The 56358-nt window shown below is 62.8% G+C and carries 54 protein-coding genes (2 of these 54 running past the window's edge); 23 read left to right on the forward strand and 31 right to left on the reverse strand.

Annotated elements, in window-relative coordinates; genetic code table 11:
* Together ampC and MRBLPB4O_RS15390 are read left to right on the forward strand one after the other, a co-directional pair.
* Nucleotides 1-483: the final stretch of a class C beta-lactamase gene (ampC, locus tag MRBLPB4O_RS15385; RefSeq protein ID WP_341795766.1), read on the forward strand. Its footprint begins 660 nt before the window's first position; the window shows 483 of its 1143 coding nt (coding positions 661-1143); the start codon falls outside the window, past its left edge; it ends in the stop codon at nucleotides 481-483.
* Nucleotides 484-783: 300 nt separating this feature from the next.
* Complete coding sequence (locus MRBLPB4O_RS15390) at nucleotides 784-1116, forward strand: hypothetical protein (protein ID WP_016486521.1); 333 nt, start codon at nucleotides 784-786, stop codon at nucleotides 1114-1116.
* A 46-nt stretch (nucleotides 1117-1162) separates the two neighbouring features.
* Here the strand turns inward: MRBLPB4O_RS15390 and MRBLPB4O_RS15395 are convergent, their stop codons facing one another.
* The 6 genes from MRBLPB4O_RS15395 to MRBLPB4O_RS15420 all read right to left on the reverse strand — a co-directional run bounded on the left by MRBLPB4O_RS15395 (nucleotide 1163) and on the right by MRBLPB4O_RS15420 (nucleotide 5179).
* Nucleotides 1163-1474 carry a hypothetical protein gene (locus tag MRBLPB4O_RS15395; protein WP_016500009.1) on the reverse strand — a complete coding sequence of 104 codons (312 nt, stop codon included), beginning with the start codon at nucleotides 1472-1474 and terminating at the stop codon, nucleotides 1163-1165.
* Nucleotides 1475-1616: 142 nt separating this feature from the next.
* Nucleotides 1617-1805 (reverse strand): hypothetical protein, encoded by a 189-nt coding sequence (locus MRBLPB4O_RS15400; RefSeq protein ID WP_003253897.1) that lies wholly within the window; start codon nucleotides 1803-1805, stop codon nucleotides 1617-1619.
* 138 nt (nucleotides 1806-1943) lie between these two features.
* On the reverse strand, nucleotides 1944-2264 hold the full coding sequence (locus MRBLPB4O_RS15405; RefSeq protein ID WP_016500011.1) for a YbjQ family protein: 321 nt from the start codon (nucleotides 2262-2264) through the stop codon (nucleotides 1944-1946).
* Between the two features lie 69 nt (nucleotides 2265-2333).
* Entirely contained in the window at nucleotides 2334-3218 is an 885-nt protein-coding gene (locus tag MRBLPB4O_RS15410; RefSeq protein ID WP_229609908.1) for an EamA family transporter, read from the reverse strand.
* Between the two features lie 128 nt (nucleotides 3219-3346).
* On the reverse strand, nucleotides 3347-4102 hold the full coding sequence (locus tag MRBLPB4O_RS15415) for a class II aldolase/adducin family protein (RefSeq protein WP_341795767.1): 756 nt from the start codon (nucleotides 4100-4102) through the stop codon (nucleotides 3347-3349).
* Between the two features lie 33 nt (nucleotides 4103-4135).
* Nucleotides 4136-5179: an ABC transporter substrate-binding protein gene (locus tag MRBLPB4O_RS15420; protein ID WP_341795768.1), complete on the reverse strand. Its 1044-nt coding sequence runs from the start codon at nucleotides 5177-5179 to the stop codon at nucleotides 4136-4138.
* 177 nt (nucleotides 5180-5356) lie between these two features.
* Between MRBLPB4O_RS15420 and MRBLPB4O_RS15425 the strand changes: the two genes are divergently transcribed.
* The 3 genes from MRBLPB4O_RS15425 to MRBLPB4O_RS15435 all read left to right on the forward strand — a co-directional run bounded on the left by MRBLPB4O_RS15425 (nucleotide 5357) and on the right by MRBLPB4O_RS15435 (nucleotide 9232).
* Nucleotides 5357-7309, forward strand: coding sequence for an FAD-dependent oxidoreductase (locus MRBLPB4O_RS15425; RefSeq protein ID WP_341795769.1), 1953 nt, complete (start codon nucleotides 5357-5359; stop codon nucleotides 7307-7309).
* 39 nt (nucleotides 7310-7348) lie between these two features.
* On the forward strand, nucleotides 7349-7948 hold the full coding sequence (locus MRBLPB4O_RS15430; RefSeq protein ID WP_016500016.1) for a cupin domain-containing protein: 600 nt from the start codon (nucleotides 7349-7351) through the stop codon (nucleotides 7946-7948).
* A gap of 81 nt (nucleotides 7949-8029) precedes the next feature.
* On the forward strand, nucleotides 8030-9232 hold the full coding sequence (locus MRBLPB4O_RS15435; protein ID WP_341795770.1) for an NAD(P)/FAD-dependent oxidoreductase: 1203 nt from the start codon (nucleotides 8030-8032) through the stop codon (nucleotides 9230-9232).
* A gap of 92 nt (nucleotides 9233-9324) precedes the next feature.
* Here MRBLPB4O_RS15435 and MRBLPB4O_RS15440 read toward each other — a convergent pair whose 3' ends face one another.
* Nucleotides 9325-9936 carry an FMN-dependent NADH-azoreductase gene (locus tag MRBLPB4O_RS15440; protein WP_043196405.1) on the reverse strand — a complete coding sequence of 204 codons (612 nt, stop codon included), beginning with the start codon at nucleotides 9934-9936 and terminating at the stop codon, nucleotides 9325-9327.
* 133 nt (nucleotides 9937-10069) lie between these two features.
* Here MRBLPB4O_RS15440 and MRBLPB4O_RS15445 point away from each other — a divergent pair, with 133 nt between their 5' ends.
* Together MRBLPB4O_RS15445 and MRBLPB4O_RS15450 are read left to right on the forward strand one after the other, a co-directional pair.
* The gene (locus MRBLPB4O_RS15445) at nucleotides 10070-10972 is read left to right on the forward strand and encodes a LysR substrate-binding domain-containing protein (protein ID WP_016500019.1); all 903 of its coding nucleotides are present in this window, start codon (nucleotides 10070-10072) and stop codon (nucleotides 10970-10972) included.
* Complete coding sequence (locus MRBLPB4O_RS15450) at nucleotides 10965-11324, forward strand: MmcQ/YjbR family DNA-binding protein (RefSeq protein WP_016500020.1); 360 nt, start codon at nucleotides 10965-10967, stop codon at nucleotides 11322-11324. Before MRBLPB4O_RS15445 ends, MRBLPB4O_RS15450 begins: the two co-directional genes overlap by 8 nt.
* 58 nt (nucleotides 11325-11382) lie before the next feature.
* Here the strand turns inward: MRBLPB4O_RS15450 and MRBLPB4O_RS15455 are convergent, their stop codons facing one another.
* Complete coding sequence (locus MRBLPB4O_RS15455; protein ID WP_341795771.1) at nucleotides 11383-11796, reverse strand: DUF1294 domain-containing protein; 414 nt, start codon at nucleotides 11794-11796, stop codon at nucleotides 11383-11385.
* A complete protein-coding gene (locus MRBLPB4O_RS15460) occupies nucleotides 11789-12619 on the reverse strand; it encodes an undecaprenyl-diphosphate phosphatase (RefSeq protein WP_049273419.1) in 831 nt (276 codons plus the stop codon). The genes MRBLPB4O_RS15455 and MRBLPB4O_RS15460 overlap by 8 nt, the downstream gene beginning before the upstream one ends.
* Before the next feature lie 300 nt (nucleotides 12620-12919).
* Here MRBLPB4O_RS15460 and mcpP point away from each other — a divergent pair, with 300 nt between their 5' ends.
* The 11 genes from mcpP to MRBLPB4O_RS15515 all read left to right on the forward strand — a co-directional run bounded on the left by mcpP (nucleotide 12920) and on the right by MRBLPB4O_RS15515 (nucleotide 24755).
* The gene (mcpP, locus tag MRBLPB4O_RS15465) at nucleotides 12920-14554 is read left to right on the forward strand and encodes a methyl-accepting chemotaxis protein McpP (protein WP_341795772.1); all 1635 of its coding nucleotides are present in this window, start codon (nucleotides 12920-12922) and stop codon (nucleotides 14552-14554) included.
* 225 nt (nucleotides 14555-14779) lie between these two features.
* The gene (gene pnuC / locus MRBLPB4O_RS15470; protein WP_341795773.1) at nucleotides 14780-15346 is read left to right on the forward strand and encodes a nicotinamide riboside transporter PnuC; all 567 of its coding nucleotides are present in this window, start codon (nucleotides 14780-14782) and stop codon (nucleotides 15344-15346) included.
* Complete coding sequence (locus MRBLPB4O_RS15475) at nucleotides 15343-15912, forward strand: AAA family ATPase (RefSeq protein WP_341795774.1); 570 nt, start codon at nucleotides 15343-15345, stop codon at nucleotides 15910-15912. The genes pnuC and MRBLPB4O_RS15475 overlap by 4 nt, the downstream gene beginning before the upstream one ends.
* Before the next feature lie 297 nt (nucleotides 15913-16209).
* Complete coding sequence (locus tag MRBLPB4O_RS15480) at nucleotides 16210-16647, forward strand: hypothetical protein (RefSeq protein WP_241800601.1); 438 nt, start codon at nucleotides 16210-16212, stop codon at nucleotides 16645-16647.
* A 1-nt stretch (nucleotide 16648) separates the two neighbouring features.
* Entirely contained in the window at nucleotides 16649-17227 is a 579-nt protein-coding gene (locus MRBLPB4O_RS15485; RefSeq protein ID WP_174369441.1) for an adhesin, read from the forward strand.
* A gap of 50 nt (nucleotides 17228-17277) precedes the next feature.
* Nucleotides 17278-18729, forward strand: a complete 1452-nt coding sequence (locus MRBLPB4O_RS15490; protein ID WP_341795775.1) for a heme utilization protein — start codon at nucleotides 17278-17280, stop codon at nucleotides 18727-18729.
* A gap of 61 nt (nucleotides 18730-18790) precedes the next feature.
* Nucleotides 18791-19471, forward strand: a complete 681-nt coding sequence (locus MRBLPB4O_RS15495; protein ID WP_341795776.1) for a C39 family peptidase — start codon at nucleotides 18791-18793, stop codon at nucleotides 19469-19471.
* A gap of 45 nt (nucleotides 19472-19516) precedes the next feature.
* Nucleotides 19517-20269, forward strand: a complete 753-nt coding sequence (locus MRBLPB4O_RS15500) for a hypothetical protein (protein ID WP_016500030.1) — start codon at nucleotides 19517-19519, stop codon at nucleotides 20267-20269.
* A gap of 46 nt (nucleotides 20270-20315) precedes the next feature.
* Nucleotides 20316-21593 (forward strand): hypothetical protein, encoded by a 1278-nt coding sequence (locus MRBLPB4O_RS15505; RefSeq protein WP_341795777.1) that lies wholly within the window; start codon nucleotides 20316-20318, stop codon nucleotides 21591-21593.
* Between the two features lie 136 nt (nucleotides 21594-21729).
* Nucleotides 21730-23931, forward strand: coding sequence for an LTA synthase family protein (locus tag MRBLPB4O_RS15510; RefSeq protein ID WP_341795778.1), 2202 nt, complete (start codon nucleotides 21730-21732; stop codon nucleotides 23929-23931).
* Nucleotides 23932-24026: 95 nt separating this feature from the next.
* Nucleotides 24027-24755 carry a thioredoxin family protein gene (locus MRBLPB4O_RS15515; protein ID WP_341795779.1) on the forward strand — a complete coding sequence of 243 codons (729 nt, stop codon included), beginning with the start codon at nucleotides 24027-24029 and terminating at the stop codon, nucleotides 24753-24755.
* 159 nt (nucleotides 24756-24914) lie between these two features.
* Here MRBLPB4O_RS15515 and ureG read toward each other — a convergent pair whose 3' ends face one another.
* From ureG to MRBLPB4O_RS15600, 17 genes are all read right to left on the reverse strand, one after another.
* Entirely contained in the window at nucleotides 24915-25538 is a 624-nt protein-coding gene (gene ureG / locus MRBLPB4O_RS15520; RefSeq protein ID WP_010953755.1) for an urease accessory protein UreG, read from the reverse strand.
* 11 nt (nucleotides 25539-25549) lie between these two features.
* On the reverse strand, nucleotides 25550-26224 hold the full coding sequence (locus MRBLPB4O_RS15525) for an urease accessory protein UreF (RefSeq protein ID WP_341795780.1): 675 nt from the start codon (nucleotides 26222-26224) through the stop codon (nucleotides 25550-25552).
* Nucleotides 26224-26769: a HupE/UreJ family protein gene (locus tag MRBLPB4O_RS15530; RefSeq protein WP_063423951.1), complete on the reverse strand. Its 546-nt coding sequence runs from the start codon at nucleotides 26767-26769 to the stop codon at nucleotides 26224-26226. Before MRBLPB4O_RS15530 ends, MRBLPB4O_RS15525 begins: the two co-directional genes overlap by 1 nt.
* 17 nt (nucleotides 26770-26786) lie before the next feature.
* Nucleotides 26787-27284, reverse strand: coding sequence for an urease accessory protein UreE (ureE, locus tag MRBLPB4O_RS15535; RefSeq protein ID WP_063423950.1), 498 nt, complete (start codon nucleotides 27282-27284; stop codon nucleotides 26787-26789).
* A gap of 10 nt (nucleotides 27285-27294) precedes the next feature.
* Nucleotides 27295-28998 (reverse strand): urease subunit alpha, encoded by a 1704-nt coding sequence (gene ureC / locus MRBLPB4O_RS15540; protein WP_341795781.1) that lies wholly within the window; start codon nucleotides 28996-28998, stop codon nucleotides 27295-27297.
* A complete protein-coding gene (locus tag MRBLPB4O_RS15545) occupies nucleotides 28995-29312 on the reverse strand; it encodes an urease subunit beta (RefSeq protein WP_016500038.1) in 318 nt (105 codons plus the stop codon). Before MRBLPB4O_RS15545 ends, ureC begins: the two co-directional genes overlap by 4 nt.
* 19 nt (nucleotides 29313-29331) lie before the next feature.
* Nucleotides 29332-29634, reverse strand: coding sequence for an urease subunit gamma (locus MRBLPB4O_RS15550; protein WP_016486440.1), 303 nt, complete (start codon nucleotides 29632-29634; stop codon nucleotides 29332-29334).
* 9 nt (nucleotides 29635-29643) lie between these two features.
* Nucleotides 29644-30477: an urease accessory protein UreD gene (locus MRBLPB4O_RS15555; RefSeq protein WP_341795782.1), complete on the reverse strand. Its 834-nt coding sequence runs from the start codon at nucleotides 30475-30477 to the stop codon at nucleotides 29644-29646.
* A gap of 278 nt (nucleotides 30478-30755) precedes the next feature.
* A complete protein-coding gene (locus tag MRBLPB4O_RS15560; protein WP_341795783.1) occupies nucleotides 30756-31670 on the reverse strand; it encodes a tyrosine-type recombinase/integrase in 915 nt (304 codons plus the stop codon).
* Between the two features lie 327 nt (nucleotides 31671-31997).
* Complete coding sequence (locus MRBLPB4O_RS15565; protein ID WP_341795784.1) at nucleotides 31998-34259, reverse strand: ATP-dependent DNA helicase; 2262 nt, start codon at nucleotides 34257-34259, stop codon at nucleotides 31998-32000.
* A complete protein-coding gene (locus tag MRBLPB4O_RS15570; protein ID WP_341795785.1) occupies nucleotides 34256-35905 on the reverse strand; it encodes a VRR-NUC domain-containing protein in 1650 nt (549 codons plus the stop codon). The genes MRBLPB4O_RS15565 and MRBLPB4O_RS15570 overlap by 4 nt, the downstream gene beginning before the upstream one ends.
* Before the next feature lie 120 nt (nucleotides 35906-36025).
* Nucleotides 36026-37333, reverse strand: coding sequence for an MFS transporter (locus MRBLPB4O_RS15575; RefSeq protein ID WP_341798892.1), 1308 nt, complete (start codon nucleotides 37331-37333; stop codon nucleotides 36026-36028).
* 99 nt (nucleotides 37334-37432) lie between these two features.
* Complete coding sequence (locus tag MRBLPB4O_RS15580) at nucleotides 37433-38650, reverse strand: fumarylacetoacetate hydrolase family protein (protein ID WP_341795786.1); 1218 nt, start codon at nucleotides 38648-38650, stop codon at nucleotides 37433-37435.
* Nucleotides 38651-38670: 20 nt separating this feature from the next.
* Nucleotides 38671-39729 (reverse strand): Ldh family oxidoreductase, encoded by a 1059-nt coding sequence (locus MRBLPB4O_RS15585; protein ID WP_341795787.1) that lies wholly within the window; start codon nucleotides 39727-39729, stop codon nucleotides 38671-38673.
* 35 nt (nucleotides 39730-39764) lie between these two features.
* Entirely contained in the window at nucleotides 39765-41306 is a 1542-nt protein-coding gene (locus MRBLPB4O_RS15590; protein WP_341795788.1) for an altronate dehydratase family protein, read from the reverse strand.
* A gap of 285 nt (nucleotides 41307-41591) precedes the next feature.
* Nucleotides 41592-42569, reverse strand: coding sequence for a LysR family transcriptional regulator (locus MRBLPB4O_RS15595; protein ID WP_341795789.1), 978 nt, complete (start codon nucleotides 42567-42569; stop codon nucleotides 41592-41594).
* A 34-nt stretch (nucleotides 42570-42603) separates the two neighbouring features.
* Nucleotides 42604-43551 carry a LysR family transcriptional regulator gene (locus MRBLPB4O_RS15600; RefSeq protein ID WP_341795790.1) on the reverse strand — a complete coding sequence of 316 codons (948 nt, stop codon included), beginning with the start codon at nucleotides 43549-43551 and terminating at the stop codon, nucleotides 42604-42606.
* A 101-nt stretch (nucleotides 43552-43652) separates the two neighbouring features.
* Between MRBLPB4O_RS15600 and MRBLPB4O_RS15605 the strand changes: the two genes are divergently transcribed.
* Complete coding sequence (locus MRBLPB4O_RS15605; RefSeq protein ID WP_341795791.1) at nucleotides 43653-44966, forward strand: L-fuconate dehydratase; 1314 nt, start codon at nucleotides 43653-43655, stop codon at nucleotides 44964-44966.
* Between the two features lie 66 nt (nucleotides 44967-45032).
* Complete coding sequence (locus tag MRBLPB4O_RS15610) at nucleotides 45033-46334, forward strand: MFS transporter (RefSeq protein ID WP_341795792.1); 1302 nt, start codon at nucleotides 45033-45035, stop codon at nucleotides 46332-46334.
* Here the strand turns inward: MRBLPB4O_RS15610 and MRBLPB4O_RS15615 are convergent, their stop codons facing one another.
* The 3 genes from MRBLPB4O_RS15615 to MRBLPB4O_RS15625 form a co-directional block, all read right to left on the reverse strand.
* A complete protein-coding gene (locus tag MRBLPB4O_RS15615) occupies nucleotides 46335-47690 on the reverse strand; it encodes an aminotransferase class I/II-fold pyridoxal phosphate-dependent enzyme (RefSeq protein WP_341795793.1) in 1356 nt (451 codons plus the stop codon).
* Nucleotides 47690-49075 (reverse strand): hypothetical protein, encoded by a 1386-nt coding sequence (locus MRBLPB4O_RS15620; protein ID WP_341795794.1) that lies wholly within the window; start codon nucleotides 49073-49075, stop codon nucleotides 47690-47692. Before MRBLPB4O_RS15620 ends, MRBLPB4O_RS15615 begins: the two co-directional genes overlap by 1 nt.
* A gap of 515 nt (nucleotides 49076-49590) precedes the next feature.
* Complete coding sequence (locus MRBLPB4O_RS15625) at nucleotides 49591-50613, reverse strand: zinc-dependent alcohol dehydrogenase family protein (RefSeq protein WP_016500053.1); 1023 nt, start codon at nucleotides 50611-50613, stop codon at nucleotides 49591-49593.
* A 206-nt stretch (nucleotides 50614-50819) separates the two neighbouring features.
* Here MRBLPB4O_RS15625 and MRBLPB4O_RS15630 point away from each other — a divergent pair, with 206 nt between their 5' ends.
* From MRBLPB4O_RS15630 to MRBLPB4O_RS15640, 3 genes are all read left to right on the forward strand, one after another.
* The gene (locus tag MRBLPB4O_RS15630) at nucleotides 50820-51734 is read left to right on the forward strand and encodes a LysR family transcriptional regulator (RefSeq protein WP_341795795.1); all 915 of its coding nucleotides are present in this window, start codon (nucleotides 50820-50822) and stop codon (nucleotides 51732-51734) included.
* A 146-nt stretch (nucleotides 51735-51880) separates the two neighbouring features.
* Complete coding sequence (locus tag MRBLPB4O_RS15635; RefSeq protein ID WP_003253953.1) at nucleotides 51881-52459, forward strand: NAD(P)H-dependent oxidoreductase; 579 nt, start codon at nucleotides 51881-51883, stop codon at nucleotides 52457-52459.
* A gap of 166 nt (nucleotides 52460-52625) precedes the next feature.
* A complete protein-coding gene (locus MRBLPB4O_RS15640; protein ID WP_003253954.1) occupies nucleotides 52626-53009 on the forward strand; it encodes a MerR family transcriptional regulator in 384 nt (127 codons plus the stop codon).
* Between the two features lie 69 nt (nucleotides 53010-53078).
* On the opposite strand, the gene MRBLPB4O_RS15645 is transcribed toward MRBLPB4O_RS15640, so the two are convergent.
* On the reverse strand, nucleotides 53079-55688 hold the full coding sequence (locus MRBLPB4O_RS15645) for an MMPL family transporter (protein WP_341795796.1): 2610 nt from the start codon (nucleotides 55686-55688) through the stop codon (nucleotides 53079-53081).
* 33 nt (nucleotides 55689-55721) lie between these two features.
* Nucleotides 55722-56358, reverse strand: partial view of an outer membrane lipoprotein-sorting protein gene (locus tag MRBLPB4O_RS15650; RefSeq protein ID WP_020192855.1) — the 3' portion only. The gene runs 200 nt beyond the window's last position; the window shows 637 of its 837 coding nt (coding positions 201-837); the start codon falls outside the window, past its right edge; it ends in the stop codon at nucleotides 55722-55724.

Raw genomic sequence — 56358 nt, forward strand, 5'->3', positions numbered from 1 at the left:
CAAGGTTACGACGCCGCCGACAAACCGGTGCGCGTCGGCCCCGGCCCGTACGCCGACGAGGCCTACGGCATCAAGACCAGCGCCAGCGACCTGCTGCAGTACGTGCGGCTGCACATGCAGCCGCAGGGCCTGCCACCGGCACTTGCAAAAGCAACCGCCATTACCCAGCAGGGCTACTTCCAGGTCGGCAGCATGACCCAGGGCCTGGGCTGGGAACGTTATCCCTACCCAGTCACGCTGGGTGCCCTGGTAGATGGCAACAGCGCGCGGATGATCCGTGAACCGCACGCAACCACGCGCTTGCAACCGGCCCTGCCGCCGCTGCCAGCGGCCTGGTACAACAAGACCGGTGCAACCAACGGTTTCGGTGCATACGCCGCCTTTGTGCCCAGTGAAAAGCTGGCAGTGGTGTTGCTGGCGAATCGCAATTACCCGAACGAAGAGCGGGTTCGTGCAGCCTTCGAGATACTGTCCGGGCTGTAGTGCGAGCAGCGATTGTCGAACAAAACGACAGAAATGTAGTGCGCAAAAAAAATCACTACAAAACCATTGACGCCTCTCATCGCCCTTGTGCATGATGAAGCCGTCTCCCTGATCGGGAGCGGTGGCAAGGGTGTTCCAGACGGCTTGCGCGGTAACGCAGGCCGTCCGTGGAGAGGGAACTGTCCAAAAGGCAGCGTGAGAAAGCCCCTGTTGCGATGCTGCTGTAGCAGCGTTGGTAGTGCGCTACACCGTGTTAGCGCCAACTGTGAAAATCACCTACGAATGGGTAATGGGGGCTTTATGATGAACTTGAACAACAATCCGACTATCGATCAACTGGCGCAGCTGTTCGCCGTACGCAAGGACAGCCTTGACGATCACTTGCTGTGGGTCAGCCAAACCGGTGAGGTGCGGCTCGACCGCCTGCCACCGAACACGATCGAAGATGAATTTGAAGAGCACCTGCCCAGCATGCGTGCCCGCTTCAAGGTCTACCGCCGTGGCCAAGGCTACGTCGGCAAGAAGGCCGCCGCCGACACCGAGTTCGTTGGCCGCGTCCTGCAGACCCTGCAACAAGAATGGCCCGCCGCCCGTGAGCGGCAGGCAGTCAAGGTGATCGAACCGCTCAACTGAGGGTTCTCACCCTTAAGCAAGCCCGGCCCGCATAGGCCGGGCTTTTTCATGCCTGGCGCCGCTGCCGGCGGCTTTGCGGCAATGGCAAGGCTCCGGTAGCCATCGCACGGGCGCGGTCGACACCCCACACCAGGGCGCGGGTCATGGTCTCCCCTGGCCGCGCAGGGTAGTACTCCTCCAGCAATGCCCGCCCATCCCCGGCATACAACCCCAAAAACAGCTGAGTCGCCCCCAGACGTGACAAGCGCACCTGCACATCCAGCGTGGTGCCGTCACTGAGGACTTCGTCGTGGCTGCGGCTGTGCAATTGGGCGTCGGCCCACTGCCAATAAGTCTGTTCCCTGACGCGCATGAGCATTCAATCCTCCGTTGCTGGAATGCCCCGACAGAAAACCACAACCTCACCCAGCCGGCGAGCGCAACCCGGCAATGCCATGAGGCGGATCAATAAAGCGCAATAAAAACCCCGCCATTGGGCGGGGTTATGTACGGGGGCGGGATCACTTCTTCAGCGGAACCCGCGGCATGAAGCGGCCTTTTTTACTGCGTTGCAGATGTGCAGGCTGGAGCTGTTCGGAATCATCCAGCGTCATGTGGGCGAACCCCAGGCGGAAGGCCGCCTGGCCGCAGCGCACTTGGCTGTTGATGGGGAACGCATCGTTCAGGTCTTCGAAAAAGGATTCGCTCATGCCCTGTCTCCCTCCAGTGGCAGTCGCGCCGGCAACCAGAAGAGTCGCCCAGAAAACGCGGCCTGTGAAAAAGAGACTAGCTGGTCATTTGCGGACCACCCGGACAAGAGCTTTGCAGCCGACCAGTGGCAGACTGCTCTACTTCAGGCGCACCGCTGTGCCGGTGGCAAATACCACCACCATGCCGCCCTGCACTGACGGCATGCTGATCTCGAAATCCACACCCACTACCGCGTCGGCGCGCAACTGCAGTGCCCGCGCCTTGAGTTCTTCGGTGGCCTGCTCGCGTGCTTCACGCAGGGCGCTTTCCAGGGTTTGCGAGCGGCCGCCGAAAAAGTCGCGAAAACGCGCAAAGAAATCGCGTACGAAGTTGATGCCCTGCACCGATTCGGAGCTGACCACGCCCAGGTATTCGGCAATCGGGCGCCCTTCGAGCTGGCTGGTGGTGGAAATGATCATGAAAGCGCTCCGTCGGCCTGGATAAAGAGGCCGATTCTAACAGAGCGCCGAGCACCCTATTTGCGCGGTTTACGCGCTGACTGCCCGCAACCTTTGCCCGATACGCGCGCCGAACACGTTCACCAGCAACCCCGCCATCACCAGCAAGGCGCCCCAGCCCTGGATGGCGGTCAGGCGTTCGCCCAGCAACAGCGCCGACGAACTCAAGCCAATCACGGGTACCAGCAGCGAGAACGGTGCCACCTTGCCGGCCGGGTGGCGCGACAGCAGCTTGCTCCACAGGCTGTAGCCGAGCATGGTGGCGACAAAGGCCAGGTACACCAGGGCCAGCACCGAGCTCCAGCTGATGTTGGCCAGTGCATGGCCGATCCGCTCCGGCCCTTCCAGCCACCAGGACAACGCCAGGAACGGCAGTGGCGGTATCAGCCCGCCCCAGATCACCAACGCCACCAGGTCAACCGAGCCAAAACGCCGGGTGATGATGTTGCCCATGCCCCACATGGCACCAGCGCACAAGGTCAGTACCAGTGCCAGCAGGGGCACATGGCCGCCATCTTCGCTGCCAATCAACGCCAGGCCGCTGGCCGCTACCAGCAGCCCCAGCACACTGGCCACGCGCAGCCGTTCACCGAGAAACAGCGCGGCAAAACCCAGGGTAAAGAATGCCTGAGACTGCAGGATCAACGAGGCCAGCCCAGGCGGCATGCCGCTGTACATGGCCTGGAACAGGAAGGCAAACTGACCCAGCGAAATCGTCGCGCCGTAGGCGATCAACCAGCGCCAGGGCAGTTTCGGCCGCTTGACCAGCAAGATTGCCGGAAACGCCACCAACAAGAAGCGCAACGCCCCCAGCAACATCGGCGGCAAGCCATCGAGGCCTACCTTGATGACCACGAAGTTGACTCCCCAGGCGACGATCACCACCAGGGCGATGAGCAGGTCCTTAAGCGGCATTGCAGCGTCCTTCCTCAGGCTTTATATACATATTTCGTTACAGCATAAGATGATTCCCTCAAATGGGACCATTACAGTTGCGGCCAAGGGTTGCGCAACAGTGACTGTTCCTGGCCGCTGGACGGAGTTCAATCCTGATAACCAGGCGCTACCCGCTCCAGCATCCGCAACAACGCCGCCCACGCCAGCTGCAGCGCATCCGGGTCGGTCAGCTCACCCTGCTTCAACTCCCTCCCCGGCGCGTTGAACTGCCGCTCGGTATGCGCGCACACTTCAGCCGGCGGCAGTATCAGTTGCCCGGCACTCTGCGCTGCCAACTGGATCTCACAAGCCTTCTCCAGGTAGTACATGCGCAGGAATGCTTCGGCCACGCTACCCCCGGTGGCCAGCAGGCCATGGTTGCGCAGGATCATCACCGGCTTGTCGCCCAGGTCGGCAACCCACCGCTGCTGCTCGTCCATATCCAGCGCGATACCTTCATAGGCGTGATAAGCCACTTGGCCGTAAAACTCCATGGACATCTGGTTGACCGGCAGCAGCCCGCACTCCAGCGCAGCGACCGCGCAACCTGCACGGGTGTGGGTGTGCAGCACGCAGTGGGCGTCCTCGCGGGCGGCATGAATGGCGCTGTGAATGACGAAGCCAGCCGGGTTGACCGGGTGCGGCGAAGGTTCGACCGGCCTCCCCTGCAGGTCAATCTTCACTAGGCTGGAGGCCGTGATTTCGTCGAACAGCAGGCCGTACGGGTTGATCAGGAAGTGATGCTCCGGCCCTGGCAGGCGCAGGGATATGTGGGTGAAGATCAGGTCGCTCATGCGAAAATGCGCGATCAGCCGATAACAGGCGGCGAGTTCCTGGCGCAGGCGCTGCTCCGTTGCGTTCATGGTCGATATCTCTGTAGATGAAGTGGCCTGAAACTACTTGCTCGCCCAAGCATTGAAGCGCTGTTCCAGCTCTTCGCCATGGTCGACCCAGAATTCCACATTCATCGCCAGCGCCCCTTGCAGGTTCTGCGGCGCAGTGGGTACCCAGCTGGCCAAGGCCGGGTCCAGCCTGGCAGCTGCCTGGGTGTTGGTCGGTCCATAGGGAATCTGCTGCACATAGCGCACCTGGGTATCAGGCTGGTTGGCATAGGCAATCAATCGCTTGGCCTGGTCGACATGCCGCGAGCCTTTGATGATGGCCCAGTAGTCCATGCCATACAGGCTCCCAGGCCATACCACGGCCAGCGGGCTACCTTGTTGCGCCGCTACGGCGATGCGCCCGCTGTAGGTCGAAGTCATTACCACATCACCTGCAGCCAGCCACTGCGCAGGCTGGGCGCCCGCGTCCCACCACTGGATATAGGGCTTGAGTTCGCTGAGCTTGGCGAACGCACGCTCGACCCCGGCCGGCGTCGACAGCACCTTGTAGACCTCCTCCACCTTCACCCCATCGGCCAGCAGCGCGAACTCCAGGTTGTACACCGCACGCTTGCGCAGGCCTCGCTTGCCCGGGTACTTGTTCACGTCCCAGAAGTCGGCCCACGAGGCCGGTGCCTCAGCCAGCTTGTTGCGGTCGTAGGCGATGGCCACGCTCCACACCAGCGCAGCCGAACCGCAGTCCTGAGCTGCATCGGGGATCAGCTCGGCGCCATGGCCCAGGCGCTGCCAGTCAAGGTGTTCGTAGACCCCCTCTTCACAGCCGCGCATCAAGTCAGGCCCCTCGATCTGCACCACGTCCCAATCGACGTTGCCGGTGTCGGCCATCACCTGGATTCGCGCCATCTCGCCGTTGTATTCGCTCTGGATCAGCTTGCTGCCATCCTGGGCACTGAAGGGCTTGAAGATGGCCTCATCCTGGGCCTTCTGGCCGGCGCCGCCATAGCCCACCACGACCATCTGCGGCGCGGCATGCGCGCTGCCCAGGCCAAGGGCAAGCAACGTTGCGCATAGGCCAGGAACACGGGGTATTACCTGCATCGTAGCTTCCTCCTGCCGGTGCCCCAAGGGCCCGTTTTCTTGTTGTTGTGAGGTCACACCCTCGCGGTGAGGGTGAACAAAACCTAGTCGCGCACCAGTAAAAAAACAAGTTGATTTTTTACTGGAGCTACACTTTCATAAACAAAACAAGAACAACACCGCACTGGAGCCGCCTGTATGCAGACCGCCTTCCCTCACCTGTTCGAAGCCTTGCAGCTGCGCGGCAAACGCTTGAAGAACCGCATCATGTCCACCGGCCATGACACCTGCCTGCCCACCGACAACCTGGTCAACGACAAGCTGATCGCCTACCAGCGCGACCGCGCAGCCGGTGGCGTCGGCCTGATCGTGCTGCAGGTTGCGGGGGTGCATGACAGCGCCCGCTACACCTCGCATGTGCTGATGGCCACCGACGATGCCTGCATCGACGGCTACCGGCAGCTTGCCGAGGCCTGCCATGCACACGGCACCGTGGTGCTGTCGCAACTGTTTCACCCCGGGCGGGAAATCATGGAGTCGGCGGACGGCCTGCTGGCGGTTGCCTACTCCGCGTCGTCGGTGCCCAACGAACGCTTCCGGGTGATGCCACGTGCACTGGACCAGCCGATGATCGACGAAATTGTCCAGGGCTACGCCAGTGCGGCCCGGCGCCTGCACCAGGCCGGGCTGGATGGCGTCGAGGTGGTGGCCAGCCATGGCTACCTGCCCGCGCAGTTCCTCAATCCGCGGGTGAACCTGCGCGGCGACGGCTACAACGGCAGCCTGGAACAGCGCCTGAGGTTCCTGCGTGAAGTGCTGGCCGCCGTGCGCGCCGCCACCGACGAGCAATTCATCATCGGCCTGCGCATAAGCGCCGACGAGCGCGACAGCCAAGGGCTGAGCGAGGATGAGTCGCTGGCCGCCGCGGTTGCCCTGCAAGCCCAGCTCGACTACCTGCACATCGTCGCTGGCACTTCGGCGTCCCTGGGCGGCGCCGTGCACATCGTCCCGCCTATGGCCATCGAGGCGGCTTACCTGGCCAGAGAAGCGGGAACCTTCAAGCAGCAACTGGACATTCCGTTGTTCGTTACCGGGCGCATCAACCAGCCCCAGGAAGCCGAACTGATCCTGGCCCGCGGCCAGGCGGATGTCTGCGGCATGACCCGTGCATTGATCTGCGACCCGCTGATGCCGAGCAAGACCGAACGCGGCCAGGTCGAAGATGTACGCGCCTGCATTGCCTGCAACCAAGCCTGCATCGGCCACTTCCATCGTGGCTTGGCCATCTCCTGCATCCAGCGGCCAGAAACCGGCCGCGAATTGCAATACGGGCAGCTGACGCCCGCCACCACGCCCAGGCGCATCCTCGTCGCCGGTGGCGGGCCCGCCGGCATGAAGGCCGCCGCCGTGGCCGCCGCCCGTGGGCACCTGGTAACGCTGTACGAAGCCAGCCCGCAGCTCGGTGGCCAGGTGCTGCTGGCCCAATTGCTACCGCGGCGCAGCGAGTTCGGCGGGGCCAGCACCAACCTGCAACGGGAAATGGCCCTGGCCGGCGTGGAAGTCGTTCGCAACACCCGGGTGGACCGCGCCCTGGTCGAGCGCGAGCGCCCCGACCTGGTCATTGCCGCCACTGGCGCTACCCCCTACTGGCCCGCGTTCGAGCGCATGGGTGAACTGCAGGTGGTGGACGCCTGGCAGGTGCTGCGCAATGAAGTGAAGCTGGGGCGTTCGGTGCTGGTGATCGACTGGCGCTGCGACTGGATCGGCCCTGGCATCGCCGAACGCCTGGTGCGCGAGGGGCACCAGGTGCAGTTGGCAGTCAACGGCACCCATTGCGGCGAGAACCTGCCGCTGTACGTACGCGACCAACTGGCCGGCGAGCTGCATCGCCTGGGCATCCCCATCACCCCTTATGCGCGCTTGTATGGCAGCGACGACAACACGGTGTACCTGCAGCACACCGCCAGCGGCGAACCGATGATATTCGAGGGCATCGACACCCTGGTGCTTTGCATGGGCCATCAGCCGGAAGACAGCCTGGCCAGCGAGCTGGCCGGCCTGGTAGAAGTGCGGCGCGTTGGCGACTGCCTGGCACCACGTACCGCGGAAGAAGCGATTCACGACGGCTTGACGGTTGCCTGGTCGCTCTGAGGCTGTACATACTGCGGCTTTTGCGATGGACCGACGTGCATGAGCCAACTCCCCCAGCCCCCCGCCAGCGAAGCCGGGGGCGCCGCACCGCAGTTCCTGGGCACCCGCATCCGCGGCCTGCGCAAGCGCCGCGGCATGACCCTGGCGGAGCTGGCCGCGCACAGTGAACTGACCGCCGGTTACATCAGCCAACTGGAGCGCAACCTTTCCTACCCGTCGATCCCGGCGCTGTTCAACATCGCCCGCAGCCTGGGTGTCACCATCCAGTGGTTTTTCGCCAGCGAAGCCACCACTGCACCAGAGGACCAGGGCTATGTGGTGCGGCGCAACAGCCGCCTGAGCGTGCACTATGAAGATGGCATCGTCGATCAACTGCTCACCCCCCAGCCCAACCGCCAGCTGGAGATCCTGCACTCGCGCTTCCCCCCAGGCACCTACAGCCAGCAAAGTTACAGCCATGAAGGCGAAGAAGCCGGCTACATCCTGAGTGGCAGCTTCGAGCTTTGGGTGGGCGAACGGTACTTCCAGCTGGGTGAAGGCGACAGTTTCAGCTTCTCCAGCCAGGAGCCCCACCGCTACGGCAACCCCGGCGAGGTGGATGCCGTGGTGATCTGGGTGATCACGCCGCCAACATTCTGAAGCACTCCTGCCGGCGTTCGTAACACCGTTGACCTGCAAGACGGTCTACCTTGTCCACCGAACTTGAAAAGGAGCACAACCATGAAGCAGATCCTGATCATTGGCGCGGGCTTTGCCGGCCTGTGGAGCGCACTCAGCGCCATCCGCCAGCTTGACCTCAACGGTAGCAAGGACGTCGAGGTCACCTTGCTCGCCCCCAAGGCCGAACTGCATGTGCGCCCGCGCTTCTACGAGCCCAACGTTCACACCATGGCCGCGCCGCTGCAGGACCTGCTCGATGCCGTCAACGTTCGCTTCGTGCAAGGCACGGCATTCTACATTGATGAAGCGGCCCGCCGGGTCAGCTACCGTACCCGCAGCGGCACCCAGTGCGCCCTGCCCTACGACCGCCTTATCATGGCCTGCGGCAGTGTGCTCAACCGGCCTGACATGGGCGGTATCGAGCACGTTTTCGACGTCGACAAGATCGACAGCGCTGCGCGGCTGGAAAGCCATCTCAAATCGCTGGCCAGCCTGCCCGACACGCCGGCGCGCAATACCGTAGTGGTGGCCGGTGGCGGTTTTACAGGTATCGAGACGGCCACCGAGCTGCCGGCACGGCTTCGGGAAATCCTCGGTGAGGACGCAGCGTTGCGTGTGGTAGTCATCGACCGCGGCGCCAGGATGGGTGCTGCGTTGGGAGACGGCATTCGCCCGGCCATCGAACAGGCTTGCGAGGCGCTGGGGGTGGAGTGGGTGTGCGGTGCCACAGTCGCTTCGGTTGACCCAGTCGGTGTGTTGCTGGACAACGGCCAGCGCATCGACGCCAATACTGTGGTGTGGACGGTGGGCTTCAAGGCCAACCCGCTCACCGAACAGATCAGCGGCGAGCGTGACCGCCTGGGGCGCCTGCACGTGGATGGCAACCTGAAGGTCAAGGGCAATGATGCGGTATACGCAGCCGGTGATGTGGCCTATGCCGCCTGCGACGAGCTAGGCAATTACGCAGTGATGTCCTGCCAGCATGCGATTCCGCTGGGGCGCCATGCAGGCAACAATGCCGCTGCCGAGCTGATTGGCGTGGCACCCATGGCCTACAGCCAGCCCAAGTACGTGACGTGCCTGGACCTGGGGGCCTGGGGCGCGGTGTATACCGAGGGGTGGGAGCGTGCGGTGTCGCCACCGGAGGACAAGGCCGAGGCCAAGGTGCTGAAGGCGCAGATCAATACACAGTGGATCTACCCGCCAGCGGCCGATCGGGCAGTGGCACTGGCAGCTGCCGACCCAACCATCCCGGTCGCCTGAAACGGCCTCATCGCCGGCAAGCCAGCTCCCACATGTACTGGGTGGGAGCTGGCTTGCCTGCGATGAGGCCATGACAGGCCAGCTAATGAGGATCAGGCAGCAGCAAACAGCTCGTTGGCAATTTGCGCCTGCGCAGCATCAATCGCCTGGCTACGCTGCTCCGGGCCATAGGCCAGGCCATGGGCGCGGACGATTTCCAGGTCGGTCACACCAATAAAGCCCAGGAACACTTTCAGGAAGTCTTCATGCCCGGCGCCAGTCGGCTGGCCAGCGTGGAGGCCACCGGCGGTGGACACCAGCACCACTTTCTTGTTGCCGCACAGGCCTTCCGGGCCCGCTTCGGTGTAGCGGAAGGTCTTGCCGGCAACAGCAACGCGGTCGATCCAGGCCTTGAGCTGGGTCGGCACGGTGAAGTTGTACATCGGCGCACCAATCACCACGGCATCAGCGGCCAGGAACTCTTCCAGGGTTTCCGCGCTCAGCTTGGCTTCGAACGCCTGGGCTGCATCGCGCACGTCTTCAGGGGTACCTGCGGCCACCAGGGTGGCGGCAGAGAAGTGCGCGATGGCGTCGGCGGCCAGGTCGCGGTACACCACCTCCACGCTCGGGTCGGCGGCCTTCCAGGCTTCGACCACTTCACGGCTCAGCTGGCGGGAGGCGGAATTGTCGCCCAGGATGCTCGAATCGATATGCAACAGTTTCATGGGACTCTCCAGTGATTGAAGACCGCAGCGTTGGGCGATCACGATGGAGAGAATCCTACCGGGATGAGTAATGGCTGATAAGCCGGCAAAAATGCGCTAGTTTGTCCCACAGATGGAACAGTGAGACATTCCCATGCAAGACCTCAACGACCTTTTCTACTTTGCCCGCGTGGTCGAAGCCGGCGGTTTCGCTGCAGCCGGGCGCCAGCTGGGCATCCCCAAGTCGCGCCTGTCACGGCGTATTGCCGAACTGGAGGAACGCCTGGGCACCCGCCTGCTGCAACGCACCACACGGCAACTGAAACTCACGGCGGTGGGCGAGCGCTACCTGCACCACTGCCAGGCCATGCTGCTGGAAGCCGAAGCCGCCGATGAAGCCGTAGCCAGCATGAGTAGCGAGCCGCGCGGGCGCTTGCGGGTGTCTTGCCCGGTGGCGCTGGCGCATGCCTTTCTGCCGGATGTGATCAGCCGCTTTCTTGCCCAGTACCCGCTGGTGCAGCTAGACATGGTACTGCTCAACCGCCGGGTCGACCTGATTTCCGAGGGCATCGACGTCGCGCTGCGCGTGCGAGACCTGGGTGATGAAGACCCCGCCCTGGTTACCCGTCGCCTGCGCCAGGCGCAGATGCAACTGGTGGCCGCGCCCGGTTTCGCCGACCACATCCGCGAACCGGGCGAGCTGGCGTCATTGCCGGTGCTGGGCGCCGCCGAAGCAGACCGGCTGGTGCACTTCCGCCTGTTCGGCCCCCAAGGCAAACAGCAGGAAATTGCCTTGGAGCCACGGTTGGCCATCGATGATTTCGTGGTACGTAACGCTGCTGTACGGGCTGGCCTGGGCTTCACCGCGCTGCCCAGCATGTTCTGCGAAGAAGAACTGGAACGCGGCGAACTGGTGCGCCTGCTGCCAGATTGGTCACTGCCAGGCGGCTACCTGCAGGCGGTGTACCCGCATCGGCGCGGTGTATTGCCCGCGGTGCGGGTATGGATCGATCACCTGGCGGCCTCATTCGAGGCCTGTGGAGAGCGGTATGTCTGACAGGAAGATGAGCGAAGCCCAGGTGGCAGCGTTTTGCCTGAGCCTGCCGGGTGCACGGGAAGACTACAAATGGGGCGGCATTCGGGTGTTTTCGGTGGCGGGCAACAAGATGTTCGCGGTGCTGGACCTGGCAGGTGCGGGGCTGTCGTTCAAAGTGGCCGATGAGCTGTTTCTCGGCTACTGCGACCGCCCAGGGGTGCGGCCTGCGCCGTATCTGGCGCGGGCGCGGTGGATCAGCATGGCGCTGCCCTACCCCATGGGTCGTGATGAGCTGTGTGATTTGCTGCAGCGCTCGCACCAACTGGTGGTGCGGCGGTTGCCTAAGCGGTTGCAGGTGGGTTTGTTGATCTAGTCAGCCTGTATTGGCCTCTTCGCGGGCATGCCCGCGAAGAGGCCAATACAGGTAAACATCAATTGAAGGGCAGATAACGCCCTTCAAAAAACAGCCAGTCCGCCCAGAACACCTGATGCACCAGCACAATCCCCCAGAACACCAACTGATACGAAACCTTGCGGGTCTTGTGCCGAAACAGCTGCTGTGCCAGCAAGGCCCCAGGCCAGCCACCCAGTAATTCACTGGCGTGCAGCACTTTCTCGGGTGTACGCCAGGCCTGTGTACGCGCCTGCTGCTTATCCTGCCAATACAGCAACAGGCTGATCAGGCTCATCGCCGGGTACAGCGCCAACGGCCACCAGGCTTCATCGTTCCAGGCCATGCGCGCAGCCCCCAGGCCAGGCAACAGGCAAAGCAGGCCCAACAGCAGCAGCTTCAGGCGCACATTGCGTACGCCTTCAGCCCGTTGCCCGCGCAATGCCTCAGCCATGTGCGGTGGACCAGTCAACCCAGCCGAACTGCCAGGTCGCCAGAATCAGCAGGCCGAAGACAATGCGATACCAGGCAAATGCGGCGTAGCTGTGGTTGGCAATGAACTTGAGCAGCGCACGCACAGCGATCATGGCGAAAATGAACGAAGTCACGAAGCCAATGGCAAACACCGGCAAGTCACTGGGCTGGAACAGGTCCCGGTACTTGTAGCCCGAGTACACCGCCGCACCGACCATGGTCGGCATCGCCAGGAAGAACGAGAACTCGGTCGCCGCTTTGCGCGACAGGCCGAACAGCAGGCCGCCGATAATGGTCGAGCCGGAGCGCGAAGTGCCCGGGATCATCGCCAGGCACTGGACAAAACCAATCTTCAGCGCATGGCTCCAACGCATGTCGTCCACATGGTCCACCTGCACGCTGTGGTCGCGACGCTCGGCCCAGAGCATGATGACCCCACCCACCACCAGCGCCGTCGCCACGGTGATGGGGTTGAACAGGTACTCGTGAATCAGGTCGGCGAACAGCACCCCCAATACCACCGCCGGCATGAACGCCAACAGCAGATTGCCGGTAAAACGCCGTGCCTTGGGCTGGCTGGTCAGGCCGAACACCACTTCGAGAATCTTGCCGCGAAACTCCCACACCACTGCCAGGATCGCCGCCAGCTGGATAATGATGTTGAAAGCCATGGCCCGTTCGCCGCCAAAACCTATCAGGTCGGCGACGATAATCTGGTGCCCGGTACTGGAAATCGGCAGAAACTCCGTCAGCCCTTCAACCACGCCCAAGATGATTGCCTGGAAGGCAGTCCAAAAATCCATCATTCCCCCGGATGGAGCGCTGCTTGGTGCAGGCCCCTTGTTCTTGATTTGCTTGAAATTGCCGCACGCGGCCCGGCTGTTTTACAGCGACTGTTGGGCGCAACGCCAGTGGAAAAGTTCACGGCGGCTAAAGGTTTCATCTTGCGCGGCCGAAATCCTAGCAGAGCGCCTTTGCATTCGCTTTACGAGACCTGCTGCAGACTATTACTAAGATATCACTTAGCCATTAGTCGAGTGGGGCCCTGGCGCAAAGCATGCTTGGATGCACCTCAATAAAAAGAACAATGCGGGAGCTCGTGGATGAAGACTCTGAGATCGATGTCGATCAGCCGTCGGCTGTGGCTGATCCTGGTGGTGGCAGTGGCCATGCTGGTGGTGCTGGGCCTGCTGATGCTGCGCCAGATCCACGGTGACCTGTACCAGGCCAAGGCGGAAAAAACCCGCCACGTGGTGCAGACCGCGGCCGGTGTACTGGCCTATTACCAAGGGCTGGAGGCGGCCGGCACACTCAGCCGCGAAGCCGCCCAGCAGCAGGCGCTGCAAGTGGTGCGGGCGCTGCGCTACGACCACGACGACTACTTCTGGATCAACGACCTGGGGCCCAGGATGATCATGCACCCGGCCAACCCCAAGCTCGACGGCCAGGACCTCTCGGCCATTCGCGACCCTGACGGCTTTGCCGTGTTCAACGAGATGGTCGCACTGGCCCGCCTGCAGGACGCCGGGCCGGTCAACTACCGCTGGCCCAAGCCCGGCGCCAGCGAGCCAGTGGCCAAGACTTCCTATATACAGCTGTTCAAGCCCTGGGGCTGGATCATCGGGTCTGGCGTGTACGTTGATGATGTGCAGGCCGAATTCGCCCGCCAGCTGCGCGACGCCTCACTGGTGGGCGTGGGCATCGCCCTGCTGATGGCGCTGGTGGTCTTGCTGATTGCCCGTAGCATCGCCCGCCCCTTGCAGGAGGCCGTGCAGGCCATGGGCAACATTGCCAGCGGCGAAAGCGACCTGACCCGGCGCCTGGACACCCACGGTCGTGACGAAATCACCCACCTGGGCGAGCACTTCAATCGCTTCAACGGCAAGCTGCAAGGTGTGGTCGGCCAGCTGAAGGGCGCCGCCCACGCATTGGCCCAATCCGCCGGGCATGTGGGTGACAATGCGGGTGCCGCACAACAGCACAGTGCCCAGCAATCGCTACAGATGGACCAAGTGGCCACCGCCGTGAACGAGGTGACGTACGCCGTGCAGGACGTGGCCAAGACCGCCGAACAGGCCGCCGGGGAAATGCGCACCGCGCAGCAGCAGGTAGCGCATGGTCAGCAAGCCATCCATGGCAGCCTGGCACAGATCGATCGGCTGTCGCTGACCATCGACCAGGCCGTGCAAGTGATCCGCGACCTGGCCGGGCACAGCACGCGCATCGGTGGCGTACTGGACGTTATCCGCTCCATCGCCGAGCAGACCAACCTGCTGGCGCTGAACGCAGCCATCGAGGCGGCACGGGCCGGGGAGCAAGGTCGCGGCTTTGCCGTGGTCGCCGATGAGGTGCGCCTGCTAGCCCAGCGCACAGCGCAGTCGACGGCCGAGATCCATACCATGATCGAGCACCTGCAAAGCCAGTCGGACGCGGCGGTCAAGGCCATCGACACCAGCAGCGAAGCCTCGCGCCAGACCGTCGAGCAAGCCCGCGAGGCCGGCGCCAGCCTGGATGCCATCAACCAGGTGCTGAACAACCTCACGGCCTTGAATGCATCCATTGCCAGTGCCACCTTACAGCAGGCGCATGTAGTCGAGGAGATCAACCGCAACGTGCTGGATACCGCCGGGCTGTCCCAGCAGACCGCTGACGCGGCGCGCCAATCGAGTGATGCCGGGGTGGCGTTGGGGCAGTTGAGCGAGGAGCTGGAACAATTACTGCGGCAGTTCCGGGTCTAGCCTTTGGACATCGACGCGGCCTCTGTGGGAGCGGCCTTGCGTCGCGAAAGGGCCGCAGCGCGGCCCCAGCAATCTATGTTTTGATGCCGAAATCCCGGGGCCGCTTTGCGGCCCTTTCCGACCGGTCCGGCGCCCCGGCAAGGCCGCTCCCACAATGTGCGCTACAACTTGGCCCAATGACCCGCTACAATCTCGCCCCTTCCCCGTAGCCTCCAAGGATCGCCGATGACCGGCCTTGAACTCATCGCCGCCGTCCTCGGCGTTACCGCTGTCTGGCTAACGGTCAAGCAGAACGCCTGGTGCTGGCCGATCGGCCTGGTCATGGTGCTGATCTATGGCTGGCTGTTCTACGAGGTAAAGCTGTATTCGGGCATGTTGCTGCAACTGGCCTACGCCATCCTGCAACTGTACGGCTGGTGGCAATGGAAGCGCCCCGGTCATGAGGAAGACGCCCGCCAGGTTTCCCGCCTGCAACGCCCGGCACTGATCAGCGGCCTGGTCGCCGGGCTGCTGCTGAGCGCGGCGCTGGGCGCGGCCATGGCCAACTGGACCGATGCCGCCCTGCCCTGGCTGGACGCCACCCTCACCGGCTTCAGCCTGGTAGCGCAACTGTGGATGGCCCAGAAGCGCCTGCAATGCTGGCCGCTGTGGGTAGTGGTAGACATCGTCTATGTAGGCCAGTACCTGCACCAGCAGCTGTATTTCACCGCAGGTTTCTTCGCCGTGCTTACCCTGATTGCCGTGCGCGGCTGGCTGGAATGGCGCCGTGACCCGGCGTTGGTGCAGCCATGAGCGCAGAACAGGCCATGAAGGTACTGGTGCTGTGCGGCCCCGAATCCAGCGGCAAGAGCTGGCTCAGTGGCGTGATTCAGGCGCATTTCGGCGGCGTGGTGGTAGCCGAGTACGTGCGGCACTTTATCGACCAGGAGTGCCGCGATACCTGCTACGCGGATATCCCCACCATCGCCCGGGGCCAACTGGCCTGGGAGGACCGGGCCCGCGAGCAGGCCCCACCGCTGCTCATCCTCGACACCCACCTGCTCAGCAACATGCTCTGGAGCCACGCCTTGTTCGATGACTGTCCGCCCTGGCTGGAACAGGCATTGCTTGCAAGACGTTACGACCTCCACCTGCTGCTCAGCCCGCAAGGTGTGGACTGGGTTGCCGACGGCCAGCGCAGCCAGCCCAATCTCAATGATCGCCAACGCTTTTTCGACGACAGCCTGGCCTGGCTGAAGCGGTATGATCAGGCACACCAGATACTTGAGGGCAATTGGCCGCAGCGCCAATTGCGGGCACTGCAGGCGGTTGCTATGCTGCTTAATATCGATGCGCCATCATGCCCTACCGAGTGTTAAGCCACTGAGACAGACCAGTGGGGCAAAGCCCCCGAAAACGCGGGGGTTTCCCCCGCATCGGGGACAGTGTCAAGCCATTGAAACACCCCTGCAAAAACCCTTCCAGTCAAAGCCACTGCTGGCTTGCACAGCAATACCCACGGCTACCTGTATCAACCCTGAGACAGAATACGCCGCAGATTCTCATCCATTTGCCTTAACCCGTTGATCTGAAAACGATTCTCAAAAGCGGCACACCTTCTGCTCTGTTGTTCGCATCGCTGAACAGGGCCAGCGCTCAAAGAAGGAGTTGCCGTCGTGAGGAAAAGTGACAAACGCCTCTATCACCTCGTACTGGTGGGTTGTGTATTGGGGTCACTGAGCCTGGCGGCCCAGGCGGACAACGGGATCATCATCATCAAGCGTGACGTGCAGGTGCGCAACGCGACGATCCCCCCCCTGATCCCTGACCCGAGCCCGACCACGGTCAACGCCAACCCTTCTGCCTACGTGCTCAAACAGACCAACGAGCTGAGCGATGGCGACTTTGCCAGCATCAGCAGCGGCGCGGGCATCAGCAACATGATCACCCAGCAGACCAACAACCTGGGCGGCAACCTCGGCAATCAGAACCAGCTGCCCAACCTGGCGGGTGGCCGGGGCACCGGTTCGGGCAACGGCATCTCGAATATGGTCAACTCAAGTGTTCAGCGCGGGCTCGCTCCGTTGCAGATCCTGACGGGCGGGGGCAAGTGAGATGAAGCACATGCTGCTGATTCTGGCCACCCTTTGCAGTGCGCCAGCCCTCGCCGATTCACTCGTTCCCGTCATCAATAACGCCAACATCGACAGCTCCGGCAGCCGCTACCAGGGCAACCTCTCTGTCAACCAGGCGGCTGGCGACAAACAGCAACAGGTCAATGCGCGCGCCATCGCCGTGGGGCCTGAAGCGAACGCCAGCACGCAGATCCGGCAACGGCTGAACACGCCTGCCGACCCCGCAATGGATGCCCGCTCGACCATTCAGGGCAACGCCTTCAGCAACGGCAGTGGCGCACTGGGGGTCAACCAGAGCGCCGGTGCCAATACCCAGCAAGCCAACGCCTTGAGCATCACCCTCAGTGCTCAACCGCAAAGCATCGACGACAGCGTCCTCCTGCAACAGAACGTGGCGCTGATCAACAACTCCGGAGCAACTGACATTCCAGCCGGCTATCGCCAGGTCACCACCAGTGACCAGGCATTCACCGGTAGCCGTGGGGTGATTCAGTTGAACCAGAGTGCCGGGGTGGGAAACCGCATGGCCAACACCTTGAGCATCCGGGTCGCGGATTGACCCAATCAGTTAAGAACAACACTTAACCTAATAAAGTACGGAGAATCACCATGAAACCCTCGATGGCAATCAAGCCTCTGGTGTTCGCAATTGCTGCGGTCATGGCTGTTGCTGTACAAGCTGGGCAAAACGATCGGCGTAATGACCACCATAACGGCCACCATAACAATGGTCAGCACACGCCTCCACCCACCAAGATCCCTGTGTATGCAACGGCCAATGCCTGGGATACCCAAACCAGCACCGATAACCACATCACCAATCAGGGCACCATCAACGAAGCCGAAATGAACCAGTCGGGTGAAGGTTCGAGCGGCAACGTCGGCATCAACGTGGCGGCCGGTAACGGCAACCAGCAGGATAACGCAGCTGCCATCGCTAACGCCGGCTCCGAGTCGAGCCTGGACAACAGCTTCGTGTTCGGCATGGCCAATGCCACTGCCGATGTCGTTCAAACCAGCTCAGACAACCGTGTCGACAACTATTCGACCCAATCGTCGGCTGTGATGAGCGGCTCGGCCAGCGGGGCTGAGGGCAATATCGGCATCAACGTCGCCGGTGGGGACCTCAACCAACAAAAAAACACCATGGCGATCGCCAACACCGGTGCTCCGCTGGGTAATGCCACTGCCACCGCGTCCGCCGAGCAGGATGGCCCAGGCCTGACGGTGAACAACTCCGCCGACCGTACCTATCGGGTGGATACGATTACCATCACCACCTCGGCAAGCGGTTCGAGCTCGCGTGATGGCACGTTCAACTCCACCGATGACCGCAACTCGTCGTCGAGCTTCAGCGTGGCCGGCGCGCAAAGCGCCAGCTCCAGCGGCTCCAGTGGCTGGAATTCCAGCGGTTCGAAAACCAGCAACGCCAGCGGGTCCAACAGTTCGAGCGCAAGCGGCTCGAACAGCTGGGGTGCCAGCGGCTCGGCCAGCGGCAGCAACAGCTCGTCGAGCAGCGCCAACCTGAACGCATCGCTGGATGCAGCCGCCAACGCTACGCGTACGCTCACCACCGATGATGGCCGTCGCGAGCGCACCCGCTCCAGCACCTTCGACGGTTCGCTGAGTGCATCGCTGGATGTATCGGTCGACAAGTCGCACGAAAGTGCATACGACTCGTCGTTCGAAAAAGCATTCGACTCCAACTACGACAAGTCGCGTGAATCGTCGTACGACAAGTCCAAAGAGTCTTCGTACACCAAGTCTCACGACTCTTCGTACGAGAATGCTTCGGCGTCTGATTTCTCGAAGTCTGGCGAGAAATCAAAACAATCCTCGAACGACGTTTCGAAGAGCTACAGCGAAAGCAGCGCTTACGACTTGAGCAATACCGTGTCCTTCCAAGTGCTGACCCCGACCGGCTGGGCCAACCCTGTGACCAATACTGCAACCCTTAGCGGTTCGGTAAATGGTGGCAGCGGCAACCTGGGCGTGAACGTGGCGGCCGGTGTGGGCAACCAGCAGAGCAACTCGCTGGCCATCTCCAACACCTCGTTCTAAACGCTGCGCTTGAGGCCCCCTCCGGGGGGCCTTTCTTCAACACACCGGAAGGCAACCGATCATGCGTATTTTCGCCTTGGCGTTTTTGCTGTGCCTGGCCAGCGTGAGCGAAGCTGCACAAATGCCGCTGTCCGTACTGCCGGGCGGCGCCGTGGTGTTCAAACCCCTCCAGAGCCTGCGCGAACGCAAATTTGCCGACCTGGTGCAACAGAAAACCGACTTCAGCTGCGGCGCCGCCGCGCTGGCCACCATCCTGCGCCAAGCCTACTGGCTGGATGTGGACGAACATCAGATCATCGAAGGCATGCTGGCCCACGCCGACCAGGACCTGGTGCGCACGCAGGGCTTCTCGATGCTCGACATGAAACGCTACGTCGAAAGCCTGGGCATGCGTGCCCGCGGGTATCGCGTAGCACCCGACACCCTGCACAGCGTGCGTATCCCGGTCGTGGTGCTGATGGACGTGCGCGGCTACAAGCACTTCGTGGTCATGCAGAAGGTCGACAAAGGCTGGGTGTACATCGGTGACCCGGTACTGGGCCACAAACGCTACAAAGTCGAAGACTTCCTCAAGGGCTGGAACGGCATCATTTTCGCCGTGATCGGCCAGGGTTACGACAAGAACAACATCCTGCTCGACCCGCCCCTGCCGCTGACCGCCAAGGGCCGGGTGGACACCTTCACCCCCGTGAAGGACAACGAGCTGCTGGACTTCGGCTTCATCAAAAGCGACTTCTTCTAACGACTGTTCTAATGACAAGGAGCATGATGCTCCAGGGAGCATTTCATGAAGACTTCTTTGTGGCTGGCCATGGCCTGCCTGGCTGCCAGCCTGCCAAGCCACGCCGAGGCGTTGAAACCCATTGAGCTGAAGGACCAGGAGCTGGCGAATCTGCGTGGCCGCTACGTGATGCCGGGACGCATCGTCAGCTTCGGCATCGTCATGAGCAGCACCTGGCAAAACGCCAAGGGCGACGTGATTGGGGCGACGTCCACGCTGCAGGTTCAGCAGTCGACCATCAAGCCCCAGTTCTATGTATCGATGATTGATGAAAAAGGTACAGGTACGGCGCCGGGCAGTGCGCCTTCTGCCGGGACTGGCGTGGTGACGGGCGGCAATGGCCTTGCTACTACCGAGGGTGTGACCCAGGTGGTACGTGCGGCCGGTGACAACAACGCGGCCTACAACAACGTCGATATCAACGTCACCAAGGCCAACCAGGCCCCCGCCGTGCAACAGCAAGGCCAGGTGCTGGCCGCCGGCCAGACCCTGGTCGGGGAAAACGGCGCAGGCGCGCTCAGTGTGTCTTCCAGCGGTGTAGGTGTGCAGCTCAATATCAATGCCAGCAACAACCAGGGCAGCAGCGTGCAACGCCTGGCCCAGGGGGGCCTGATGCAGAACTCGACATTGCTCGGCAACGGCAACCGGGTCAGCAACATGACATCCTTGAATGTCGTCATGCGTGAGAACGTGCCGACAGCGGCTTCGCTCAACGGCAGCCTTGACCAGCTCAAAGGTCTTCGCACCTTCGGATACTGATCTACGCTCAGTCTCATCAAAAGTAGTTGGAAGGGACGGCAACTCCATGTACCGATCTTTTACGCTCAGAGCTTTTGTGTGTTTGACTACCTTGGCACCCACAGCACTCTACGCAGCCGCCGATCCACAGGTCGAAGCGCTGAAACAGGAACTGATCGAACTCAAACGCCGTTACGAGGCCCAGCAACAGGCGCTGATGGTACTTGAACAGCGCGTGCGTCAGGTCGAGGAGGCCCCCGCAGCAGCGCCGCCCAAACGCCTGGTCAAGTCCCCCGCCGAGGGGGTCAAAGGTGCGCAGACCGTCGCCTCAGGCGCGCCAGGCACCACAGGCAGCTCTTACGGCCAGGCGCTCACCGCCGATTCCGAGCCGGCGCAAAGTGTTTCCAACCTGTATGACGAAGCCAGCGGATTCTTTGGCGGCGGCAAGTTCAGCTTCGAAACGGGTGTCACCTATACCCATTACGATACCCGTGCCCTGACGCTCAATGGCTTCCTGGCACTGGATTCGATCTTCCTCGGCAGTATCAACCTTGACCGGATCAAGGCCGACAACTGGACCCTGGACATGACCGCGCGCTACAACCTGGCGCAGCGCTGGCAGTTCGACATCAACGTGCCCGTGGTGTACCGCGAATCAACGTATTCGTCTGGCGGTGCGGGAGGCGCCGGGGCGACCACCTCCGATGCGACCGTCACCCGCGACCCGGAAATCGGCGACATCAACGTGGGCGTGGCCTACAAGTTCCTGGACGAGGACGAGACCTGGCCTGACGCGGTTGCCACCCTGCGGGTCAAGGCGCCGACCGGCAAGGACCCATACGGCATCAAGCTGCGCGAGGTCGACGGCAACAGCAACCTGGCAGTCCCGGACAGCCTGCCGACCGGCAACGGCGTGTGGTCGATCACACCGGGCATCTCGCTGGTCAAGACCTTCGACCCGGCCGTGCTGTTCGGCAGCCTGTCGTACACCTACAACATGCAGGACTCGTTCAGCGATATCAGCCCACAGGTCAACAGCAAGGTGCCGGGTGACGTGAAGCTTGGCGACTCCTGGCAGATTGGCGGCGGTATTGCCTTTGCCCTGAACGAAAAGATGAGCATGTCGTTCTCGGTGTCTGACCAGTTCGCCCGCAAGAGCAAGATCAAACCCGATGGCGGCGACTGGCAATCGATCTCCAACAGTGATTACAACGCGGCCAACTTCAACGTCGGCTTGACCTTCGCAGCCACCGACAACCTGACCATCGTGCCCAACCTGTCCATTGGTCTGACCGATGATGCGCCAGACTTTTCCTTCAGCCTGAAATTCCCCTACTACTTCTGACACTTGCCCTCTGCCGGGCCCGCTAGCGCGGGCCCGGCTTTTGGTTACCAGCCTTGTAGCAAACCGCTTTCCCTTCCCCGGCCTGTTATCATCCAGCACAGATGCATGACGATTTAATGGCAAAAGGGAAGTTTTTGTGAAGAACCTGTCAGACCACCCACGTACCCGGCTTGCCGCGTTGGCAACCCTGGTACTGGTGATCCCACTGGGTACGCGCGCCATGCTGGGCTGGTCCAACCCGCTCGGTTACCTGTCCGACCTCGCTCTTGGCAGCCTGCTGATAGTGCTGCTGCACCGTCGGCCATGGTGGCTGGCCCTGCCTGTGCTGCTGGCCTGGGCAGCCCTGTGGGTGGCTTCAGCCGAGTTGGTAAGCGCTGTGGGCCGGTTACCCACCAGCGCCGACCTGACCTACCTGGTCGACCCGCAGTTCATGGAGAATTCAACCGGTGGCGGCCTGGCCCATGCCTGGCTGCCCTTGACCATGGGTGCCGGCCTGCTGGCGTGGCTGGCCACCGCCTGGCGCAGCCGCAGCCAGCGCAGCATGCCGCTGCCACGTACGGCCTGGGCCATTCCGGTACTGCTGTTTGGTGCCCATTGGGGTGGCCAGCAGCTGGCACCTACCGACGCCGACCAGTGGCGCCAATACAACCTCACCCACCAACTGATGTCGGCCGGGGTCGGCAGCCTGGAGCGCACGGTCGAAGGCTGGATGGGCCATACGCAAACGTTCACACCGCTGGCCAGCAGTGGCCTGACCCAGTCCGACCTGCACGGGCAGCGGCTGCTGGCCGGGCCAGGCAGCGCTCGCAACCTGCTGGTCATTACCGTGGAGGGCATCCCCGGTGCCTACCTGCGGCCCAACCGCCAGGCCCTGCACAGCCGCTTTGACGAAGATCTGATGCCCAAGGTCAGTCAATGGGCCGAGCGGGGAATGAATACCCCGGATTATGTGCTGCATACCCACCAGACCATCCGCGGCCTGTACGCGATGCTGTGTGGTGATTACGACAAGCTGGCCAATGGCACGCCAAAGGGCGTAGAGCTGCTGACGCAGAACGAACGCAACCAGGCCTGCCTGCCAGCGCAACTGCGCCAGGCCGGCTTCACCACCCACTACCTGCAAGGTGCCGGCCTGCGCTTCATGGCCAAGGACCGCATCATGCCGCATATCGGCTTCGACTCGGTACATGGCCTGGAGTGGTTCCGCAACAAGAACTACCTGGATTTCCCCTGGGGCAAGGATGACCGCGCCTTCTTCGAAGGTGCCCTGGACTACGTCGGCCAGCTACAGAAACAAGACAAGCCGTGGATGCTGACCCTGCTCACCGTGGGTACCCACCAGCCCTACTCCGCGCCAGCCGAATACCTGGAGCGCTATGACACGCCAAAACAGGCAGCGGTCGCCTACCTGGATGACGCGCTCGGGGCCTTCCTCGACAACCTCGAACGCCAGGGCGTACTCAAGGACACTCTGGTGGTGGTGACCTCCGACGAGTCCCATGGTATCGACGGCGTGCGCCTGGCCTCATCCTGGGGCTTCAACCTCACCCTGGCGCCGGAGCAGGCGCAGCTGCCGCGTATCAAACGCGGCACCTATGGCCATATCGACCTGGCCACCTCCGTGCTCGACTACTTTGCGCTGCCCATTCCCATGGCGCTTGGCGGCCGCTCGCTGTACCGCGACTACAACACCGGCCGCGAGATGATTTCCTACACCAACGGCATGCTGCGTTACCACAATGGCCAAGGCGTGTTCACAGAGTGTGACTTCCAGCAACGCTGCCGACGGTACGCCAGCGAAGGCTTCATTGCCGATCAGGCCCGCTACCTGGGCCCGGGCGACAGCCTGCTCGGCCAGCAGATCGGCGCCCTGGCCGGGGTGCTCGACCAGTCACTGCTGCAAACCCCGCTCAACCTGCGCTACCAGTTCGGCGGCCCTTCGCCGATCAAGTTGCGCAAGCGCATTCACGATGACTGGGCCGACAACCTGATCGGCGCCCAGTACCTGGAAATGCCGGAAGGCTCGCATACCCGCGTGCGGGTCAAGGTTCGCTCGCTGGACCCCAAGCGTGTGGCCTACATCCAGCTCAAGGCCAAGCAACTGGAGCAGGACGTACCGTTGGGCTTGCCTGCTGAAGTGAAGGTCACCGCCGACGAGCCGCTGGAAATGGAGTTCAGCTTTGACAACCCGACCGAGCGCAAAGCGTTTTCCTTCCACTTGCTGGGCTACGGCGGCGGCAAGGTGGAGGTCAGTGACTTCAGCGTGATCACCGCGCTGCCCGGCGAGGAAGACGCAGCGGATGAACTGACCGAGGGGCATATCGCCCATTCGGGCTGAGCGCCTTACCGCTCATCAGCCGGTCACCGGTGCCTGTCGATTCGACCTTAGCGTGCTCGACTAGTGTGTGAATCCCCCAGCGTGGAGACAGCACCATGAGCACAAGCGAAAGCAGGCACCCGGTGGTTTCACGTAGCCAGTGGCTGGCGGCCCGCCAGCAACTGTGGCTGCACGAAAAAGCCTTTACCCACCACCGCGATGCGCTGGCAGCAGCCCGCCGCGCCCTGCCCTGGGTCAAGGTCGAGCACGACTATCAGTTTCAGGGGCCGGACGGCGGGCTGAGCCTGGCCGACCTGTTTGCGGGGCGCAGCCAGTTGTTGCTTTACCATTTCATGTTCGTCGAGGGCTGGAGCGAGGGCTGCCCCGGCTGCTCGTTCCTGGCCGACCATTTTGACGGTGCCAACCTGCACCTGGCTCACCACGACGTGTCGCTGGTGGCGGTATCGCGGGCACCGTACGCCGAGTTCCAGGCGTTCCGCCGGCGCATGGGCTGGCAGTTCCCCTGGTACTCGTCACACGGCAGCGGGTTCAACGAAGACTTTGGCGTCACTGTCGGCAGCGCGGGTGAGCGGCAGTACAACTATGAGCCGTATGAGGGCAGTGAAAGCGAATTGCCCGGTTTGAGTGCGTTCTACCGCGAAGCGGATGGCAGCGTGTACCACACCTACTCGACCTATGCCCGCGGGCTGGACATTCTGGTCAATACCTACAACTTCCTCGACATTGCGCCACTGGGGCGCAACGAAAGCGGAACCATGGACTGGGTGCGGCACCATGACCGCTATGAAGGGCAGCCAGACAAGCCACCCTGCTGCCACAGATGATCGAGGCAAGGCACGGTCGTTGTAGGAGCGGCCTTGCGCCGCGAAAGGGCCGCAAAGCGGCCCCGGCAGTCTGTGTTGAATTTGCGATCTTGGGCTGCTCTGCAGCCCTTTCGCGGCGCAAGGCCGCTCCTACACAGACCGCGCATGGCTGTCAGCTCTTTAGCCGCGCACACCCAGCATCCCGCGCTCGACAATGAAATCAATCACTGCCTGCAACCCCTCACCCTTCTTCAGGTTGCTGAAGGTCCACGGCCGCTGCGGGCGCATGCGCTGGGTGTCGCGCTCCATCACTTCCAACGAAGCCCCTACATAGGGCGCCAGGTCGGTCTTGTTGATGACCAGGAAGTCCGACTTGGTAATGCCAGGGCCGCCCTTGCGCGGTATCTTCTCGCCTTCGGCCACGTCGATCACGTAGATGGTCAGGTCGGCAAGCTCCGGGCTGAACGTGGCGCTGAGGTTGTCACCGCCGCTTTCGACGAAGATCACCTCCAGGTTGCCAAACTTACGCGCCAGCGCCTCGACGGCAGCCAGGTTCATCGAGGCGTCTTCGCGGATCGCCGTGTGCGGGCAACCGCCGGTTTCCACGCCCACAATGCGCTCGGGCTCCAGGGCGCCGGCCTCGGTGAGGATGCGCTGGTCTTCCTTGGTGTAGATGTCGTTGGTAACCACGGCGATCTGATAGTGGTCGCGCATGGCCTTGCACAGCGCTTCCAGCAGTGCAGTCTTGCCAGAGCCGACCGGGCCGCCGACCCCGACGCGCAGGGGTTGTTGATAGCTTTGCATGAAGGCAGTCCTCAGGAACGGAACAAACGGGTGTATTGGGTTTCGTGACGTGATGACGCAATGGCCAGCAATGGCAGGCCGCCACCGATCTGGTCGTCGCCCAGGGCCAATGCCTGGTCGAGGGCCGCAGGCAAGCCGGTGCTCAGGTCGCGCAGCAAGGTCTGGGCAGCCTGCTGGCCGAAAGGCACCAGCTTGACCCCGGCCATGACCGCGCCCTCCAACCAGGCAAAGGCATAGCCAAGGGCCAGCTGGCGCAGCGGAATTGCCCAGTGCACTGCCAACCAGGCCATACCGCCCAGCTGAGTCAGTTCAAGGCTGGCGCGCCAGGCCGGGGCCTGGCCCAGTTGCCAGCCATCAAGCAGCCGCGCAAACGCCGCGCCACGTTGTTGCTCTTCAAGGCGCAGCTCGGTGGTCTCGCGGTTGGCCAGCAGGAAGCGGCTCCAGTGGGCGAACGTCTGGACATTTTCGGTCTGGCAAGCGTGGTACAGGCGCGCCAGCAGCGGCCAGTCGAGGCAGGCCAGGGTGTCGTCGACCTGCTCGCGCTGCCAGGCAGCGAAACCGTCCACGCCTTTTACCCAGCCCGCCTCCACTGCCCACTCCAGGCCCTGCGAGTAGGTGAAGCCCCCTACCGGCAGGCCGGGGCTGGCCAGCTGCAGCAGTCGCAGCAATGCCATGTCGCTGTCCATCAACCGGCCAGCACCAGCGCGGCGCTGGCCAGCAAGCCGCCGCCAAAGGCCTTCTGCAGGCCACTGTGACGGCGCAACAGGCAACCGACCGCAAAGCCCGCTGCCAGCAGCAGGCCGCTGACCGCGACAAAGCCGGCGCTGAATTGCCAGAACGCACTTGGCGTGGCTTCTACGCCATGGGCCCAGCCATGGAACAGAGCGAACACTGGCATGGCCATGGCCAGCAGCAACTGACGGCTCGGCAGCAATACCGCCCCGCCAGCCACCAGCAGCGACAGGGCGATCAAGGTTTCCATGCCCAGCACGTCGCCAAACAGGTGGCCACACACTGCCCCACCAAACATCGCCGCCAGGGTTGCCAGGGGCAGTGTCAGGCTGCGTCCGGTCAATGCAGCGAGTACCCCGGTGCCCAGCAGCATCAGCAGGTGATCAAGGCCGGTCAGCGGGTGCAACAGGCCGTCCTGCAGCGGGTTGCTGTCATGGCCAGGGTGGGCGAAGGCTGGCAGGGCCAGCATCAGCAGAAACAGGGCGAACGTCTTTTTCATAGGTGCTCCGAGGCAGTTCAGGAATGGGCAGGCAGGCGCACGAACGGGTGATCGTGGCCGTGGGCATGGCTGTGGCCGTGCGGTGCGCTCTGGTACGCCCCCGCTTCAGGCTCGAATGGTGCCTGTTCCGCTTCTACGGTCAGGCCCAGGCCACGCAGCATGTCGTCCAGCACATGGTCATGCTGGAAGCGCAACAGGCCAGGCTCGATCTGCAGCGGCACGTGGCGGTTACCCAGGTGATAGGCCGCGCGGGCCAGCAGGTGCGGATCGGCGCAGCGCACCGTCGACACGGCCTCGGGCGCCGCCAGTACGCGAATCAGCTGGCTGCCTTCGGCATCGGCAAGCAGTTCACCGCCACGCAACAGGTGGCCGCGCTCGAGCATAAGCCCGGCTTCGCGCCCATCGTCCAGGGTTACCCGCAGGCGGCTCTTGATGCGGCTGTCCACGTCCAGGGTGACGGTGCCGCTTACAGCAAGCGTGCCGGTGTCGGTGATACGGCGGTTCAAGACAATCATTGGTGCTCCTTTAAAACAGGAAGTAACGCTGGGCCAGCGGCAGTTCGCTGGCAGGCTCGCATACCAGCAATTCGCCATCAGCGCGCACCTGGTAGGTCTGCGCATCAACCTCGATCAGCGGTTGCAGGGTGTTGTGGACCATGTCCGGCTTGCGCACCCGGCGGCAGCCGTTGACCACGCCAATCAAGCTGCGCAGGTTCAGCTCTTTGGCCAGGCCACGGTCCATTGCCGCCTGGGGCAGGAAGGTCATGCGCGTGGCATGTCGCGCGGCACCGAGGGCGCCGAACATCGGCCGGTAGTGCACCGGCTGCGGCGTGGGGATGGACCCGTTGATGTCGCCCATGGGCGCGGTGACGATCATGCCGCCTTTGATCACCAGGGCCGGCTTGACCGCGAAGAACGCTGGCGACCACAGCACCAGGTCGGCCAGCTTGCCCGCCTCTATCGAGCCCACTTCGTGGCCGATGCCGTGGGTCAGCGCCGGGTTGATGGTGTATTTGGCGATGTAGCGCTTGACCCGGAAGTTATCGCTGTAGGCCGTGTCTGGCGCCAAAGGCCCACGGCGCAGCTTCATCTGGTGGGCAACCTGCCAGGTGCGCAGCACCACTTCGCCAACCCGGCCCATGGCCTGGGAATCAGACGAGGTCATGGCAAAGGCGCCCATGTCGTGCAGTATGTCCTCGGCAGCAATGGTTTCGCGGCGGATGCGCGATTCGGCAAAGGCCACGTCCTCGGCGATGCTCGGGTCCAGGTGGTGGCAGACCATGAGCATGTCCAGGTGCTCGTCCACGGTATTTACCGTGTACGGCAGGGTCGGGTTGGTCGAGGATGGCAGCACGTTGGCCTGCCCGGCAGCGCGGATGATGTCCGGCGCGTGACCACCACCGGCACCTTCGGTGTGGAAGGTATGGATGGTGCGGTCGCCGATGGCCGCCAGGGTGTCTTCGATACAACCGGACTCGTTGAGGGTGTCGGTATGGATCGCTACCTGGATGTCCATTTCCTCGGCCACGCCCAGGCAGCAGTCGATAGCCGCCGGGGTCGAGCCCCAGTCCTCATGCAGCTTCAGGCCCACCGCACCGGCCGCTATTTGCTCACGCAGCGCGTCTGGCCGCGAGGCATTGCCCTTGCCCAGCAGACCGATGTTGATCGGCAGGCTGTCAGCGGCTTGCAGCATGCGCGCCAGGTACCAGGGGCCGGGCGTGCAGGTGGTGGCATTGGTGCCGGTTGCCGGCCCGGTGCCGCCGCCGATAAAGGTAGTGACTCCGCTGTTCAGGGCCTCATCCACCTGCTGCGGGCAGATGAAGTGGATATGCGAGTCGACACCGCCGGCGGTGACGATCTTGCCCTCGGCCGCGATCACTTCGGTGCCGGGGCCCACCGGTACGTTGACGCCAGGCTGCACATCCGGGTTGCCGGCCTTGCCGATCACTGCGATTCGCCCGTGCTTGATGCCGATATCGGCCTTGACGATACCCCAGTGGTCGATGATCAGGGCGTTGGTCAGCACCAGGTCCATGGCCTGGGCGGCCAGCATCTGGCCCTGCCCCATGCCGTCGCGGATGACCTTGCCACCGCCAAACTTCACCTCTTCGCCGTAGATGGTGTAGTCCTTCTCCACCTCTACCCACAACGCTGTGTCGGCCAGCCGCACACGGTCGCCCACGGTGGGCCCGAACATGTCGGCATAGGCCTGACGGGAAATGCGGCTCATACCCTGCCCTCCAGCGGGCCCATCACCTTGCCCTGGAAGCCATAGACTTCACGCTTGCCGGCGTAGGCCACCAGGTGCACGGTGCGCGCCTGACCCGGCTCGAAACGCACGGCGGTGCCGGCCGGGATATCCAGGCGAAAACCCAGAGTTGGCGCACGGTCGAACACCAGCGCGTCGTTGACTTCGTAGAAGTGGTAGTGCGAGCCGACCTGCACCGGCCGGTCGCCGTGGTTGGCCACACTGACACTGACCGTTTCGCGGCCACTGTTCAGCTCGATATCGCCAGCGGCGACCTGGATTTCACCTGGGATCATGCGGGGCTCCTGGGCTGTTTCAGACGATGGGGTCATGCACGGTCACAAGCTTGGTGCCATCCGGGAAGGTCGCTTCGACCTGCACGTCGTGGAGCATTTCGGCGATGCCGGGCATCACTTGCTCGCGGGTCAGCACTTCGCGCCCCTGGCTCATCAGTTCGGCAACGGTGCGGCCATCGCGGGCGCCTTCCAGCACGGCAGCACTGATCAGCGCCACGGCCTCCGGGTAATTGAGCTTCAGGCCACGGGCCAGGCGCCGTTCCGCCAGCAATGCGGCGGTGAACAGCAGCAGTTTGTCTTTCTCTCTCGGGGTCAGCTCCATGGCGCTCTCTCAGGTAGCCCAGATACGCGGTGGGCAGGCTGGCAGGCCGAGGACGGCCGGGCGCAGCACATGCCACAGGCGTTGCAGGGTGCGTTGCAGGTGTTGGTTGTCATGGTCAAGCACACGGATAACCAGCAACGACCCCAGCAGGGTCGCGCCGGCCGGGTTGGCCAGTTCGTCGAGCAGTGGACGTACCTGCTCAAGCACCGCCTGGTCGGCCGGTGCCGCACAGAACGTAGCAAGCAGTGGGTGGCCGCCAAGCTTGTCGAGGCGCCCGCCTTCGATACGCAGGCGTTCATGCAGGCCGACTTCGTCGGGTAATTCGATGTGCAAACGACTGTCCAGAGCGCCCTGCTCGAAACGCTCGTTCATCACAGGGCGCCCCAGGCACAGGGTTTCCCAGGCCAGCAGGCGCGCCCCGGGCTCGAGGGTAAAACGGCTGTGCAGGCTGGCGCGGGCGCCGGAAAAGAAGATGCTGTCTTGCGGCAGCCATTCCAGGGTGCTGCCGGCGGCCAGCTGAAAACGTTGGGTCAGCCGCGCGGTGGGGCCGATGCTGCGGTAGAACTTGCTGGCACCGGGCATGGTCAGCAGCGCATGGCTGCCGGGATCCAGATGGATATCCAGGTCAAGACGGTCGCCGGCGACGATGCCACCCGGCGGGTGCAATACATAGACGTGGCACGGTGCACCTTCCGGGTAGAAAGGCCGCTGCACCAAAAGAGGTCCGAAATGCCTACGCGCACCAAGGCGGGTCACATCGTCGCGCCTGACAAAGCGCAACTGCAGGTGGGCGCTCCAGCCTGCATCGTCCTCTAGTTGTTCGATCTGCTCCGCGAGCGACATCCTGCGGCCCCTGAAATCCGTGGCCTGCTGGCCGTTTAGAGGGTCCGGCGCGGGCACCAGCTAGCACGCGCGGCCTGACCACTCGATCAAATTCGCAGGCTGGATATAGCAGGTTGCGGGCCAACTCCGCAGGTGAAGGCAAATGAAACTTTCGCCTCGGCCGCTCTGGCATCGGGCATACGAGGGGATGGCGCACAAAGCAGGGGCGTGGGTTGGCCCTGTTTCGGTGCCGGCAGAAGTGCAAAAAGGGCCGCAACGCGGCCCCAAAACATCAAACCTCAGTAATCGAAACGGTCAACCGCACGCCTACGTTCGTTGTCGTCACGCCGGTCATAGATCGCTGTGGTCTGGATGTTGACATGGTGCGCCAGCTTCTGCGCGATGGACAGGTCGTGCTCTTCGATCACCCGGGTAATGAACGCCCGGCGGAAGTCATGCGGCATGATTTTCACCCCCACTTGCGCACCGCGCTGGCGGGCAATGTAGTAAATCGCATGCTTGGTGATACGCGCCCGGGTAATGTGGCTACCGCGGCGGATGCGGTTGAACAGGAACAAGTCGTCTTCTGCCCCTGGTGGCAGGTCCTGACGGCGCAAATCCAGCCACGCCTGGAGCTTTTCGAACGCCCAAGGCGGGGCGTACTTGATCAGTTGGTGGTTGCCCTTGCCCACCACCTGCAGGCTGCGCGCCTCGAAATCAACCTGGGCCAGGTCGATGTCCACCGACTCCGACTTGCGCATGCCGGTGCCGTACAGCAAGGCGATGATCGCCGCGTCGCGTACCCCCTGCGGCCGCGGGTCGGATGCACACACATCCATCAGTTCGCGAATCAGGCTGCGGCGCAGGTTGCGCCCTGGCGGCAGGCGGCTGCCAGTGGCCGGTTTGACCTCGCGAATGCGCAACAGCTTCTCATGGTCGATCAGGCCCTGGCGCCAGGCCTCGTTCATCACCCCGCGAATGGCGTTGACGTACAGCGACGAGCTGTTGGGCGCGTAACCGTCGGCACGCAGGGCCGACACCAAGGCGATCACGTGGCCGGGCTCTAGCCGATGCCAGGGCACGTCGACGACATTGCAGTCGACAAAGCCCAGCCGGTCGGCGGCGTCCTGAAGGATGTAGCGCATGGTTTGCTGGCTGGATGGGGCCAGACGGGCCATGTACTGCAGCAGCGGATTTTTCGAGAGATCGGACAAAACGTGAATCCTGTAGCGAAGCGGCCGCCGGCAGCGAACCGGCAAACGCTCAAGCGAGTCAAAACGACCTGCAAACAAGTCCCAATGACCGGCAAGCGCGCATGCCATCAGGACCCTGAACGGTGCCATCACCTTGATATTCAAGGGCTTTGCACTGGCACGGTTCGCAATCTTACCCCAATTGAAGCCTATCGAACGAACCGAGGATCGCCCATGCCAAGTGCAACCCATCGTTTCGCTGGGTCATTATCTGTCTTCCTGTTCTAGCCCAGACAGACGGCATGCCCGGCTGACGCGGTCATTTGTGGGAGCGCGAGACAGGGATTGCTAGAGGATGGCTGCCGGCCACCATGTCGGAAACATCTGCTGCACGCGGGGTTCGGCAAAGCGTTCGTCTATCAATACCAGCACGCCCCGATCCTGGTCACCACGGATAACCCGGCCCGCCGCCTGGATCACCTTGCGCACTCCAGGGTACAGGTAGGCGTAATCGAAGCCCGCCCCAAACTGCTGCCCCAGCCGCTGTTTGAACTGTTCGTTGACCGGGTTGACCTGCGGTAAACCCAAGGTGGCGACAAAGGCGCCGATCAACCGGGTACCTGGTAAATCCACGCCTTCGCCGAACGCACCGCCCAATACGGCGAAGCCCACGCCTTTGCCATCGGCGACAAAGCGGTCAAGAAACCCTTGGCGGGCCGCCTCGTCCATCCCCGGTTCCTGGGCCCACAGGGGAATCTGCCCATGCCGCTCGGCCAGCAGACCGGCCACTTGCTGCAAGTATTCGAAGCTGCTGAAGAACGCCAGGTAGTTGCCCGGCATGCGCTCGTACTGTTGGGCAATCAGCTCGACGATCGGCGCCAGGGAGGCGTGGCGCTGCTGGTAACGGGTGGACACCTGGCTAGCAATCCGTACCTCCAGCTGCTCTGCGCGAAACGGCGCAGCCACTTCCAGCCACGCGGTATCGGCCGGCATGCCCAGCAAGTCGCTGTAGAAATGCCGCGGGCTCAACGTGGCGGAAAACAGTGTCACGCTGCGCGCCGCCTGCATGCGCGGGGCCAACAGGCGTGCCGGGGTGACATTGCGCAGGCACAGGGTAGCCAGCCGACGCTTGCGCGGGGCCTGACGCTGGCTGATGTCGAACAGAAAGTGCTCATCGAACAACTCGGCAACCCGGCTGAACTGCAAGGCCTGGAAGAAGAACTGCAACACCTGCGGGTCCATTTGCGCAGGCGTCTGGTTGATCTGCTCCTGAATCAGCCCGATGCATTGCTGCAGGGCGCGCAGCAGGCCGTCTGGCAGCGACTCGCTGGCTTGATAAGGCGCGCGCTGTTCTTTATAGAGGGCGTTCCACTGCCGGTTAAGGCGGTCCAGCGCACTGACCAGCCCAGGCGGTTTGCTCTGACGCAGGGCCAGCAGCTGCCCTTGGTCAAGGGTGGCGCTGTACATGCTGCGCCCACGCTCGACAAGATTATGCGCTTCGTCCACCAGTACTGCCACGCGCCACTGGTTGAGCTGAGTGAGGCCGAACAGCAAGGCATGCGCATCGAAGTAGTAGTTGTAGTCAGCGACCAGCACGTCGACCCAGCGCGCCATCTCCTGCCCCAGGTAATACGGGCAAACCTGATGCGCCAAGGCCACTTTGCGCAGGTTGGCACGGTCAAGCAAAGGCAGTGCTGCCGCAGCCTCACGCGCTGCCGGCAAACGGTCGTAGAAGCCTGCGGCCAGTGGGCAGGATTCACCATGACAGGCCTTGTCCGGGTACTCACAGGCCTTGTCGCGGGCGATCAACTCCAGGGTGCGCAAGGCAGGTTGTGGCGTGGCATCGGTGATCTGGCTCATGGCATCGAGGGCCAGCGCCCGGCCCGGGGTCTTGGCAGTGAGGAAGAACAGCTTGTCCAGCTGCTGCGGCACCATGGCTTTGAGCAGCGGGAACAAGGTACCGAGGGTCTTGCCAATGCCGGTGCTGGCCTGGGCCATCAGGCAACGCCCGGTACTTACCGCCTTGTACAAGGTTTCGGCCAGCTGCCGTTGGCCCTGGCGGAACTGTGGATAGGGGAAACCCAGCGCCTGAAGCCCTTGGTCACGCTCGGCCAGACGCCGTTGCTGGAATTGGGCCCAGCCCAGAAAGCGCTGGCACTGGGTTTCGAAGAAGGCCCGCAATTCAGCAGCCGTGTAGTGCTCACTGAACAGCGTCTGGTCATCGCTGTCCACGTCCAGGTACACCAGCGCCACCTCGATGGCTGGCAATTGCCGTGCCTGGCACATCAACCAGCCATAGACCTTGGCCTGGGCCCAGTGCAACTGGCGGTGATTGGCCGGCTGACGCGCCAGATCGCCACGGTGCGTCTTGATCTCTTCCAGGCGATTGCTGCCAGGATCATAACCATCGGCGCGGCCTCGCACCTTGAGGGTTTCGAACTGGCCTTCAAGGGTGATTTCCGACTCGTAGCCCGCAGCACGCCGTGCCACTACCCGCTGGTGCCCTTCGATGCCCTCCTGGGCGGTGGGCGACGGCGTAAAGCGCAGGTCCAGGTCACCGACCTTGGCGCTGAACTCGCACAAGGCACGCACCGCCACGCTGTAGCTCAAGGCGTTTCGCTCCAGCGCACATGGCACACCGCAACGGGCAGGCCGTGTTGCCTGCAGAACTCCAGCCAGCGCAGCTGGTTGTCCTGCAAACGGTCACCGGGCCCCTTGACCTCGACCATGCGGTAACGGCCCTGCTCGGGCCAGAACTGGATCAGGTCGGGCATGCCGGCGCGGTTGCTGCGAATGTCCTGCAACAAGCGCAGGAAGCACTGTTTCAGCTGGGCAGCCGGCAAGCAAGCCAAGGCCTGTTCCAGCAGTTCCTCGCTGAGCATGGACCAGAACACGAACGGCGACTGCAGGCCTTGCTTGCCCTTGTAGCACTCGAGAATCGCCTGACGATGGCTGCCATCGTCGAGCCGCCCCAGGCAAAGATCGAATAGCGCACTGCGCCGCTGCTGGAAGTCACTGTCGTGCAGGTCCTGTGGCGCGGCCTGGAACGGGTTGAAGAATGCGCCAGGCACAGGGGCGAAGATGGCCTCCCAGCACAACAGGCCAAACAGGCTGTTGAAGAGGGTGTTCTCCACGTAATGCGCCTGCCCCCCCTCTTGCGCCAGGTGTTGACGCACAGCTTCCTCCACACCCAACGCAGCGTACTCGCGGGGCAGCTCGAGCTCGATCAGCTCCAGCGGTGTGGCACGCTGGCGTCGCTGTGGCGGGCCGCCGAGCTTGCGCGCGAGGCGTGGCAGCATCCGTTCCAGTGCCTGCACTTCCAGCGCGTTAGCCGGTGCCGCCGCGAGCTGTAGTGCCAGCGCATGGGCCTGGGGCCACTGCTCAGTGCGCTCAAGCACCCGCACCTGGCGAATGCGTGCCTGGGCATGGCTGCACTGGCCGTACACGGCCATGGCCTGGTCCCACTCCCCCAGGCGCTCGCATTGCTGGCCCAGGGCGAACTGCAGGCGCGCATGGCGGCGGGCCAGCCACGGGTTGTCACTGTGCAGGCCCTGCAGGGTACCCAGAATCGACACGGGTTCGTCGCCCTGCTCCAGCCGCTCGGCGCACTGGTGCAAGGCCATGGCCAGGTCGACTTCGGCACGTTGCTGCAGGGCTCGCGAGACCGTGCTGAATGGCACCTGCTCGTAACGCAGCACACCGAGGTCGGCGAGGACGAACTCTGACCAGTCCTGGTACAGGTTGCCGAAGAACAACAGGCGCATGCGGTCGCACAAAGGTTGCAGGCACCACTGGAGGATGCTCACCTCGCTGTCGGGAAACCATTCGGCCAGTGACCGGGCCACCAGCCCCAGCGGTTGCAGCTGTGCCAACAGCTCATGCTTGGTGGCACGCGGGCGGCTCAGTTGCAGGGCGAAGCAGCGGGCCAGTTCGTCTTTGCGCAGCAAGGCGAACAGCTGTTCCAGGCCCAGTTGCTCGGGTTCCCGCACCCAGCCGAGTTTCTGCAAAGGCTGCAGCGCCAGCGCCGTATCGCCGATTTCGGCGTAGTCGAGCCGGTCGCTGCGAAACAGCTCGCCTTTGCGCATGACCATGCGCACCATCAAGGCCTGGGTTGGCGCTTGCAGTTGATTGAAGGCACGGATGAAGGCCAGTTCCTGGTCATCGAGCAGGTCCTGGTAGCGCTGTTCGACCCACAGCACTACCTGGCGGAAGTTATGCAGGTAGTAGAACGGGTCGTCGACGGAATGGGCGATCACTGGCGGAGGTCAGGTTGCGGTAACAGGCACTGTTTATACATACAGACAACCATGCCTGACAAGAGCCGTGGGTCGCGTCACGATCAACGATCCGCTTGGGGCGCAAAGCGCCCCCAGGATTTATGCCTGTTCAGTCGCTCCAGTCATCTCCCCTGCTTCGTCCTTGGCACTGCCAATCGGCGCCTGCAGCAACAGGTAGTACGCCACCGCCGAGCACAACGCCACCACCGCACTGATCATGAACGCCGTAGTGAACGAGCCCGAGTACTGGATGCTGAAGCCAGTAGCGATCGGCGCCACGGAGCCGGCAATGTAGCCGCCGAAGTTCTGGATCGAACCAAACGAGGCCACGCGTGGGCTGTCAACGATGGTATTGACGATCATCCAGGCAGTGGCACTGGCCATGTTGATGCTGAACAGTGCCAGGCACAGCAGGATGACGCAGCCTGTCAGGCCGGTGACGAACGACAGCGGCAAGGTGAACAGCGCCGCCAGCACCAGGCCGGTGATGACGCTGAACTTGCGGCTGCCCAGCACAGTCATGCCACCCTTCACCAGCCGGTCGCAGAAGCGCCCGGCAACGATTGTACCCGCCGCACCAAAGCCGTAGGCCAGCGACACGACCCAGGCGGTCTTGTACAGGTCCAGGCCGTGTTCACGCTCGAAGTAGCCCGGCAACCAGGTCAGGTGCAGCCACAGCATATAGATCACACCCATGAAACCCAGCACGGCACCCCAGGTGCTGCGGTGCTTGAACAGGTCCAGCCAGCCGGCGAAGTACGAAGCCTTCGGCGTTTGCACCGGGGCCACAGGCGCCTTGTGTTCCGCTGGCAGCGGCTTGCCTTCGGCCTCCAGTTCCGCCAGGTAACGCGCCTTGCTCTTGTAGAACGTCAGCCAGCACACCGCCAGCACCACGCCGATCACGCCGGTAATGATGAACATGCCGCGCCAGCCGAAGTTGACCATGAACAGCGTCAGCAAGGGCGGCGCCAGGCACGGGCCAAGGCAGGTCGACGACCAGACCACGCCGGTCGGCGTGCCGCGCTCATTGGCATCGAACCACTCCGACAGGGCCTTGGCCGCCGACGGGAACATGGGCGCCTCGCCAATCCCCAGCAGCACCCGCAGGCCCATGAACCCGGCAAAGCTGTTGACCATGCCAAACGCCGCCTGGGCCACCGACCAGCCCAGCAGCGAGGCGCCGAGCGCGACCTTGCTGCCCAGGCGGTCGATGATCATGCCCATTGGCAACTGGGCAAAGGCGTAGGCAATGGAAAACGCCGACAACAGGATGCCCATCTGCGACGGGCTGATCATCATGTCTTTCTGGATGGAGGTGTTGGCGATCGACAGCGCACTACGGTCCAGGTAGTTGACGATGCCGATCAGCAGCAGGAACACAACGGTGATGCGCTGGTACTTCTTCATAGGGTTCATGTGTCGACCTTTATTATTATTGTTGCCGCGCTGTCAGCGCTTTGGCGATCCATCGATGTTCCTGCGCCCCTCCCTTGCGCAGCGTGCCGCTCAAGGCTGGCGTGCGGTAGCTGCAACCTCCAGCAGGCCACGCCGGCCGAGGTTGTCGATCAACGCGCGCAGGCCAAACGCCCACTGCGGTGCCTGGTCGCTGGTGGTCACGCGGTTGCACAGGGTACCCAGTTGCGGGTTGCTGATGGTCACAACATCGCCCGGCTTGTGGGTAAAGCCATTGCCCGGCTGGTCACGGTCCTGCTTGGGGGCGAACAGGGTACCGAGGAAGAGCACCATGCCGTCGGGGTACTGATGGTTTTCGTTGAGGGTTTGCTGCACCAGGTCTTGCGGGTCGCGGCTGATCTGGCGCATGGAACTGCGGCCAGACAGTATAAAACCGTCCTCCCCCTCAACCCGCAGGTCCACTTCGGCGTTGCGCACATCGTCAAGGCCGAAGCTTTCGTCAAACAGCCGCAGCAGCGGGCCCAGTGCGGTGGAGGCATTGTTGTCCTTGGCCTTGGACAGCAGCAAGGCGCTACGGCCTTCGAAGTCGCGCAGGTTGACGTCGTTGCCGAGCATGGCGCCCTTGATGCTGCCATCGCTGGATACTGCCAGCACCACTTCCGGCTCAGGGTTGTTCCAGCTGGACTTGGGGTGGATGCCGATATCGGCACCGTGGCCAACTGCCGACAGCGGCTGGGCCTTGGTAAACACTTCGGCATCAGGGCCAATGCCCACTTCCAGGTATTGCGACCACAGGCCCTGCTCCACCAGCACCTTTCGCAGCGCTTCGGCCTGGGCCGAGCCTGGCACGATCTGCGACAGGTCGGCGCCGATGCGGCTGGCCAAGGTGTCACGGATGGCATCGGCCTTGGCCGGGTCGCCCTTGGCCTGCTCTTCCACCACACGTTCCAGCAGGCTGGTGGCGAAGGTTACGCCAGCGGCCTTCACCGCCTGCAAGTCGACAGGCGCCAGCAGCCATGGCTGACTCGGGTCGCGCTGGGTGGGGTCGCTGTTGTCCAGCAACACCGATAGCGCCACCAGCGGTTCGGCCAGCGGCAAGGCGCGCAGGTAGGCCACCGGGTCGGCCACTTCCAGCAGGGCCGAGACAGTCGCCACGTGGGTGCTGATGTCGTAGACCGCGCCGGCTTTCACCAGCACCACCGCCGGCCCCTGGTCCGCCAGCCACACCCGCCCTACCCAGCTGCCGCTGTCGAACACACTGGCATCCTGGCTCAGCGGCAGCGGTTGATTGGCGTTCGATCGGTCAGTCATCTGTGTACCCTTACTGTGCATCATTGGGAAAGTGCCGGCAGTTGCAATTGGCCGGCCAGGCGATCAAGGTCAGCCAGCAGCTGTGGCGAGAGGCTCACGCCCTGCTGCAGGGCCTGGCGGCGCAGGGCAAGGCCAGCCTGCCCAGGCAAGCGCACCGGGCGCGCAGGGTCGAGCGGGCGGCTGGCGAGTACCAGTCGGCCCAGGAAGCTGGTTTCATCGGTGAACGCTTCCAAGCCACCGAAGAAGCGCGGGTCGATGACCACGGCAGTGGCCGAGGCGCCCCACTGCTCAGGGGCATCCTTTCGCCCATGGCCGGCCAGGCCGGACGTCAGGGCTTCGACCAGCAGCGCCAGGGCAAAGCCTTTGTGGCCAAAGCCCTGGCCGCCGAGGGGCAGGATGCTGCCTTGCGGGCGGGTAAAGAAATCGACCGGGTCGTCGCTCAGCTGCCCGTCATTGCTCACCAGTACCGGGTGCGGCAGGCGGCTGCCGGCATCGCGGCACTGGCCAACCAGCCCAAGGGTAACGGTCGACATGCTCACGTCCAGCAGGATCGGCTCGCCCTGGGTCGGGATACCGGCAGCAATCGGGTTGGGGGTGTAGATCGGGTCGATGCCACCGTGGGCGCAGACAAGCCCCACGGAGGGGTCCGATGAATAAACCATGGCCACCAGGCCCTGGTCGGTAAAGGGCTTGAGATAGGCGGCCAGGCAGCCAATGTGCGAAGCACGGCGCACCACCGCAATGCCGATGCCCTGCGCAGTCGCACCTTTTGCCGCGCAGTCCAGGGCACGGCTGACGCAGTAAGGCCCCAACAGGTAATGGCCATCGAACACGCTGGCGATGCCACTGTCCGACACCTGTTCCAGTGCCTGTGCGCGGGCCTTGACCTTGCCTTCCTGCATGCCACCGATGTAGCGGCTGACCAGGTTCAGGCCGTGGGTACGGTGCCCGAGCAGTTCACCTTCGAGCAGAACCCGGGTCACCACCTGGGCGACTTCGGTATCGGCACCGGCTTTTTCGAACAGTTGCTCGACAAAGGTGGTGAGCGCTTGCACGTTGTGGTGTGTGGGTTGAGTCATTGTTGTTATCTCGTAAGCGGGACGGGAGCGGTCAATCAGGTCACGGCGCCGATCTGCCAGGGCACGAACTCGTTCTGCCCATATCCGTGCTGTTCGCTTTTGCTGCGTTCCCCGGAAGCAATGCGCAGCATCTGCTCGAAGATGAACGCGCCACGCTCCTCGATGCTGGTGGAGCCATCGGCAATACCGCCGCAATTGACGTCCATGTCCTCTTCCTGGTGTTCGAACACCCGGTTGTTGGTGGCCAGCTTGATCGACGGTGCCGGGGCACAGCCGTAAGCCGAACCACGCCCGGTGGTGAAGGCGATCAGGTTGGCCCCGCCAGCCACCTGGCCAGTGGCCGAGACCGGGTCGTAACCAGGGGTGTCCATGAACACCAGGCCCCGGGCACGCACGGTCTCGGCGTACTGGTACACATCGACCAGGTTGCTGGAACCCGCCTTGGCCACTGCGCCCAGGGACTTCTCGAGGATGGTGGTCAGGCCCCCGGCCTTGTTGCCGGCCGAAGGGTTGTTGTTCAGCTCGGCGTTCATGCGCTGGCAGTAGTCTTCCCACCAGCGGATGCGCGCCACCAGCTTTTCGCCCACCTCACGGCTGACCGCGCGGCGGGTCAGCAAATGCTCGGCGCCGTAGATTTCCGGGGTCTCGGACAGAATTGCGGTACCACCGGCCGCCACCAGGCGGTCCACGGCGTTGCCCAATGCCGGGTTGGCGGTGATGCCGGAGTAGCCATCGGAGCCGCCACATTGCAGGCCGACCACCAGATGCCGTGCGCTGACCGGTTGGCGCTGGACGTGGTTGGCCTCGGCCAGCAGGCTCTTGACCTGCTCGATGCCGGCAGCAATGGTTTTCGACGTACCGCCGATGCCCTGGATGGTGAAGGCCCGCAGCTGCGCACTGGCTTGCAGGCCCTGGGTTTCCAGCAGGCTTTCGATCTGGTTGGTTTCGCAGCCCAGGCCAATGATCAGTACGGCAGCAAAGTTGGGGTGCACGGCGTACCCGGCCAGGGTGCGGCGCAGCAAGCCAAGGGCTTCGCCGCTGGGGTCTACTGCGCAGCCAGCACCGTGGGTCAGGGCGACCACGCCGTCGATATTCGGGTAGTCGGCAAGTGCCTCAGGGTGGATGTCACGGCGGAAATGGTCGGCCACCGCCCTGGCGACGGTCGCCGAGCAGTTCACCGAGGTGAGAATGCCGATGTAATTACGGGTGGCAACCCGCCCATCGGCGCGCACGATGCCCTGGAACTGCGCTTCGCTGCCAGGCTGGCTGCGAGTGTCGACACCAAACGCATAGTCACGGGCAAAATCCCCCATTTGTACGTTGTGCACATGCACGTGATCGCCGGCATTGATGGCCTGCGAGGCAAAACCGATGATTTGCCCGTAACGGCGCAGCGGCTGGCCCTGCTCCACGCGTTCGGTCGCGAGCTTGTGGCCTGAAGGAATCGGCTGGCGCACGGTAATCGCCTCGGCATCCAGGTGCAGGCCTTGCGGCAAGGCCTGGCGGGCGATAAGCACGTTGTCCAGCGGGTTGAGGCGGATGACGGCAAGGTCACCGGACTTGGCAATCAGTTGCATGGGACCTCTCAGGGCGGTGCGGCGGGCTTCTTGTTATGGCTGTTGCCACTGTAAGAAGCCTTGCGCAGCATTCCCAATGAGATGATCCGATCGATTGATAACCAGTGGTTATCGGAAGTTGTGATTGGCCGGTGATCCTTGATCGCCTAATAGACTGCCCAAGTGCTCAAGCCAGCACATATCCTGTGGGAGCGGGTTCACCCGCGAACACCGGCGCAGCCGGTGCCATGCACCGCGTCGACTGCTTCGCGGGTAAACCCGCTCCCACAGGGACCCCGTGAACCATCAGGTCTTGTCCAAGGCAGTTGCAGACGTAACTTCCTTCTGTCGCTGTTTGGCGCCTTCCAGCAAAATCTCGACAAACGCCCGGGCCGACGCGCTCAGCGGTTCATCCTTGCGGGTGACCACGCCATACTCCAGCGCGGGTACATGCAAGGGGCTGCGCAGCTCCTTGAACTGCCCGCTGGCCAGCTGCGCGGCAACCATCGAACGCGGCAACATGGCAATCATCGGCGCCGATTGCAGCAGCTGCAGGAACATCGGCATGGAGATGGTCTCGACGCTGTCGACGGGCGTGGCAATACCGGCCACCCGGAACGCCTGTTCCAGGCGGTTGCGGATCGGCGTGCCCACCGGGTACAGCACCCACGGCCAGTCGCCCAGCGCCGACAGTGGCGGGCTTTCCAGCTGGTTGAGCGGGTGCTCGCTGTTGACCACCAGGCTGAACGGTTCGGGTTCGAGGGGCTGGAAGTCGAACAGCTGGCTGAAGCGCTCTTCGGTGAAGCGGCCAATCATGATGTCGAGCTTGTTCTGCTCCAGCATGGTCAGCAGGTGATCACTGGAATGCTCCACCACTTCGATCGACAGAAGCGGGCTGCGTGCCTTGATCGCGGCGATGGCCTGGGGCAGTACCAGTGCAGTCGCGGCAAAGATGCCACCGACGCGGATAAAACCGTGCCCGCCGTTGCGCAGGCGGTTGACCTGGTCGACGAATTGCTGCGACTCGGCCAACGCACCCTGGGCATAACGCACCACGTATTCACCCAGCTCGGTGGGCGGCATGCTGCGTGGCAGGCGCTCGAACAGGGCAAAGCCGAACTGCTCTTCGAGATCGCGCAGCATCTTGCTCAGGGCAGGCTGGCTGAGGTTCATGCGCGTGGCGGTTGCGTGCATGTTGCGGGTGCGCGCCAGGGTGTCGATCAGCACCAGGTGCTTGTAGCGGATCCAGTTGCAAAAGCTGGAATGGGTCAGGTCCGGCGACATCGGCAGCAGGCCTCAGGCAGGTGAAAAGGCAGGGTTATTGCGCCCGCAGGTAGCGCAGCAAGGTATCCAGGGCAACCGAGTTGGGCCGCGAGCGCAGGGTCAGCACGCCCAGGTTGGCCATGGTCAGCGGCAGCTCTACCGGCAGGATGGCAACCATGCCATAGCGGGCATAATGCTCGGCCACGTCATTGGGTACCACCGCAATCATTTCGGAGGCTTCGAGCATGGCGGTGGTGGCCAGGATCGAGGCGGTTTCAACGATGTCCAGTGACTGCACCATGCCCCCGGCCTGCAGCGCACTTTCGACGCGGCGGCGCATCGGGCTGCCGATGGGGTGCAAGATCCAGGTCAGGGCCACCAGGTCACTCAATTGCAACCCGACAGCCGCCGCCAGAGGGTGCCCGGCGCGGGCAATCACGCGCATCTGCTCGCCGCCTTCAAACAGCTCGATGTTCAGGTCCTGGCTGTCGCTCTGGTCTGGCAGGCGGCCCACGACCATGTCGAAATCGCCGCGCAGCAACGCGGGCAGCAAGGTATCGCTGGTACCCACTTCCAGCGAGATACGCACCTTAGGGTGGTCGCGCTTGTAGGCCAGTACCGCCTTGGTCAGCACGCCCGGTACGGGGCCCATGACGCTGCCCACCCGCACCAGGCCCAAGGCCCCGCGCGCCAGTTCGGCGATTTGCGCCTGGGCATGCTCGAACTCATGCAGCGCGCTTTGTGCATAGCGGATCATCACCTCACCGTAGAGCGTTGCTTGCATGCCGCGCGGCAAGCGCTCGAACAAACGCACGCCAAGGCGTTCCTCAAGCTGCTGCAGCAACAGGCTGGCCGCCGGTTGCGTGGTGTGCATCGCCGCAGCGGCGCGGCGCAGGTTGCCGAACTCGCCCAGCGCATTGAGCAGCGTGATCTGGCGGCTGGAGATTCTCAATGCACCAAGGCTGGCAGGCGCCTGGGTTGGGTCGATTGGCAAGCGAGACATATCGAATCCGGTATCGCTGATTAAGAATTGGCGATTATGCCTGTATCGCTCGACAACCTACAGTCAGGTCTCCCAGCGCTTGAGCAGAACAAGAGTCGACCATGAGCATACGTATTACCCACCTGAGCGTTCGCGACATTCGTTTTCCTACTTCGCTGTCGCTGGATGGCTCCGACGCCATGAACAGCGCCCCCGACTATTCGGCAGCCTACGTGGTGCTGCACACCGACGCCGAGGGCCTTGAAGGCCACGGCCTGACGTTCACCATTGGCCGCGGCAACGAGATCTGCGCGGCAGCGGTGCAGTCACTGGCCCCCCTGATCGTCGGCCTCAGCCTCGAGGAGATTACCGCCGACATGGGCGGTTTCTGGCACCGTTTTACCGTCAGCGACAGCCAACTGCGCTGGCTGGGCCCGGAGAAAGGCGTGATCCACCTGGCCACTGCGGCCATCATCAACGCGGCGTGGGACCTGTGGGCCAAGCGCGAAGGCAAGCCGGTGTGGAAACTGCTGGCCGACATGACGCCCGAGCAACTGGTGCGCTGCCTGGACTTCAGCTACGTCACAGACGTGCTCACCCCCGAGGAAGCCATTGCCCTGCTCCGCCGCCAGGCCCCAGGCAAGGCCCAGCGTGAGGCGCAGATGCTGCGCGAAGGCTACCCCGGCTATACCACCGCGCCAGGCTGGTTGGGTTACAGCGAAGAGAAGATGCGTAAACTGGCCCGCGAGGCCGTGGAAGATGGCTGGACCCACATCAAGCAGAAGATCGGCGCCGACCTGGAAGAAGACATCCGGCGCGCCAGCATCCTGCGCGACGAAATCGGCTGGGAACGTACCCTGATGATGGATGCCAACCAGGTCTGGGGCGTGGAGGAGTCGGTTGCCAACATGCGCCGCCTGGCCGCCTTCGAACCGCTGTGGATCGAAGAGCCGACCAGCCCGGACGACATCCTCGGCCACGCCACCATTCGCCAACGCATCGCGCCGATTGGTGTCGCCACCGGTGAACACTGCCACAACCGGGTCATGTTCAAGCAGATGTTCCAGGCCGGTGCGCTGGATTTCTGCCAGCTGGATGCTGCCCGCCTGGGTGGCCTGAACGAGGTGCTGATCGTGCTGCTGATGGCGGCCAAGTACGACGTGCCGGTGTGCCCGCACGGCGGCGGCGTCGGGCTGTGCGAATATGTGCAGAACATCGCCCTGTTCGACTACATCGCCGTGTCTGCCTCGCTGCACAACCGGGTACTGGAGTACGTCGACCACCTGCATGAGCACTTCATCGACCCGGTGGTGATCCGCCGTGGGCGTTACATGCCGCCGCAACGCCCAGGCTACAGCATCGAAATGCATGCCGAGACCCTGGAACGCTACCAGTACCCCAACGGCGCGGTGTGGCTCGATATCAACCGTTCCTGAACAACAGGCCTGGGTGTGCCCCCAACTGGGGGCACACCACCAGCACTTTTCACGGGGAAAAAAACAATGACAACCCTCACCAGCGCAGCGGCTTCGGCCCCTGCCGCCACCACCGAGCAGCGCCTGAACGGCCTGCTGCTGCGCAAATTGATGCCACTGCTCATCGTCGTCTACGTGATGAGCTTTCTTGACCGCACCAACATCGCCCTGGCGAAAGCCAGCATGGGCATCGACCTGGGCCTGTCGGCAGCGGCCTATGGCCTAGGGGCCGGCCTGTTCTTCCTGACCTATGCGCTGGCCGAAGTGCCCAGCAACCTGATCATGCACCGGGTGGGCGCGCGCTTCTGGATCACCCGCATCATGATCACTTGGGGCCTGCTCTCGGCGGGCATGGCCTTCGTCCAGGGCGAAACGTCGTTCTACATCATGCGCCTGCTGCTGGGGGTGGCCGAAGCGGGCCTGTTCCCCGGGGTGATGCTGTACCTCACCTACTGGTTCGACCGCGAACAGCGCGCCCGCGCCACGGGTTACTTCCTGCTGGGCGTGTGCCTGGCCAACATCCTCAGCGGCCCGCTGGGCGGTGCGCTGCTGGAAATGGACGGCGTACTGGGCTGGCATGGCTGGCAGTGGCTGTTCGTGCTCGAAGGCTTGCCTGCCGTGGCCCTGGCCTATGTGGTGTGGAAGAAGCTGCCCGATGGCCCGGCTTCGGCGCCCTGGCTGTCGGCCGCCGACGCCCAGGACATCGAACGCCGCCTGGCCGCCGAGCGGGCTGCCGCGCCACAGCAGAGCAAACTGGGGCAGATGTTCCGCGACCGGCAGATCTGGCTGGCAATCGCGGTGTACTTCGTGCACCAGATCACCATCTACACGGTGATTTTCTTCCTACCGGGTATCATCGGCACTTACGCTGCGCTATCACCCTTCCAGATAGGCCTGCTGACTGCCGTGCCGTGGATTGCGGCTGCCATCGGTGCTGCCACCTTCCCGCGCCTGGCCACCTCGCCACGCCGTTGCCGCACCCTGCTGTTCTGCGGTTTGCTGACCATGGCGACCGGGTTGCTGCTGGCGTCGCTGGCCAACACGTTCATCGGCCTGATCGGGTTTTCACTGACCGCCCTGATGCTGTTCGTGGTTCAGTCGGTCCTGTTTGTCTTCCCGTCCAGCCGGCTGAGTGGCAACGCCCTGGCGGCGGGCCTTGCATTTGTCACCACCTGCGGCCTGTTGGGTGGGTTCGTCGGGCCGTCGGTGATGGGCCTGATCGAGCAGGCCACCGGCAGCACGCGCAACGGCTTGTGGATCATTGCCGCATTGCTGGTGCTGGCAGCGGTGCTCAGCACCCGCTTGCGCCAGGGGCAAGAGCAGGCATAGTCAGCGTGAAACGCTGGCAGGTCGCCCGCAGCGCGGCTCCAGTGCCTGCGCCAGGCGCTCCACCGCCTGTTGCAGGTCATCTGGCTGGTCGCCCAGCCAGACCAGTGCCATGCACTGCTGGTAACGCCCCTGCAGGCTGAACTGCCTGCCCGGCAGTGCATGCAAGGCGGAACCTGCCAGTGCCGCAACGATGCAATCCCACCGCAACGGTTGGCGAAAACGCACCCACAGCATTCGCCCCCCCTGGGGCGTCTGCATCGCCACCTGCTGACCGAACTGCAACGCCAGCGCGCGTACCAGATATTGCATGCGCCTTTCCAGCTCGGTACGCAGCTCTACCAGGTGTATCTCGATCTGCCTCTTACCCAGCATCAGGGCAAGCGCTTGCAGGCGCAGCGGCGCAAGCCGAAAGGCCCGTTCGGCAAATGCCTTGGCCAGTGCCGCGTCATGGCTTAGCACATAGGCGTAAGGTGCCTCGGCCCCCACTGCGGTCTCGAATGCCCCCATTACCAACAGCGAGCGAGGGTCGACCCAGTCGCGCAAGCGCGTGCGTGGCGGCCCGCTGTAACAGTGTTCACTGTCCAGGTCGTTTTCCAGCAACCATACAGGGTGCTGGCCCAGTAGCTGACCAAGCTGCTGCTGGTAGTGCAGCGACACCAGCCGCCCTTGCGGCATGCCCAGGCAAGACGGCATGACCAGCATGCACACCGGCTCGGCGCCAAGCAACCGGGCCAAGGCCCGCAGGTTCGGGTTGCCGCGGCTATCTGCAGGTACTTCCAGCACCCGCATGCCGGCACGTGCCAAAGCGTGCAGCACCTGCCAGCAACAGGGCGACTGCACCAGCACCGTTCCGCCCTGCAAGGCAAGCCCCACGAGCACTGTATCCAGCAACGCTTGCACATCAGGGGCCAGTTGAACATCCTCGGCACGCCAGTACAGGCTGGAGGAACGGGTATAAGACTCAGCCACGGCATTACGCAGACGGGTGTCGCCGAGTGTTTCCCTCGGTGCAACACCGCTGGCGCGCTGACGGGCCAAGCGCCGCTCGTGGCCTAGCAGCATACGCTCCAGCAATGGTTGCACTGGCAAAGGTGACTGCGGGTGCATGGGCGCTGCCGCTGCCTTGGCAGCGGCCTGAGCGTAATAGCCGGACCTTGGCAGACACTGGACGCGGCCCTCTTCCTCCAGCAGGTTGTAGGCACTCTGCACGGTAGCCAATGAAACCCGCAGCCGCCGGGACATTGCACGCAGCGACGGCAACTTGCAGGGGCCACCGCCTGAGGCCTGCTCGATCAACGCTTCCAGGTAGCGATACACCTTGCGATAGGCGAACTCGCCAGGGACCGCTTGCCCCATCAAGGCGCCGCCACTGGGCCACGGCGGCGCCCCGACGACGGCCTTGGCAGCAGCTTGAGGTGCACGTCGCGGCGGGCCAGGTGGCTCTGCAAGCGCCAGGCCGTCAGCGGCGTGCGCCCTTCATAGATCGCCCGCAACTGCCCCAGCGGCAGGCCACTGGTATTCACCAGCCAGTCCCTCACCGCATCGGGGCAGGGTTTGCCTTGCAAGGCCCGGTGCAGGTACGGCAGCGCTACCAGCATGTCGGCATGCCGGCACTGCAGAAAACGCTCCAGCTTCTTCCCCTGCCGGGCGAACGGGCTGAACAGCAGGCACACCAGTTGAGTCTGGTTGATACCGTAGGCTTTACCCAGGGGTAGCGTTTGTACATCGCGAGGCTTGCTGTCGGCCGAATGGTCTGCCAGCCGCAACGCCGGGCGAGCAGCCGGCAGCTCAAGGCTGCGTGCACGCAGTTCGCGCAATTGTGCCGGCGCGTACGGGTCGACGAATGCCGACAATGCCCAGGCATCCTCGGTCGTTTCGAGTCCACCACCCAGCATCGCGTCAAGTTGCTGCCCTTCAAGCAGCTGCGGCAGCAGGTCATCCATGGCAATCACCCGCAACGGATCCTCCTCCGTGACAGCGCCCTGTGTCGGCTTCGCCAGGCTGCCCGGAGAGACTTCGATAACACCCTGCAACCGGCTCAGCCCGTGGGCCAGCGTCGCCAGGCACTGATGCAACACATGCGGGCCGCGCTCCCCTGCCAGGCGCAGGCTACGCCGGGCCCAGGCCAGGTATCGGCGCCGCTGGCGCACGGGAATGGCGGTGATCAAGACGTCGGCCGATGTCGGTGCCTGCAGTGCACAACACACGGCATCCGCCAGCTCTAGATGCAGGCGGCTACCCAGCAGGGCTTCGGGCCTGGCATCGACCATGTGACCGAACATCAGCATGGCGTTCCTCGCCAGCAGCCCACGTTCGGGCGCAGCCGAAGGCCGACGGCTGAAGGGCACCACGTCGCGCCCTTCGACCATCTGCAACTGAACCCGCGGGTCATCCTGCATGAACAGGGCACTGAAACTGCGCTCGTGGCCTTCGAGCGTATCGCTGGCGGCCACCGGCAGGCTGACCACTAGCACCCGCAACTGAAAGGTTACCGGCGCACGCAGGGCGATGCTCAGTTGCGCCGCACGCAGCATGGCCAGCAGCCGGACACTGCGGCAATCGCCGCCCTGCAGCACCAGCACGCGGAACGTACCGATGCACTCGAGCCCACCTGCCGCCACCAACAATCGCTGTATCAGCAATTGCAAGGATGCCCGCTGCGCCTGCGACATTTGGCTCAACAAGCGCTCGAGCACTTGCTGGTAGATATAGTGCATTGCCTGATCGTGAATAGCCGTCACGAAATCACCTCATCAACTTCATGCAGCCAACGCGTGCTGAATCTTGTGTTCAAGTTTCAATACGTCCTGTGCTTACCCCGAAGAAATTTCCTACGATCAAATTGAAGTAATGACGTAACGCATCACTGTCGCCAGACCATCGAAAAAACATCAATGCCGCGACGGCCCGTCGCTACCACACATAGCTGATCCTCAGGCATAGCCATGCTCATTCCACGCTCCTTGCGCAAACTATGATGGGGCTATTATCGGGGGATGCAGAGCGAATATAAGATACAGATCGAGGTAAAAAAACCATTCAGCAAGATTGCAGAGACACACTGAACCTCTAGCGGGAAGCGTTCAAGTCTGAATAGTTGGCGGAATATTTCCACACAATCACAGGCCATTGCCTTATATGTAGTCCACGTCTGACTTCGATGTAGGAATGGTCTTTTTATTAGGGCTGAAATGATTCTGCTCGCCCACAAAAAACCCGGGACTCTGCCCGGGTTTGTCGGCATTGCGAACCGCTGTCAGTGTTGCGCCATGTCCAGCACCACTCGCCCACCGCACGGGCATTGGTCCATGTAACGATGTGCCTCCACCACCTGCTCGAACGGGTACACCTTGATGATCTGCGGTGTCAGCAGCTGGTCAGCAGTGAACTGGTTGATGTCGCGCAAGGCACGCTGCAGCGCCACCTGGTCCTGGCTGATGCCAAGTTCCGGTTTGCCGGTGAAGTTACCGATGCAATGCACGTAGAACTGGATATTCTTCTGGAAGGCTGCACAGGCCGGGAAAGGCGTCTGGTTACCGCCCTGCAGGCCATACAGCACCAGGCTGCCACGCGGCGCCAGCACATCGCCCAGCAGCGACATCTGCGGCCCGCCCATGCCGTCGAGGACCATGTCAACGCCGCGGCCATCGGTGTACTTGCCTACCTGCAGTAACAGGTCCTGCTCCTCGGTGACAATCACCTTGTCGGCACCCAGGCCCAGCAGGTACTCACGCTGCTCAGCCTCTTTGGTAGCTGCGAACACTTTCAGCCCCAAGGCCTTGCCCAATTGCACGAAGGCGGGGCCGGCACAATGGCTGGCATCGGTCACCAGCGCGGTCTGCCCGGCCTTGGCACGGGCCAGGTCAACATAGGCAAAATAGGCGATCAGCAAGGGCGTGTAGTGCACACTGGCCTCGATCGGGGTAAGCACATCCGGGTAGCGGGTAATGGCGGTGCGCGGCAGCACGATGACATCACCGTACACCGGGTGGTCATTGGCACTGGTGGCCGGGAAGCTGGCGACCCGGTCGCCCACCGCAATGTCCTCGACCCCTTCACCGACCGCAGTCACCACCCCGGCCATTTCGTGGCCGATGCCCGCCGGCAGGCGTGCCTGGGACGGCGCCAGGTTCTGGCGCCAAAGCACGTCATACCAACTGACGCCAATCGCCTCGACGCGGATCTGTACCTCGTCGGCAGCGGGTGACGGTTCGGCCTGCTCCTCGCAACGGAGCACATCGGCAGCGCCGAACTTGTGGAAACGGATCATGCGGGACATCGCATACCTCGCCTTTGTGAACCTCTAATTACCACTGACTTTATCCGGGCTTTGACGGTTAGACCATCAGTGGTCATTAATAGTCGACATGCTTGTCATCGATTGGGCACCTGACTTTCCCTGCAATTGGTCCCCCTAAACCCGTGCAGGGTAACAGCCTTTGGCCGTAAGATTCACCCCTGCCCCACTTTAGGCGAAGCGCACCGATGAATCGAAACGACCTGCGTCGTGTAGACCTCAACCTGCTGATCGTGTTTGAAACGCTGATGCATGAGCGCAGTGTGACCCGCGCCGCGGAAAAACTGTTCCTCGGCCAGCCGGCCATCAGCGCGGCCCTGTCGCGCCTGCGCAACCTGTTCGACGACCCGCTGTTCGTTCGCACCGGCCGCAGCATGGAGCCGTCCGCACGGGCCCACGAGATCTTCGCCCTGCTGTCGCCAGCACTGGATTCGATTTCCACTGCGGTCAGCCGCGCCGCCGAGTTCGACCCCGCCACCAGCAATGCGGTGTTCCGCATCGGCCTGTCGGACGACGCCGAGTTCGCCCTGCTGCCCCAGTTGCTCAAGCGCATTCGCGCCGAAGCGCCGGGCATTGTGCTGGTGGTGCGGCGGGTCAACTACCTGCTGATGCCAACCCTGCTGGCCTCGGGGGAAATTTCGGTGGGGGTCAGCTACACCAGCGACCTGCCGGCCAACGCCAAGCGCAAGGTGCTGCGCCGCAGCATGCCGAAGCTACTGCGCGCCGACAGCGTGCCAGGCGGTATTAGCCTGGACGACTTCTGCGCGCGGCCACATGCGCTGGTGTCGTTTGCCGGCGACCTGTCCGGCTTCATCGACGAAGCCCTGGAAGAACTCGGCCGCAAGCGCCACGTGGTGCTGGCGGTGCCGCAGTTCAACGGGCTGGGGAGCTTGCTGGCGGGGACGGATATCGTGGCCACTGTGCCGGACTACACCGCCGATGTGCTGACTGCTGCGGGCGGGTTGCGGGCCGAAGACCTGCCGATACCCGTGCGCAGTTTCGAACTGCACATGGCCTGGCGAGGGGCGCAGGACAACGACCCGGCGGAGCGGTGGTTGCGGTCGCGGATACAGATGTTCTTTGGCGACCCTGACAGTCTCTAACCCACTTTCGACGGTCGCTCTTCGACGGTTTGCCAGGCGCCAGCCGAGCGCTGCTGGACTGTTTGTCTCTACCACTAACCGGCAAGGCTTGACTCTACCGTAAGGGGCAGACTTTACCCTTGGCACTTCATTACCTGGAGTTTGTCATGAAGCGCAAACGCATGCTCGTAATCCTCGGCCACCCTTCGAACGACAGCTTTTGCGGCGCTGTGTCCGAACGTTATGTCGAGGCCGCCACGCAAGCAGGCCATGAGGTGCGCCTTCTGCGCCTGGACACCCTGGATTTCGATCCGGTCTTGCACGATGGCTATAACCAGATCCAGTTGCTTGAGCCCGATTTGATCAACGCACAGAACGACATTACCTGGGCCGAACACCTGACATTGGTGTACCCGATCTGGTGGGGCGGCATTCCGGCGTTGCTCAAGGGGTTCTTCGACCGCGTGTTTCTGCCCGGCTTTGCCTTCAAGTACCGCAAGGGCTCGCCCTTCCCGGATAAGCTGCTCAAGGGCCGCACGGCTCACCTTTTGGTGACCATGGACACGCCGCCGTGGTACTACCGGTGGGTGTATCGCATGCCGGGCCTGCACCAAATGCGCAAGACCACCCTGGAGTTCTGCGGCATAAAACCCCTGAAAACCCTGACCTTCGGTCCGGTATTGGGCTCCAAGCCGGAACAGCGTGAAGCCTGGCTCAAGCAAGTCCAGGCAGTCGCCAGCCGTTGATCGGCCCCGGTCGGGCCGTGCCCCTGCGCTGCCCAGCCGGGCCTCCCTGCTGTGACACCTTGTCCAACTTGGCTTCCCACACCCTGACGCTTGTGCAAAGATGTCGCGCGCCTGTACGAGCACGCGACATCTTTTCGCTTCTGATGCGTCATAAAAAGGGATTTTCATGTACATCGGCAAAGCTGCCCAGCTGTCGGGCACCACCGTCAAAAGCATTCGACATTACGAAGAAATCGGCCTGTTGCCCCCCCCGCAACGCGAAGGCAAGTACCGCATCTACAGCCAGCAAAGCGTAGAGCTGCTGACCTTCATCAAATGCGCTCAGCAACTCGGTTTCAAGCTCAAGGAAATGCAGGCCATTCTGCAGGATCATCGCGGCCAGGAGTTGCCCTGGGATCTGGCCATGCAGGCCATCGATAACAAAAAGCAGGAATTGATGGGGCAAATCCAGGCCTTGCAGCAAGTGCATGACGGCTTGGTTGAGTTTGAGCTGAGCCTCAAAGATGCTCAGATGCAATGCCAATTCGAACACCTGGAAAAAGCCCGCTGAATCCGCTCCTCCGCCCCTGAACGGCCATGGCGCCCCGTGCCGTTTTCAGCACGCAGGCGCCCCGGCGATTTAGCCTGGCACAGCCCCACCCCGCGGCTGCTCGCCCTCTTGCACTGCTGGCTGCGGCACAATCGAGGCAAAGAACCACGGCGAGATCAGCGTGACCAACAAAATGGTCATGAAGCCGCTGGATGACAGCGCCAGTATCACCAATACACCCAAGTCGATGACGGGTTTGTAGGCGGAGAACAGCAGCGCGACAAAGCCCATCGAGAAGATCACGACGTTGACCACCGTCGAGCGCCCGACGCCCTGCATGGCCACCAGGATGGCCTCGTCGATCTCGATGCCCTTCTGCACCAGCATCTTGATCCGTGACAGTAGGTGAACGGCGTAATCCACGACGCCCACCACCAGGAACGTCACCAGTGTGGTACCGATGTTCAACTCGATATCCAACAGGTACATGCTGCCGTACACCGTCACCGACGTGGTCAGCAACGTCAGCATGCCGAGGATGCCCAGGCGTACTGACTTGAGCCAGAACATCATCATCAAGGTCACGGCCAGCAACGCCAGCGAGAAGCTCAGCACCTGACCCTGGGTGATTTCCTGCAACACCCCGGTCCATATGTACGGCGTACCGGCATGGGTGACCTGCAGGTTGGCCGGTTTGTTGATGGCCAGCCAGGCGTCCAGTTTATCGAGCATCGCCTGGTAATCGCCCGCCACAGAGGAGGTCATGGTGAACAGCGTCACCGCCTTCGAGTAATCGGCATTGAGCACGTTCTGCAAATCAGTGCCGCCACCGTTCTCGAACATCATGATGTGTTGTTCGATGAGCGAGTTGCCATCGACATCGAAGGTCTCCGGTTTGCCGTCATCATCGACCACCGTCACCTGCTCCACCGCCTGCGGCACCCGCAGGAAAGCAGGGTTCATGTCGTTGAGCACAAGGTTCATGCGCTTGATGTAGGTCGCCACCGAATAGGTGTAACTCACGTTCGGCTGGGCCTTGATGAACTGGTCCAGACGTTCGAGGAACTGCACGGTTTCAGTGGTCAGCGCGCCACGCGGAGTCTTGGTGTCGAAAGCGATCCAGCCCGGCGATGTACCGGCGACTCCAGCCCGGTTGATGAACTCGTCGGATATCCGCACCGGGCTGTCCTTCTTGAAGTAGGCAATGCCCGAGTCTTCGATATCCACCTTGAACGTGAACACCGTCATCATCGCCAACAACGGCAGGGTCACCAGCAATACCGGCTTGCGCCAGCGAATCAGCCAGGCACAGAACACCACCAGATAGTGGGAGATCAGCGATGCTTTCAGTTGGACTTTGCGCGGGACGGCATCTTTGCCCCAGATCGAAATCCACGCCGGAATCAGTAGCAACGAGATGATCAGCGCCGCCGTCAGGCCGATCGACATGAACACGCCAAAGTTGCGGATGCTGACAATGTTGTTGGTGGTGGAAATCAGGAACGTGGCAATAGTCGTGACCGTTGTCAAAACTACCGGCGTGACCATCAGGCGCTGGGTTTCACGGTTGGCTTCGCGGAAAGACTTACCCGAATTGAGCTGTTCGTAATACTCGGCCATGACGTGGATCGCGTCGGCACAACAGATGGTGAACAGGAACACCGGCAAGACACTGGTGAGCAAGTCCATCGGCACACGCAGCAGCGCCATCAGGCCAAGGGTCCAGATGGTGCAGAACAGGATATTGAACAGCGGCAGCACCACGCCCAGTGGTTTGCGAAAGAAGAAAACCAGCAGAGAGGTCACCAACAGGAACACGATCGGGAACAGCATCGCCAGGTCGTGATCGATGATTTCCTGCTGGGCCGCAATGAAGATCGGCATGCCGGCGATGAACACCTCATCGGTGAACTCCGGGTGGGCGGCCTGGTACTTCGCGATGATCTCGCGGACCTGGTGATAGGCACGCAGCTGGGCCTGAGCGTCGTCCTGTTTGGTGCCCAGTTCGGCGACGACCATGGCGACTTTCTTGTCCGCCGAGACGACGCCACCGACCATCTGCTCGTTGCCCATGATCTGCGCTTCGACCTTGATCGGGTCCATATCCAGGGCGTGCAGGGTCTTGTGAATCCATAACTCGCCATCGGCACTCAAGCTGATGTTTTCCAGGTCAGCCATCGAGGCCATTTCCTGGATCGGGTTAAGCCGCTCGGCAAGAAAGCTCAGGAACTGCAAGTCATGGCTGTCCCAGTGCCGGGCAATCCCATGGTCGCGCAGTGCTTTGGCGGCAGCGTAATCGTTCTGCGAAAAACCCTCGGCGAGGATCTGCACCAGCAAACCCTGGGCATCAGGGTCGCCACTGTGCAGGCCGACGATGCGCTGCAGTTCGACACGGTCCTCATCGTTCGCCAGCATCAACTGGCGTATGGCCTGGGACAGCTCGAACTGGGCGTTCAGCGACGTGGTGTTGAAGACACTCTCGGGGTTGTTCAGCGCCACCATGACCGAGTCATACGTGCCGGTGAACTCGCGCTGCAGATCAATGATCGTCTTGCGCGCCGGGTGAGTGTCCTTGAGCAGATACGGATTGGTGTCCGACATCAGCGCGCCGAGGGTGTAGGTGAAGTAGGCGGTGATCGCCACCAGCACGAACACAATTGCCCGCGCATAGCGCTCGACGAAGTTCAGGTATCTTTCCATGAATGAGGGTTCCAGATGAATCGAGAGCGGCGCTTAGCGGGCAGACACGGCGTATTCCGGCAAGTCGCCGGCTTTCAGCCCGCGCTTGATCGCGGTCTGCGTGAACAGGCGGTCGTCCAGCGCGACGTTGTACTGCAACTGGTTGAAGCGCAGCTGAGAGCGCGTACCGGCGATGAAGTCCTCGGTTTCGCTGAGGGTAATGCTGTCGATCTGGTCGATGGTTTCAGTCTTCAGGGTGCGCATCTGCTTGAACATCACACCTTTTACATCGAAGAAGTCCTGGCGCAGCACCAGTGAGTTCTTCTTGTCAACCCAGACCTTGAGCTTGTTGTAGCCGGTCTTGGCCAGCACGGCAGGCGTCGCCGGCTCACGCTCGATCACGTAGCAATCGCGGCCCTGCAACTGCTCTTCGCCAACCAGCGTTTGGCGATAGTCTTCGGCGCGAATCTTGTCGAGGTCGGCATAGGAGTAGTCGCTCCCCATGAACGCCCCGCGTTTGTCGGTGGTGGAAATCCTTCGGGTCTGTCGGCTGACCGGCAAATACATCCATTGGCTGTCTTCGAGGCCCAGGGCCTCGCGCGGGTTTTCGATGTGGAAGGCGACGTCACGCACATCACTCGGCGCGGAGAAATACATGGTGAATTTGTCGCTGTCCGGGTAATCCTTTTGC

The sequence above is a fragment of the Pseudomonas sp. LPB4.O genome, from assembly GCF_038383825.1.
In the GTDB taxonomy this organism is placed as follows: Bacteria; Pseudomonadota; Gammaproteobacteria; order Pseudomonadales; family Pseudomonadaceae; genus Aquipseudomonas; species Aquipseudomonas putida.

Bases quoted from the DNA above. Each gene is read 5' to 3' on its own strand.
- MRBLPB4O_RS15390 (WP_016486521.1), top strand. From the start codon at position 784: ATGATGAACTTGAACAACAATCCGACTATCGATCAACTGGCGCAGCTG.
- MRBLPB4O_RS15395 (WP_016500009.1), bottom strand. From the start codon at position 1,474: ATGCTCATGCGCGTCAGGGAACAGACTTATTGGCAGTGGGCCGACGCC.
- MRBLPB4O_RS15400 (WP_003253897.1), bottom strand. From the start codon at position 1,805: ATGAGCGAATCCTTTTTCGAAGACCTGAACGATGCGTTCCCCATCAAC.
- MRBLPB4O_RS15405 (WP_016500011.1), bottom strand. From the start codon at position 2,264: ATGATCATTTCCACCACCAGCCAGCTCGAAGGGCGCCCGATTGCCGAA.
- MRBLPB4O_RS15410 (WP_229609908.1), bottom strand. From the start codon at position 3,218: ATGCCGCTTAAGGACCTGCTCATCGCCCTGGTGGTGATCGTCGCCTGG.
- MRBLPB4O_RS15415 (WP_341795767.1), bottom strand. From the start codon at position 4,102: ATGAACGCAACGGAGCAGCGCCTGCGCCAGGAACTCGCCGCCTGTTAT.
- MRBLPB4O_RS15420 (WP_341795768.1), bottom strand. From the start codon at position 5,179: ATGCAGGTAATACCCCGTGTTCCTGGCCTATGCGCAACGTTGCTTGCC.
- MRBLPB4O_RS15425 (WP_341795769.1), top strand. From the start codon at position 5,357: ATGCAGACCGCCTTCCCTCACCTGTTCGAAGCCTTGCAGCTGCGCGGC.
- MRBLPB4O_RS15430 (WP_016500016.1), top strand. From the start codon at position 7,349: ATGAGCCAACTCCCCCAGCCCCCCGCCAGCGAAGCCGGGGGCGCCGCA.
- MRBLPB4O_RS15435 (WP_341795770.1), top strand. From the start codon at position 8,030: ATGAAGCAGATCCTGATCATTGGCGCGGGCTTTGCCGGCCTGTGGAGC.
- MRBLPB4O_RS15440 (WP_043196405.1), bottom strand. From the start codon at position 9,936: ATGAAACTGTTGCATATCGATTCGAGCATCCTGGGCGACAATTCCGCC.
- MRBLPB4O_RS15445 (WP_016500019.1), top strand. From the start codon at position 10,070: ATGCAAGACCTCAACGACCTTTTCTACTTTGCCCGCGTGGTCGAAGCC.
- MRBLPB4O_RS15450 (WP_016500020.1), top strand. From the start codon at position 10,965: ATGTCTGACAGGAAGATGAGCGAAGCCCAGGTGGCAGCGTTTTGCCTG.
- MRBLPB4O_RS15455 (WP_341795771.1), bottom strand. From the start codon at position 11,796: ATGGCTGAGGCATTGCGCGGGCAACGGGCTGAAGGCGTACGCAATGTG.
- MRBLPB4O_RS15460 (WP_049273419.1), bottom strand. From the start codon at position 12,619: ATGGATTTTTGGACTGCCTTCCAGGCAATCATCTTGGGCGTGGTTGAA.
- mcpP (WP_341795772.1), top strand. From the start codon at position 12,920: ATGAAGACTCTGAGATCGATGTCGATCAGCCGTCGGCTGTGGCTGATC.
- pnuC (WP_341795773.1), top strand. From the start codon at position 14,780: ATGACCGGCCTTGAACTCATCGCCGCCGTCCTCGGCGTTACCGCTGTC.
- MRBLPB4O_RS15475 (WP_341795774.1), top strand. From the start codon at position 15,343: ATGAGCGCAGAACAGGCCATGAAGGTACTGGTGCTGTGCGGCCCCGAA.
- MRBLPB4O_RS15485 (WP_174369441.1), top strand. From the start codon at position 16,649: ATGAAGCACATGCTGCTGATTCTGGCCACCCTTTGCAGTGCGCCAGCC.
- MRBLPB4O_RS15490 (WP_341795775.1), top strand. From the start codon at position 17,278: ATGAAACCCTCGATGGCAATCAAGCCTCTGGTGTTCGCAATTGCTGCG.
- MRBLPB4O_RS15495 (WP_341795776.1), top strand. From the start codon at position 18,791: ATGCGTATTTTCGCCTTGGCGTTTTTGCTGTGCCTGGCCAGCGTGAGC.
- MRBLPB4O_RS15500 (WP_016500030.1), top strand. From the start codon at position 19,517: ATGAAGACTTCTTTGTGGCTGGCCATGGCCTGCCTGGCTGCCAGCCTG.
- MRBLPB4O_RS15505 (WP_341795777.1), top strand. From the start codon at position 20,316: ATGTACCGATCTTTTACGCTCAGAGCTTTTGTGTGTTTGACTACCTTG.
- MRBLPB4O_RS15515 (WP_341795779.1), top strand. From the start codon at position 24,027: ATGAGCACAAGCGAAAGCAGGCACCCGGTGGTTTCACGTAGCCAGTGG.
- ureG (WP_010953755.1), bottom strand. From the start codon at position 25,538: ATGCAAAGCTATCAACAACCCCTGCGCGTCGGGGTCGGCGGCCCGGTC.
- MRBLPB4O_RS15525 (WP_341795780.1), bottom strand. From the start codon at position 26,224: ATGGACAGCGACATGGCATTGCTGCGACTGCTGCAGCTGGCCAGCCCC.
- MRBLPB4O_RS15530 (WP_063423951.1), bottom strand. From the start codon at position 26,769: ATGAAAAAGACGTTCGCCCTGTTTCTGCTGATGCTGGCCCTGCCAGCC.
- ureE (WP_063423950.1), bottom strand. From the start codon at position 27,284: ATGATTGTCTTGAACCGCCGTATCACCGACACCGGCACGCTTGCTGTA.
- ureC (WP_341795781.1), bottom strand. From the start codon at position 28,998: ATGAGCCGCATTTCCCGTCAGGCCTATGCCGACATGTTCGGGCCCACC.
- MRBLPB4O_RS15545 (WP_016500038.1), bottom strand. From the start codon at position 29,312: ATGATCCCAGGTGAAATCCAGGTCGCCGCTGGCGATATCGAGCTGAAC.
- MRBLPB4O_RS15550 (WP_016486440.1), bottom strand. From the start codon at position 29,634: ATGGAGCTGACCCCGAGAGAGAAAGACAAACTGCTGCTGTTCACCGCC.
- MRBLPB4O_RS15555 (WP_341795782.1), bottom strand. From the start codon at position 30,477: ATGTCGCTCGCGGAGCAGATCGAACAACTAGAGGACGATGCAGGCTGG.
- MRBLPB4O_RS15575 (WP_341798892.1), bottom strand. From the start codon at position 37,333: ATGAAGAAGTACCAGCGCATCACCGTTGTGTTCCTGCTGCTGATCGGC.
- MRBLPB4O_RS15580 (WP_341795786.1), bottom strand. From the start codon at position 38,650: ATGACTGACCGATCGAACGCCAATCAACCGCTGCCGCTGAGCCAGGAT.
- MRBLPB4O_RS15585 (WP_341795787.1), bottom strand. From the start codon at position 39,729: ATGACTCAACCCACACACCACAACGTGCAAGCGCTCACCACCTTTGTC.
- MRBLPB4O_RS15590 (WP_341795788.1), bottom strand. From the start codon at position 41,306: ATGCAACTGATTGCCAAGTCCGGTGACCTTGCCGTCATCCGCCTCAAC.
- MRBLPB4O_RS15595 (WP_341795789.1), bottom strand. From the start codon at position 42,569: ATGTCGCCGGACCTGACCCATTCCAGCTTTTGCAACTGGATCCGCTAC.
- MRBLPB4O_RS15600 (WP_341795790.1), bottom strand. From the start codon at position 43,551: ATGTCTCGCTTGCCAATCGACCCAACCCAGGCGCCTGCCAGCCTTGGT.
- MRBLPB4O_RS15605 (WP_341795791.1), top strand. From the start codon at position 43,653: ATGAGCATACGTATTACCCACCTGAGCGTTCGCGACATTCGTTTTCCT.
- MRBLPB4O_RS15610 (WP_341795792.1), top strand. From the start codon at position 45,033: ATGACAACCCTCACCAGCGCAGCGGCTTCGGCCCCTGCCGCCACCACC.
- MRBLPB4O_RS15615 (WP_341795793.1), bottom strand. From the start codon at position 47,690: ATGGGGCAAGCGGTCCCTGGCGAGTTCGCCTATCGCAAGGTGTATCGC.
- MRBLPB4O_RS15625 (WP_016500053.1), bottom strand. From the start codon at position 50,613: ATGTCCCGCATGATCCGTTTCCACAAGTTCGGCGCTGCCGATGTGCTC.
- MRBLPB4O_RS15630 (WP_341795795.1), top strand. From the start codon at position 50,820: ATGAATCGAAACGACCTGCGTCGTGTAGACCTCAACCTGCTGATCGTG.
- MRBLPB4O_RS15635 (WP_003253953.1), top strand. From the start codon at position 51,881: ATGAAGCGCAAACGCATGCTCGTAATCCTCGGCCACCCTTCGAACGAC.
- MRBLPB4O_RS15640 (WP_003253954.1), top strand. From the start codon at position 52,626: ATGTACATCGGCAAAGCTGCCCAGCTGTCGGGCACCACCGTCAAAAGC.
- MRBLPB4O_RS15645 (WP_341795796.1), bottom strand. From the start codon at position 55,688: ATGGAAAGATACCTGAACTTCGTCGAGCGCTATGCGCGGGCAATTGTG.